The sequence below is a fragment of the Micromonospora palythoicola genome, from assembly GCF_036689795.1.
Lineage (GTDB): Bacteria > Actinomycetota > Actinomycetes > Mycobacteriales > Micromonosporaceae > Micromonospora > Micromonospora palythoicola.
The window spans coordinates 1-57,346 of the sequence record NZ_JBAGKI010000028.1 but is presented as its reverse complement, the minus strand read 5'-3'; the positions used below and the strand labels follow the sequence as shown (position 1 = coordinate 57,346).

At 70.7% G+C, this 57,346-nt stretch carries 50 protein-coding genes and 1 pseudogene; 17 read left to right on the top strand and 34 right to left on the bottom strand.

Annotation, left to right across the window (positions count from 1 at the left end; all coding sequences use genetic code 11):
• Nucleotides 1–77: 77 nt before the first annotated feature.
• The 11 genes from araA to chvE all read right to left on the bottom strand — a co-directional run bounded on the left by araA (nt 78) and on the right by chvE (nt 13,400).
• Nucleotides 78–1,580, bottom strand: coding sequence for an L-arabinose isomerase (gene araA / locus V5O40_RS15110; RefSeq protein ID WP_332906017.1), 1,503 nt, complete (start codon nt 1,578–1,580; stop codon nt 78–80).
• Nucleotides 1,581–1,607: 27 nt separating this feature from the next.
• The gene (gene yjfF, locus V5O40_RS15105) at nt 1,608–2,540 is read right to left on the bottom strand and encodes a galactofuranose ABC transporter, permease protein YjfF (protein ID WP_408631885.1); all 933 of its coding nucleotides are present in this window, start codon (nt 2,538–2,540) and stop codon (nt 1,608–1,610) included.
• 50 nt (nt 2,541–2,590) lie between these two features.
• Nucleotides 2,591–3,664 carry an ABC transporter permease gene (locus tag V5O40_RS15100; protein WP_332906015.1) on the bottom strand — a complete coding sequence of 358 codons (1,074 nt, stop codon included), beginning with the start codon at nt 3,662–3,664 and terminating at the stop codon, nt 2,591–2,593.
• The gene (locus tag V5O40_RS15095) at nt 3,661–5,202 is read right to left on the bottom strand and encodes a sugar ABC transporter ATP-binding protein (protein ID WP_332906014.1); all 1,542 of its coding nucleotides are present in this window, start codon (nt 5,200–5,202) and stop codon (nt 3,661–3,663) included. The genes V5O40_RS15100 and V5O40_RS15095 overlap by 4 nt, the downstream gene beginning before the upstream one ends.
• Nucleotides 5,203–5,382: 180 nt before the next feature.
• Nucleotides 5,383–6,390, bottom strand: coding sequence for an ABC transporter substrate-binding protein (locus V5O40_RS15090; RefSeq protein WP_408631883.1), 1,008 nt, complete (start codon nt 6,388–6,390; stop codon nt 5,383–5,385).
• A gap of 122 nt (nt 6,391–6,512) precedes the next feature.
• Entirely contained in the window at nt 6,513–7,205 is a 693-nt protein-coding gene (locus tag V5O40_RS15085) for an L-ribulose-5-phosphate 4-epimerase (RefSeq protein ID WP_281581017.1), read from the bottom strand.
• Nucleotides 7,202–8,872 carry a ribulokinase gene (araB, locus tag V5O40_RS15080; RefSeq protein WP_332906013.1) on the bottom strand — a complete coding sequence of 557 codons (1,671 nt, stop codon included), beginning with the start codon at nt 8,870–8,872 and terminating at the stop codon, nt 7,202–7,204. Before araB ends, V5O40_RS15085 begins: the two co-directional genes overlap by 4 nt.
• A 118-nt stretch (nt 8,873–8,990) precedes the next feature.
• A complete protein-coding gene (locus tag V5O40_RS15075) occupies nt 8,991–9,224 on the bottom strand; it encodes a hypothetical protein (RefSeq protein ID WP_332906028.1) in 234 nt (77 codons plus the stop codon).
• Nucleotides 9,225–9,399: 175 nt separating this feature from the next.
• Nucleotides 9,400–10,644: a multiple monosaccharide ABC transporter permease gene (gene mmsB, locus V5O40_RS15070; protein ID WP_164447110.1), complete on the bottom strand. Its 1,245-nt coding sequence runs from the start codon at nt 10,642–10,644 to the stop codon at nt 9,400–9,402.
• On the bottom strand, nt 10,641–12,188 hold the full coding sequence (gene mmsA, locus V5O40_RS15065) for a multiple monosaccharide ABC transporter ATP-binding protein (RefSeq protein ID WP_332906012.1): 1,548 nt from the start codon (nt 12,186–12,188) through the stop codon (nt 10,641–10,643). Before mmsA ends, mmsB begins: the two co-directional genes overlap by 4 nt.
• A gap of 81 nt (nt 12,189–12,269) precedes the next feature.
• Nucleotides 12,270–13,400, bottom strand: coding sequence for a multiple monosaccharide ABC transporter substrate-binding protein (gene chvE, locus V5O40_RS15060; protein WP_332906011.1), 1,131 nt, complete (start codon nt 13,398–13,400; stop codon nt 12,270–12,272).
• 482 nt (nt 13,401–13,882) lie between these two features.
• On the opposite strand from chvE, the gene V5O40_RS15055 reads away from it, so the two are divergent.
• On the top strand, nt 13,883–15,193 hold the full coding sequence (locus V5O40_RS15055) for a hypothetical protein (protein ID WP_332906010.1): 1,311 nt from the start codon (nt 13,883–13,885) through the stop codon (nt 15,191–15,193).
• Between the two features lie 188 nt (nt 15,194–15,381).
• Here V5O40_RS15055 and V5O40_RS15050 read toward each other — a convergent pair whose 3' ends face one another.
• Together V5O40_RS15050 and V5O40_RS15045 are read right to left on the bottom strand one after the other, a co-directional pair.
• Nucleotides 15,382–18,384, bottom strand: coding sequence for a glycoside hydrolase family 95 protein (locus V5O40_RS15050; RefSeq protein WP_332906009.1), 3,003 nt, complete (start codon nt 18,382–18,384; stop codon nt 15,382–15,384).
• A gap of 400 nt (nt 18,385–18,784) precedes the next feature.
• Entirely contained in the window at nt 18,785–19,120 is a 336-nt protein-coding gene (locus tag V5O40_RS15045; RefSeq protein WP_269741311.1) for an L-rhamnose mutarotase, read from the bottom strand.
• A 170-nt stretch (nt 19,121–19,290) separates the two neighbouring features.
• Between V5O40_RS15045 and V5O40_RS15040 the strand changes: the two genes are divergently transcribed.
• Nucleotides 19,291–19,986: a FadR/GntR family transcriptional regulator gene (locus V5O40_RS15040; protein ID WP_332906008.1), complete on the top strand. Its 696-nt coding sequence runs from the start codon at nt 19,291–19,293 to the stop codon at nt 19,984–19,986.
• Nucleotides 19,987–20,057: 71 nt separating this feature from the next.
• Here V5O40_RS15040 and V5O40_RS15035 read toward each other — a convergent pair whose 3' ends face one another.
• From V5O40_RS15035 to V5O40_RS15020, 4 genes are all read right to left on the bottom strand, one after another.
• Nucleotides 20,058–21,383 (bottom strand): enolase C-terminal domain-like protein, encoded by a 1,326-nt coding sequence (locus V5O40_RS15035; protein ID WP_332906007.1) that lies wholly within the window; start codon nt 21,381–21,383, stop codon nt 20,058–20,060.
• Nucleotides 21,384–21,455: 72 nt separating this feature from the next.
• Entirely contained in the window at nt 21,456–22,496 is a 1,041-nt protein-coding gene (locus V5O40_RS15030) for an ABC transporter permease (protein ID WP_332906006.1), read from the bottom strand.
• Entirely contained in the window at nt 22,489–24,030 is a 1,542-nt protein-coding gene (locus V5O40_RS15025) for a sugar ABC transporter ATP-binding protein (RefSeq protein WP_332906005.1), read from the bottom strand. The genes V5O40_RS15030 and V5O40_RS15025 overlap by 8 nt, the downstream gene beginning before the upstream one ends.
• Nucleotides 24,027–25,094, bottom strand: coding sequence for a sugar ABC transporter substrate-binding protein (locus V5O40_RS15020; protein WP_332906004.1), 1,068 nt, complete (start codon nt 25,092–25,094; stop codon nt 24,027–24,029). Before V5O40_RS15020 ends, V5O40_RS15025 begins: the two co-directional genes overlap by 4 nt.
• A 728-nt stretch (nt 25,095–25,822) precedes the next feature.
• Between V5O40_RS15020 and V5O40_RS15015 the strand changes: the two genes are divergently transcribed.
• Nucleotides 25,823–26,284, top strand: coding sequence for a VOC family protein (locus V5O40_RS15015; RefSeq protein WP_332906003.1), 462 nt, complete (start codon nt 25,823–25,825; stop codon nt 26,282–26,284).
• A 24-nt stretch (nt 26,285–26,308) separates the two neighbouring features.
• Here V5O40_RS15015 and V5O40_RS15010 read toward each other — a convergent pair whose 3' ends face one another.
• The 5 genes from V5O40_RS15010 to V5O40_RS14990 form a co-directional block, all read right to left on the bottom strand.
• Nucleotides 26,309–27,109, bottom strand: a complete 801-nt coding sequence (locus tag V5O40_RS15010) for an inositol monophosphatase family protein (protein ID WP_332906002.1) — start codon at nt 27,107–27,109, stop codon at nt 26,309–26,311.
• Nucleotides 27,110–27,183: 74 nt separating this feature from the next.
• Nucleotides 27,184–28,335: a serine hydrolase domain-containing protein gene (locus V5O40_RS15005; protein WP_332906001.1), complete on the bottom strand. Its 1,152-nt coding sequence runs from the start codon at nt 28,333–28,335 to the stop codon at nt 27,184–27,186.
• A gap of 4 nt (nt 28,336–28,339) precedes the next feature.
• Entirely contained in the window at nt 28,340–29,167 is an 828-nt protein-coding gene (locus V5O40_RS15000; RefSeq protein WP_164447122.1) for a carbohydrate ABC transporter permease, read from the bottom strand.
• Nucleotides 29,167–30,135, bottom strand: coding sequence for a carbohydrate ABC transporter permease (locus tag V5O40_RS14995; RefSeq protein WP_332906000.1), 969 nt, complete (start codon nt 30,133–30,135; stop codon nt 29,167–29,169). Before V5O40_RS14995 ends, V5O40_RS15000 begins: the two co-directional genes overlap by 1 nt.
• Complete coding sequence (locus tag V5O40_RS14990; protein WP_332905999.1) at nt 30,132–31,493, bottom strand: ABC transporter substrate-binding protein; 1,362 nt, start codon at nt 31,491–31,493, stop codon at nt 30,132–30,134. The genes V5O40_RS14995 and V5O40_RS14990 overlap by 4 nt, the downstream gene beginning before the upstream one ends.
• 378 nt (nt 31,494–31,871) lie before the next feature.
• Between V5O40_RS14990 and V5O40_RS14985 the strand changes: the two genes are divergently transcribed.
• The 7 genes from V5O40_RS14985 to V5O40_RS14955 all read left to right on the top strand — a co-directional run bounded on the left by V5O40_RS14985 (nt 31,872) and on the right by V5O40_RS14955 (nt 40,400).
• The gene (locus tag V5O40_RS14985; protein WP_332905998.1) at nt 31,872–32,897 is read left to right on the top strand and encodes a LacI family DNA-binding transcriptional regulator; all 1,026 of its coding nucleotides are present in this window, start codon (nt 31,872–31,874) and stop codon (nt 32,895–32,897) included.
• A gap of 75 nt (nt 32,898–32,972) precedes the next feature.
• A complete protein-coding gene (locus tag V5O40_RS14980; protein ID WP_332905997.1) occupies nt 32,973–33,920 on the top strand; it encodes a glycoside hydrolase family protein in 948 nt (315 codons plus the stop codon).
• Nucleotides 33,921–34,040: 120 nt separating this feature from the next.
• A complete protein-coding gene (locus V5O40_RS14975) occupies nt 34,041–34,736 on the top strand; it encodes a response regulator transcription factor (protein WP_332905996.1) in 696 nt (231 codons plus the stop codon).
• Complete coding sequence (locus tag V5O40_RS14970) at nt 34,733–36,109, top strand: sensor histidine kinase (protein ID WP_332905995.1); 1,377 nt, start codon at nt 34,733–34,735, stop codon at nt 36,107–36,109. The genes V5O40_RS14975 and V5O40_RS14970 overlap by 4 nt, the downstream gene beginning before the upstream one ends.
• Before the next feature lie 55 nt (nt 36,110–36,164).
• On the top strand, nt 36,165–36,914 hold the full coding sequence (locus V5O40_RS14965; protein WP_332905994.1) for an LmeA family phospholipid-binding protein: 750 nt from the start codon (nt 36,165–36,167) through the stop codon (nt 36,912–36,914).
• Nucleotides 36,914–39,082 carry an MMPL family transporter gene (locus V5O40_RS14960; protein ID WP_332905993.1) on the top strand — a complete coding sequence of 723 codons (2,169 nt, stop codon included), beginning with the start codon at nt 36,914–36,916 and terminating at the stop codon, nt 39,080–39,082. Before V5O40_RS14965 ends, V5O40_RS14960 begins: the two co-directional genes overlap by 1 nt.
• 130 nt (nt 39,083–39,212) lie before the next feature.
• Nucleotides 39,213–40,400, top strand: coding sequence for an epoxide hydrolase family protein (locus V5O40_RS14955; RefSeq protein ID WP_332905992.1), 1,188 nt, complete (start codon nt 39,213–39,215; stop codon nt 40,398–40,400).
• Nucleotides 40,401–40,423: 23 nt separating this feature from the next.
• On the opposite strand, the gene V5O40_RS14950 is transcribed toward V5O40_RS14955, so the two are convergent.
• From V5O40_RS14950 to V5O40_RS14915, 8 genes are all read right to left on the bottom strand, one after another.
• Nucleotides 40,424–41,497, bottom strand: a complete 1,074-nt coding sequence (locus V5O40_RS14950; protein ID WP_332905991.1) for an ABC transporter ATP-binding protein — start codon at nt 41,495–41,497, stop codon at nt 40,424–40,426.
• Nucleotides 41,494–42,477: an ABC transporter ATP-binding protein gene (locus tag V5O40_RS14945; RefSeq protein ID WP_332905990.1), complete on the bottom strand. Its 984-nt coding sequence runs from the start codon at nt 42,475–42,477 to the stop codon at nt 41,494–41,496. The genes V5O40_RS14950 and V5O40_RS14945 overlap by 4 nt, the downstream gene beginning before the upstream one ends.
• Nucleotides 42,474–43,364, bottom strand: coding sequence for an ABC transporter permease (locus V5O40_RS14940; protein WP_332905989.1), 891 nt, complete (start codon nt 43,362–43,364; stop codon nt 42,474–42,476). The genes V5O40_RS14945 and V5O40_RS14940 overlap by 4 nt, the downstream gene beginning before the upstream one ends.
• On the bottom strand, nt 43,361–44,305 hold the full coding sequence (locus tag V5O40_RS14935; protein WP_164447131.1) for an ABC transporter permease: 945 nt from the start codon (nt 44,303–44,305) through the stop codon (nt 43,361–43,363). Before V5O40_RS14935 ends, V5O40_RS14940 begins: the two co-directional genes overlap by 4 nt.
• A gap of 18 nt (nt 44,306–44,323) precedes the next feature.
• Nucleotides 44,324–45,859: an ABC transporter substrate-binding protein gene (locus tag V5O40_RS14930; protein WP_332905988.1), complete on the bottom strand. Its 1,536-nt coding sequence runs from the start codon at nt 45,857–45,859 to the stop codon at nt 44,324–44,326.
• A 121-nt stretch (nt 45,860–45,980) separates the two neighbouring features.
• Nucleotides 45,981–46,442, bottom strand: coding sequence for a hypothetical protein (locus V5O40_RS14925; protein WP_332905987.1), 462 nt, complete (start codon nt 46,440–46,442; stop codon nt 45,981–45,983).
• Nucleotides 46,443–46,480: 38 nt separating this feature from the next.
• Nucleotides 46,481–47,113 carry a M23 family metallopeptidase gene (locus V5O40_RS14920; protein WP_408631882.1) on the bottom strand — a complete coding sequence of 211 codons (633 nt, stop codon included), beginning with the start codon at nt 47,111–47,113 and terminating at the stop codon, nt 46,481–46,483.
• A gap of 31 nt (nt 47,114–47,144) precedes the next feature.
• Complete coding sequence (locus V5O40_RS14915; protein ID WP_332905985.1) at nt 47,145–47,609, bottom strand: universal stress protein; 465 nt, start codon at nt 47,607–47,609, stop codon at nt 47,145–47,147.
• A gap of 234 nt (nt 47,610–47,843) precedes the next feature.
• On the opposite strand from V5O40_RS14915, the gene V5O40_RS14910 reads away from it, so the two are divergent.
• Nucleotides 47,844–48,692: a fumarylacetoacetate hydrolase family protein gene (locus tag V5O40_RS14910; RefSeq protein WP_332905984.1), complete on the top strand. Its 849-nt coding sequence runs from the start codon at nt 47,844–47,846 to the stop codon at nt 48,690–48,692.
• Nucleotides 48,689–49,492 (top strand): SDR family NAD(P)-dependent oxidoreductase, encoded by an 804-nt coding sequence (locus tag V5O40_RS14905; RefSeq protein ID WP_332905983.1) that lies wholly within the window; start codon nt 48,689–48,691, stop codon nt 49,490–49,492. Before V5O40_RS14910 ends, V5O40_RS14905 begins: the two co-directional genes overlap by 4 nt.
• Nucleotides 49,493–49,591: 99 nt before the next feature.
• Here V5O40_RS14905 and V5O40_RS14900 read toward each other — a convergent pair whose 3' ends face one another.
• Entirely contained in the window at nt 49,592–50,047 is a 456-nt protein-coding gene (locus tag V5O40_RS14900) for a MerR family transcriptional regulator (RefSeq protein ID WP_332905982.1), read from the bottom strand.
• 41 nt (nt 50,048–50,088) lie between these two features.
• On the opposite strand from V5O40_RS14900, the gene V5O40_RS14895 reads away from it, so the two are divergent.
• Complete coding sequence (locus V5O40_RS14895; RefSeq protein ID WP_332905981.1) at nt 50,089–51,261, top strand: MFS transporter; 1,173 nt, start codon at nt 50,089–50,091, stop codon at nt 51,259–51,261.
• 213 nt (nt 51,262–51,474) lie between these two features.
• On the top strand, nt 51,475–51,975 hold the full coding sequence (locus V5O40_RS14890) for a hypothetical protein (RefSeq protein WP_332905980.1): 501 nt from the start codon (nt 51,475–51,477) through the stop codon (nt 51,973–51,975).
• A gap of 248 nt (nt 51,976–52,223) precedes the next feature.
• Here V5O40_RS14890 and V5O40_RS14885 read toward each other — a convergent pair whose 3' ends face one another.
• The gene (locus tag V5O40_RS14885; protein WP_332905979.1) at nt 52,224–52,502 is read right to left on the bottom strand and encodes a hypothetical protein; all 279 of its coding nucleotides are present in this window, start codon (nt 52,500–52,502) and stop codon (nt 52,224–52,226) included.
• Here V5O40_RS14885 and V5O40_RS14880 point away from each other — a divergent pair.
• Entirely contained in the window at nt 52,501–53,337 is an 837-nt protein-coding gene (locus tag V5O40_RS14880) for a hypothetical protein (protein WP_332905978.1), read from the top strand. The genes V5O40_RS14885 and V5O40_RS14880 overlap by 2 nt on opposite strands.
• The gene (locus V5O40_RS14875; protein WP_332905977.1) at nt 53,334–53,555 is read left to right on the top strand and encodes a hypothetical protein; all 222 of its coding nucleotides are present in this window, start codon (nt 53,334–53,336) and stop codon (nt 53,553–53,555) included. The genes V5O40_RS14880 and V5O40_RS14875 overlap by 4 nt, the downstream gene beginning before the upstream one ends.
• 52 nt (nt 53,556–53,607) lie before the next feature.
• Here V5O40_RS14875 and V5O40_RS14870 read toward each other — a convergent pair whose 3' ends face one another.
• Nucleotides 53,608–56,430: a DEAD/DEAH box helicase gene (locus V5O40_RS14870; protein ID WP_332905976.1), complete on the bottom strand. Its 2,823-nt coding sequence runs from the start codon at nt 56,428–56,430 to the stop codon at nt 53,608–53,610.
• 256 nt (nt 56,431–56,686) lie between these two features.
• Nucleotides 56,687–57,109 carry a hypothetical protein gene (locus V5O40_RS14865; RefSeq protein ID WP_332905975.1) on the bottom strand — a complete coding sequence of 141 codons (423 nt, stop codon included), beginning with the start codon at nt 57,107–57,109 and terminating at the stop codon, nt 56,687–56,689.
• Nucleotides 57,110–57,137: 28 nt separating this feature from the next.
• On the opposite strand from V5O40_RS14865, the pseudogene V5O40_RS14860 reads away from it, so the two are divergent.
• Nucleotides 57,138–57,346: pseudogene (locus V5O40_RS14860) on the top strand (hypothetical protein); the annotation flags it as partial.

Sequence of the window (57,346 nt, the reverse complement as noted above, 5' to 3'; positions counted from 1 at the left end):
CGCGCGGGCGCGGGCAGCCGCCGGCGTGGCGGGACGGGCCACGGTGGGCGGTCCCGCCACGCCGGCTTCGGCGGAGGTCAGAAACCCCGGGCGAGCCGGTAGTACGCCTGGTTCCAGCGCAGCTCGTCGGCGAACCGCCGGGGATCGGTGTCGGCGTCGATGACGACGAGTTCGGTACGGCTCATCTCGGCCAGGTCGTGCAGCTCCTCCACGCCCACCGCCTGGGACAGCACGGTGTGGTGGGGGGCGCCGGCGGTGATCCACGCCTCGGCGGAGCCGGGTAGGTGCGGCCGCGGCCGCCAGACCGCCCGGGCGACCGGCAGCCGGCGCAGTGGCTGCGGCGGAGACACCACGTCGACCTCGTTCGCCACCAGCCGGAAACGCTCGCCCATGTCCGCCAGTCCGAGCACCACCGCAGGCCCCGGCGCGGCGTCGAAGACCAGCCGGACCGGATCCTCGCGACCGCCGATGCTCAGCGGATGGATCTCCACGTTCGGCACGTCACCGGCGATCGACGGGCACACCTCGAGCATGTGGGCGCCGAGCACCAGTTCCTCGCCCGGGGTGAGGTCGTAGGTGTAGTCCTCCATGAACGAGGTGCCGCCCTCGGTGCCGACCGCCATCGCCTTGAGGGTGTGCACCAGCACGGAGGTCTTCCAATCCCCCTCACCGCCGAAGCCGTAGCCGTCGGCCATGAGTCGCTGCACCGCGATGCCGGGCAGTTGACGCAGGCCGCCCAGGTCCTCGAAGTTGGTGGTGAAGGCGCGGAAGCCACCGGCGTCCAGGAAGGTACGCAGGCCCAGTTCCAGCCGGGCGGCGTACCGCAGCGAGTCGTGCCGCTCACCGCCCGGCCGCAACTCGGCGGCCACCCGGAAGGTGTCGTCGTACTCCTTGACCAGATCGTCGATCTGCGCCTCGGCCACCTCGTCGACCACCCGCACCAGGTCGTTGACCCCGTACGTGTTCACCGAGACGCCGAAGCGCAGCTCCGCCTCGACCTTGTCCCCCTCGGTGACGGCCACGTCGCGCATGTTGTCGCCGAATCGCGCCAGCCGCAGCGAGCGCATGGCCGACCAGCCGATCGCCGCCCGGGTCCAGGCGCCGACGCGGGAGACCACGCGAGGATCCGAGACGTGCCCGGCCACCGTCTTGCGGGCCACCCCGAGCCGGGTCTGGATGTACCCGAACTCCCGGTCGCCGTGCGCGGCCTGGTTGAGGTTCATGAAGTCCATGTCGATCTCGTCCCACGGCAGCAGGACGTTGGCCTGGGTGTGCAGGTGCAGCAGCGGCGTCTGCAACGCGTCCAGGCCCGAGATCCACATCTTGGCTGGCGAGAAGGTGTGCATCCAGGCGATCACCCCGACCGCCCCCTGCGTCGCGGCATCCCGGCAGGTCCGCAGGATGTCGGCGCTGGTGGTCAGGACCGGCTTCCAGACCACCCGGGCGGGAATGTGCGGCGATTCGTCGAGCAGGGCGGCGATCTGACGGGACTGATCGGCCACCTGCCGGAGCGTGTCCTCGCCGTACATTGCCTGGCTTCCGGTGAGGAACCAGACCTCAGGTTCAGGGCGTGTTGCCATGGGAGTTGCCTTCCGCGAGAGGGGCGGTCACTTGTAGCGGATGCCGATGAGGCGCTGGAGCAGGATGAACGCGAAGAGCAGGCCTCCGATCACGATCTTGGTCCACCAGGAGTTGAGGCTGCCGTCGAAGGTGATCAGGGTCTGGATCACGCCGAGTACCAGCACACCGAGCACCGTGCCGAAGATGTACCCCGAACCACCGGTGAGCACCGTGCCACCGATGACCACGGCCGCGATCACGTCGAGTTCCATCCCGATGGCGATCAGCGGGGCGCCGGAGAGCGTGTAGAAGGACAGCAGGATCCCACCGATCGCCGCGCACAGGCCGCTGATGGTGTAGACGGCGATCCGGGTGCGGCCCACCGGCAGCCCCATCAGCAGCGCCGACTGCGGATTGCCGCCGATCGCGTAGACGTTGCGCCCCAGTCGCGTGTACGCCAGCACGTACGCGGCGATCAGCACCACCGCGAACGCGACGAGCACGCTGATCGAGACGAAGTTGCCCCGGGGATCGCCGATCCGGTACTGCGACATCGTGGTCCAGAACCCGTCGCTGATCGGGATCGACGCGTTGCTGATGAACGTGCACATGCCCCGGGCGAAGAACATCCCGGCCAGAGTGACGATGAACGGCTGGATGTCGAAGAAGTGGATCGCGCAGCCCATCAGGAACCCGAGAGTCGGCCCGATCAGCAGCGCGATCACCAGCACCGGCAGCGCGGGCAGGCCGGACTGGAGCAACCACGCCGAGACCATCGCGGTCATCGCCGCCACCGAACCGACCGACAGGTCGATGCCGCCGGTGAGGATAACGAAGGTCATCCCGACCGCGATGACGAGCAGGAAACCGTTATCGATGAAGACGTTGAAGACCACCTGGATGTTGGAGAACGCCCGGTACTGGGACACCCCGATGCCGTACATCACCAGCAGCAGGGCCAGTGTCGCCAGCACCGGCATGTGCCGCCGGGGCAGCTTGGCCCAACTCGGAGCGGAGATCGAGAGACTGGTCACGCCGGCACCTGCTCCTTCTGCCGCTGCGGCGACGACTGGGGCGGCGGTGGTGTCCCGGCCCGTCGACGGCGGAACTTCGCCCGGAAGGCCGGTGCCTGGATGAGGCAGACGGCGATGACGACGACCGCTTTGAACAGCAGCGCGGTCTGCGGTGAGATGTTCATGGCGTACACCGTGGTGGTGAGGGTCTGGATGATCAGGGCGCCGAGGATCGTGCCGCCGAGGTAGAACCGGCCGCCGGCCAGCGAGGTGCCGCCGATGACGACGGCGAGGATCGCGTCCAGCTCCACCCACAGGCCGGTGTTGTTGCCGTCGGCGCTGGAGACGTTGGCGGTCATCATGAACCCGGCGATCGCGGCGCAGGCGGCGCTCACCACGTAGACGAGGAAGACGACCCGACCGGATCGGATGCCCGCCAGCCGGCTGGCCTCCCGGTTGCCGCCCACCGACTCGACGATCATGCCGAGCGCGGTGCGCCGGGTGAACGCCGCCACCAGCAGGGCCGCGGCCAACGCGATGAAGATGGCCAGGGGCAGGGTCAACAGGTGGCCCAGCCCGATCGCCCGGTACGGACCGGAGTTGATGGTGATGATCTGGCCCTCGGCGATCAGCTGTGCGAGGCCCCGGCCGGCCACCATCAGGATGAGCGTGGCGATGATCGGCTGGATGCCGATGACGGAGACCAGGATCCCGTTCCAGGCGCCGAGCACCAGCGCGACCCCGAGCGCCATCGCGAGCGCGGTCAGCACGGTGACGAGGTTGTCCTGATCCGGCGCCCGGCTGATGTAGAGGCAGGCGGTGGCTCCGCTGATCGCGCAGATCGAGCCGACCGACAGGTCGATACCGCCGGTGGAGATGACCAGGGTCATGCCCAGGGCGACCAGGATCAGCGGTGCGCTCAACCGCAGGATGTCGATCGGGGTGCCGTACAGGTGACCGTTGTTGAGCTCGACGGCCAGGAACCCCGGACGGTAGACGGTGTTGGCCGCCAACATGACCACGAGCACGGCGACCGGCCAGAACAGCCGGTGGCCGAGCAGGGTACGGAAGCGGTTCCCGGCGTCGCTCATCGGCTCGCCTCCTCACGCTCGGTGCCGCTGGCGATGGTCTGCATGACGCGGTCGGCGTCCACAGTGTCGTCGTTGTCGAGCTGGGCGACCAGTTGTCGGTCACGCATCACGACGATCCGGTGGCTCAGGCGCAGTACCTCCTCCAGCTCGGCGGAGATGAACAGCACCGCCATGCCGCCGTCGGAGAGCTGTACCACCAGCTTCTGGATCTCGGCCTTCGCGCCGATGTCGATGCCCCGGGTCGGCTCGTCCAGGATGAGCAGTCGCGGTTCGGTGATCAGCCAGCGGGCCAGCAGGACCTTCTGCTGGTTGCCGCCGGAGAGGTTGCGCACCGGCATCTCCGGGTTGGCCGGACGGATGCTCAACGCCTTGATGTACCGGTCGACCAGTTCGTCCTGCCGGCGACGGGGGATCGGACGCAGCCACCCCCGGGCGGCCTGCATGGCCAGGATCATGTTCTCCCGCACCGACAGGTCGGCGATGATGCCCTCCGCCCGGCGGTTCTCCGAACAGAAGCCGATGCCCTGTTCGATCGCCTGCACCGGGTTGCGCAGGCCCGTCCGGGCGCCGTCCACCTGCACCTCGCCACGATCGGCCCGGTCCGCGCCGAACAACAGCCGCGCCACCTCGGTACGCCCGGAGCCGAGCAGTCCGGCCAGGCCGACCACCTCACCGGCGTGGATGGTCAGGCTGAACGGAGCGACCGCACCCCGGCGGCCGAGCTTCGACGCCTGGACCAACGGGGCGCCGCCCCCGGCCGCCGTCACCGTCTGCCGGGGGTGCTCCTCCATGAGTTCGAGCACGTCGAGTTCCTTGCCGATCATCTTCTCCACCAGCGCCAGCTGTGGCAGCTCGGCGATCGGGTACTCCCCCACCAGCGCGCCGTTCCGCAGCACGGTGATCCGGTCGGCGATGCCGTAGACCTGATCGAGGAAGTGGGTCACGAAGAGGATGGCGATGCCCTCGTCCCGCAGCTGCCGCATGATCCGGAACAGCTGCGCGACCTCACCGGCGTCCAGACTGGACGTCGGTTCGTCCAGGATCAGCACCCGGGCCTGCACGTCGATCGCCCGGGCGATCGCGACCATCTGCTGCACGGCCAGGGAGAAACTCGCCACCGGCGCGGTGACGTCGATGTCGAGGTCCAGCCGGGCCAACAGCTGGCGGGCCCGCCGCCGCACCTCGCCCCAGTGGACGGCACCGAAGCGGCGCGGCTCCCGGCCGATGAAGATGTTCTCCGCCACGGACAGGTTCGGACAGAGATTGACCTCCTGGTAGACCGTGCTGACCCCGGCCGCGGCGGCCTGCATCGGTCCGGTGAAGGCCACCTGCTCACCGTCGAGGGTGACGGTGCCCTCGTCGATGCCGTACACGCCGGTCAACACCTTGATCAAGGTGGACTTGCCAGCGCCGTTCTCGCCCATCAGGGCGTGCACCTCGCCGGGAAGGAGCCGGAAGTCGACGTTGTGGAGTGCGCGCACCCCGGGAAAGGACTTGCTGATCCCGGTCATTGTCAGGACCGGACGACTATCCGTCATCCCATCGATCCTCTTCTACTTTTCATCGATGCGGAAGGGCCAGTTGTACCGGCACGCCGCCCGGCCGGCCGGCGGGCCGGTCGGGCGGCGTGGCGCGGGACGTCGGGCCGGCCGCCCAGTCCGTCGGGAATGGGCGACGCGGCGGGGCCGCGCACGTCGGTGCGGCGGCCCCGTGCGTCATCAGTACTTGCGGTTGGGCAGGGCCTCCTTGGCCTGCTCCTGGGTGAAGGTGGTCTCCTCGGTCTCGATCCGCGGCGGCACCTCCTCACCGGCGTGCACCTTCTTGGCCAGGTCCATCAGCTGTGGGCCGAGCAGCGGGCTGCACTCCGCGATGAAGTTGAACTTGCCGTCGGCCAGGGCCTGCATGCCGTCCTTGACCGCGTCGATGGTGATGATGGTGATGTCCTTGCCGGGCTCCTTGCCCGCCGCGGTGATCGCCTCCAGCGCACCCAGACCCATGTCGTCGTTGTGCGCGAAGAGCACGTCGATCTTCGGGTGGGCCTTCAGGAACTGCTCCATGACCTGCTTGCCGCCCGCGCGGGTGAAGTCGCCGGACTGGGAAGCGATGATCTTCAGCTTGGGGTCGGCCGCGATCGCCTCGGCGAAGCCCTTCTTCCGGTCGTTGGCCGGGGCGGAGCCGGTGGTGCCCTGCAACTCGACGATGTTCACGTCGCCGGTCGCGTCCTTCTTGTTCTCCACCAGCCACTCGCCGGAGAGCCGGCCCTCCTTGACGAAGTCCGAGCCGAGGAAGGTCTTGTAGAGCGACTTGTCGGCGGAGTCCACCGCGCGGTCGGTCAGGATGACCGGGATGCCGGCGTCCTTGGCCTCCTTGAGCACCGTGTCCCAGCCCGACTCCACCACCGGCGAGAAGGCGATCACGTCGACCTTCTGCTGGATGTAGTTACGGATGGCCTTGATCTGGTTTTCCTGCTTCTGCTGCGCGTCGTCGAACTTCAGTTCGATGCCGGCCTCGGCCGCCGCCTCCTTGATGGAGTTGGTGTTGGCCGTACGCCAGCCGCTCTCCGCGCCGACCTGGGAGAAGCCCAGGACGAGCTTGTCGTCGCCGCCGCCGTCGTTGCCGCCGCCGGTGTCGCTGTTGCCGCAGGCCGCCACGCCGCCGGCGAGCAGCACGGCGGCGACGACCGCGATGGCGCGCCGACGCGCCATGGGCATTCGCATGTTCCTCATCGGATCTCCTCGGGTGGGGGTGCGGTTGTCCACGCCGGCCGCGGAGGTGCACGAGCAGCCAGCGCTGGTGGTGCGGAATCTGTGTGTCAGGTGGTGCCGGGCGACCCGGATCAGCGGGTCGGTCAGGAATTCGCCGGAGGCGATGAACGTTGGCCGTAGACGTTCTGGTAACGGTCGTAGAGGGCGTCGATGTCGGCCTGCGCCATCGGCACCGGTTGCCCGAGCGCACGCGTCAGGTGCGCGGTTCGGGCGACGTCCTCACACATCACCGCGGCCTTGACCGCGGCCCGGGCGGTACGCCCGATGGTGAAGACGCCGTGGTTGCGCATGAGCACCGCGGGCGAGCGGTGCCCGGTGAGGGTGCTGACGATCCCCTTGCCGATGTCGTCGCCGCCGATCAGGGCGAACGGGCCCACCGGGATCTCCCCGCCGAACTCGTCAGCCTGCGCGGTGAGGTGGCACGGGATCGACTCGCCCCGCGCCGCCCAGGCGGTGGCGTACGTGCTGTGGGTGTGCACGACGCCGCCCACCTCGGGCATGGCGCGGTAGACGTAGGCGTGCGCCGCGGTGTCGCTCGACGGCGACAACTCCCCCTCGACCGGCATGCCGTCGAGGTCGCAGAGCACCATGTTGTCGGCGGACAGGTCGTCGTAGTCGACGCCGCTCGGCTTGATCACCATGAGGTCGTGACCGGGGACCCGGGCGGAGACGTTGCCGGCCGTCCAGGCGACCAGACCGTACCGGGTCAGTTCCCCGTGCAGTCGGGCCACGCTCTCGCGCAACTCGCTGATCTGTCGGCTCAACTCGACGTTCACGCGAACACCTCCTGCGGCGACGACGCCGACTCAACTGCCGCGTTGCGGATCGCCCGCAGCCGCAGCATCACGTCGTTGGCGCCGCGACCGAAGTGGTCGTGCAGCGCCCGGTACTCGGCGTAGAGCGCGTCGTAGGCGCGCACCCGGTCCGGATCCGGCCGGTAGACCGCCGCCGCGATCCGACCCATCGCCTGCGACGCCTCGTGGATCGAGGGATGGGCACCGGCGGCCACGGCGGCGTGGATCGCCGAGCCGAGCGCGGGCCCCTGCGCCGAGCCGATGATGCCCAGTGGCCGGTTCGTGACGTCGGCGTAGATCTGCATCAGCAGCTCGTTCGAGGTGAGGCCACCGGCGATCACCAGATCGTCGACCGGCACACCGGCCTCGACGAACGCCTCGATGATCATCCTGGTGCCGTACGCCGTCGCCTCCAGCAGCGCCCGGTAGATGTCCTCCGGGCGGGTCGCCAGGGTCAGCCCGACGATCAGCCCGCTGAGGTCGTGGTTGACCAGCAGCGACCGGTTGCCGTTCCACCAGTCCAGCGCGACCAGACCGTGCGCGCCGACGGGCTGCGCGGCGGCCAGCTCGGTGAGTCGCTCGTGCGAGTCGACGCCGGCCGGGGCGGCGTGCTTGACGAACCAGCCGAAGATGTCGCCGACACCGCTCTGCCCGGCCTCGTAGCCCCACGCGCCGGAGCTGATGCCACCGTCGACCACCCCGCACATCCCGGCCACCTCGGCGGGGTGGGTGCCGTTGACCACGTGGCAGGTCGACGTTCCCATGATCGCCACCAGCCGGCCCGGGTCGAGCGCCTGGGCGGCGGCCGCGGTCACGTGCGCGTCGACGTTGCCGACCGCGACGGCGATCCCCTCCGGCAGCCCGGTCCAGGCCGCGGCGCGGGCGGTGAGTCCGCCGGCCCGCTCGGCGAGGGGCAGCAACGGGCCGTCCAGTTTGGCCACGAAGTCACCGAAACCGGGGTTGAGCGCGGTGAGGTAGTCCGCCGACGGGTAGCTGCCGTCCTGGCGGATGCCCTTGTAGCCGGCGGTGCAGACGTTTCGGGTCTCGACGCCGCACAACTGCCAGACGATCCAGTCCGCCGCCTCGATGAACCGCTCCGCCCGGTGGTAGACCTCCGGGTCCTCCTCCAGCAGCTGCAGGCCCTTGGCGAACTGCCACTCCGCGGAGATCTTGCCGCCGTAGCGACCGATCCAGGGCTCGCGACGCTCGTGGGCCAGGGCGTTGATCCGGTCGGCATGCGGCTGGGCGGCGTGGTGCTTCCAGAGCTTCACCCAGGCGTGCGGTCGCTGCCGCAGCTCCGGCACCTCGCACAACGGCGTACCGTCGGCCAGCGTCGGCAGCACGGTGCAGGCGGTGAAGTCGATGCCGATGCCCACCACGTCGACCGGGTCGACCCCGGCCGCGGCAACGGCCGCCGGCACCGCGTGGCGCAGCACCTCGCGGTAGTCCTCCGGATCCTGCAACGCCCAGTCCGGCGGCAGCGGCGTTCCTCCGTCCGGCAGCGCGGAGCTGATCACCGCGTTGCGGTACTCGTGCACCGCGGTTCCCAGCTCGGCACCGTCGCGGACGCGGACCACCAGGGCCCGCCCCGACAGGGTGCCGTAGTCGACGCCGACGACGTACTTGTCGCCCGCTGCCACACCGCTCATCTTCACCTCCGGCCGATGACGGACCTCAGTGTTAACGCTCACATCCGATGTCGTCAAGACACCTCCCGGCAACAGCTCCGTAACGGACTGCATGGTCGCAGGCCCACCCCCCGGTCGGCTACCCCGGTGCCACCGCATCGACCGCGATTCCGGTGCCGACCGCCCGCGCTCTCGTCTCCCGGCACCCCCGCGAAACCTCCGCCGGCCGGACCCCGACGGTCGACGACACCGGTTCGGTGAACACCGCCAGCGGATCGTCGACCAACCGGGCGGGACCGAGTTCCGCCGCGCCGACCAGGGCGGCGTCGTCGCCGAGGGCCGCGGTACGCAGCCGTACCGTCTCCCGGGCCACCGGCGGCACGTGACGAGCGCTGCGGGCCCGCGCCTGCGCGGCCGAAGACCACCGGGCCGGGACTGGACCAATCCGACCGCCGCGGGTCAGCTCCGGACGACGCGGAGTTGACCCGACGAGGTGTTTCCGCACGGTGACCCGACGTCAAACGTCGATCCCGGCCCCGACGCCTCGCTCAGCGGCTGGCACCGGCGCGGCGCTTGTTGTAGACGTCGAAGGCCACGGCGACCAGCAGCACGAGGCCCTTGACCACCGACTGCAACGACTGGTCCACCCCCATGAGCTGCATCCCGTTGCTCATCACCGCCATGATGAGCCCGCCCACCATGGCGCCGACGACGGTACCGACGCCACCGGTGACCGCCGCACCGCCGATGAACGCCGCGGCGATCGCGTCGAGTTCGAACATGTTGCCCGCCGCGGGCTGCGCCCCGTTGGAACGGGAGGAGAAGATGATGCCGGCCACCGCGGACAGGAAGCCCATGTTCACGAAGATCCAGAAGTTCACGGTGCGAACCTTGACCCCGGACAGCATCGCCGCGGACAGATTGCCACCGATCGCGTAGACCTGACGTCCGAAGACCGTGCGCCGGGTGAGCAACCCGTAGACGAGCACCAGGGCGGCCAGGATGATCAGCACGATCGGCAGGCCACGCGCGTGGGCCAGTTGCCAGGCGAACCACATCACCACGGCACCGACCAGCGCCATCCGCGCGACGAACAACGCGAAGGACTCGACGGGCTGCTGGTAGCGGACGCGGGCCGCCCGGGTGCGGAAGCAACTGACCACGTAGCCGGCCACCGCGATGCCACCGATGAGCAGGGTGAAGGCGTCGTAGCCGTCGCCACCGATGAGTCCGTTGAGGAACCCGGCCGCGATCCGGTTGTACTCGGCCGGGAACGGCGACAGCGAGATGTTGTCCAGCACCCGCAGGGTGAGGCCACGGAACAGCAGCATGCCGGCGAGGGTCACGATGAAGGCCGGGATGCCGACGTACGCCACCCAGAAGCCGTGCCAGGCGCCGACCGCGATCCCGACCACCAGGGCGGCCAGCACCCCGACCCACCACGGTTGTCCCTGCCGGATCACGACCACCGCGGAGACCGCGCCGGTCAGCGCCACCACCGAACCGACCGAGAGGTCGATGTGCCCGCCGATGATCACGATGACCATGCCGATGGCGAGCACCAGGATGTACGAGTACTGCAGGACGATGTTCGTGATGTTGCCCGGGCTCAGCGACAGACCGTCGGTCAGGAACGCGAACAGGGCGACGATGACGACGAGAGCGACGAAGATGCCGCTCTGCCGCAGGTTGTTCATGATCAGCGTACGTGGGTCGCTGGTGCCGACGTGCACTGCGGCGGAAGCGCTCTCGGCCGACTTCCGGTCGGCCGAGGTGGGCTTGGTGCTGGTCATCCGACGCTTTCCTTGTCCTTCGCCATGAGTTCCATGAGCTTTTCCTGGGTCGCCTCGGCGACCGCCACCTCGCCGGTGATGCGCCCGGCCGACAACGTGTAGATGCGGTCACACATGCCGAGCAGCTCCGGCAGTTCGGAGGAGATCATGATGACGGCTTTGCCGTCGGCCACCAACCGGTTGATGATCGTGTAGATCTCGAACTTGGCGCCGACGTCGATACCCCGGGTCGGCTCGTCCAGGATCAGCACCTCGGGGTCGGTGAACAGCCACTTCGACAGCACGACCTTCTGCTGGTTGCCGCCGGACAGCTTGCCCACGACCGACATCACGCTCGGCGCCTTGATGTTCATGTCGCGCCGGCTCGTCTCGGCGACCTTGATCTCCTCGTTGTCGTGCACCCAGCCCAGCCGGGCGAGCCGGCGCAGCCCGGCGGCCGAGATGTTGCGCCGGATGTCCTCGATGAGGTTCAGGCCGAAGCGCTTGCGGTCCTCCGTCGCGTACGCGATGCCGTTGCCGATGGCCTCCGCGACGGTGCGCGCCCGCACCTGCCGGCCGTGCATGAACAACCGGCCGGTGATGTCCCGGCCGTACGCGCGCCCGAAGACACTCATCGCCAGTTCGGTCCGCCCGGCGCCCATCAGGCCGGCGATGCCGACGACCTCGCCGGCGCGCACGTTGAGGTTCGCGCCGTCGACGACCAGCCGGTCCTGGGTCGGGTGGCGCACCGACCAGTCCTCGATGCGCAACACCTCCTCCCCCGGCGTGGAGACCCGGTCGGGGTAGAAGCTGTCGATGTCGCGGCCGACCATCCCACGGATGATCCGTTCCTGGGTCACCTCGCCGGAGGTCATCTCGAGCCGCTCCACCGTCCGCCCATCCCGCAGCACGGTGGTGGAGTCGGCGACCGAGGTGATCTCGTTGAGCTTGTGCGAGATCATGATGCAGGTGATGCCCTCGTCGCGCAGGCGGCGCATCAGGTCGAGCAGGTGGGCCGAGTCGATGTCGTTGAGGGCGGCGGTCGGCTCGTCGAGGATGAGCAGCCGCACCTTCTTGGAGATGGCCTTGGCGATCTCCACCAGCTGCTGCTTGCCGACGCCGAGTTGCACCACCGGCGTCATCGGGTTCTCGTCCAGCCCCACCGAGGCGAGCAGCTTCGCCGCCTCGGCGTTGGTGCGGTTCCAGTCGATCAGCCCGCCGGGCCCGCGCTGCTCGTTGCCGAGGAAGATGTTCTCGGCGATCGACAGGTACGGCACCAGGGCGAGTTCCTGATGGATGATGACGATGCCCCGCTGCTCACTGTCGCGGATGCCACGGAAGTGCACCGGCGCGCCGTCGAGGAGGATCTCGCCGTCGTAGCTGCCGGAGGGGTAGACCCCGGAGAGCACCTTCATCAGGGTGGACTTGCCGGCGCCGTTCTCGCCGCAGATGGCGTGGATCTCCCCACGGCGTACCGCGAGGGTGACGTCCTGGAGCGCCGCCACGCCCGGGAAGGTCTTGGTGATGCGACGCATCTCGAGGATGTTGTCGTCCGTGCTCACCATCCTGAGCCTCCAGATCGTCGTGGGTGTCAGGGGTGTCGCCGGGCTCGGCGGCGGTCGCCGCCACCGAGCCCGGCGGTGCCGTCAGCCGGCCTGGCCGGCGGCGACCTCCTCGGCGGTGAAGTAGCCCGAGTCGATCAGGACCGGCTTGATGTCGTCCTTGTACACCGTCTGGACCGGCAGCAGATACGACGGGACGACCTTGACGCCGTTGTTGTACGTCTCGGTGTCGTTGGCCTCCGGCGTCTTGTCGGTCAGGAACGCCTCGGCGGCGATGACGGCCTGCTCGGCCAGCAGTCGGGTGTCCTTAAAGATGGTGGAGCTCTGCACCCCGTCGTCGATCAGCTTCACCGAGGCGATCTCGGCGTCCTGACCGGTCACCACCGGGAAGTCCGCCCCCTTGTAGCCGGCGTTCTGCAGGGCGGTGATGATGCCCCGGGACAGCCCGTCGTACGGCGACAGCACGCCGTCGACCTTGGTGCCGCTGTTGTAGCTGGAGGTCAGCAGGTCCTCCATCCGCTTCTGCGCGGCCTCCTGCTGCCACCGCAGGATCGCCACCTGCTCGATGCTGGTCTGCCCGGAGGTCACCTTCAGGGTGCCGTCGTCGATGAACGGCTTCAGCGTGTCCATCGCACCGTCGAAGAAGAAGTGGGCGTTGTTGTCGTCGAGCGACCCGGCGAACAGCTCGATGTTGAACGGGCCCTTCGCCTCACCCTTCGCGCCGTCCTTGGTCTGCACGCCGAGACCGACCAGCAGGGCGGTCGCCTGGGCGACGCCGACCTTGTAGTTGTCGAAGCTGACGTAGAAGTCGACGTTCGGGCTGTCCCGGATGAGCCGGTCGTAGGCGATGACCGGGATGTCCGCGTCGGCCGCCGCCTGCAACTGCCCGCTCAGCGCCGTGCCGTCGATCGCCGCGATGATGAGCACGTCGGCACCCCGAGTGATCATCTGGTCCACCTGCTGGGACTGGGTGGGGATGTCGTCACCGGCGTACTGGAGGTCGACCTGGTAGCCCTTGGCTTCCAGCTTCTCCTTGACGGAGTTGCCGTCCGCGATCCACCGCTCGGAGGTCTGGGTCGGCATCGAGACGCCGATGGTCAGGTCGCCGGGCTGGTCGCTGTCGTTTCCGCCGCTGCCGGCGCCGTCGCCGCTACAGGCCGCCATGCTCAGCGCCAGGACGGCGCTACCGAGAGCGGCCAGGACTCGTCTGTTCACTGGCTTCCCCAATCTGGAACTCGCGCCGTCGCACCGGCTGCGCGGGTCGCACTTGGGGCCCAAGTGTTAGCGCTCACAATGCCTAGGTCAACACCTGGTTCGAAATCCCGCGGTCACGGTCTCGTAACGAACATCGCGCTCATCCGTCCGACCGAGTCGTCGCAGTTCAGGGCACTGATCACGAGGGGCGTCCGGGAGGTCGCCCGGGCCGGCCGGGCGCCGGTCATCGACGTCAGAGAATACGGCAAGCCAGAGCCAACGGACACCCCTTTGTCCACACCCGACCAGCCGGCGATCGGCACGCCGCGGCGGCGCCTCGATGTGAACACTGAGTTTCCGCCTCGTTACCAAGGCGGCCTTGACACCGGCCGGGTCGGCGCCGATGCTCTGCTAAATCAGTTTAGCGCCCGCTGTTTCGGAGTTCGACAGAGCCGCTCCGGCACGTAGCCGGACCAGACGGACGCGTCCAACAAGGAGGGCCGATGAGACTGCGCAGGACGCTCGTCTCCGTCACCGCGGTGCTGCTGCTGGCCACGTCCGGCACCGCCGCCTACGCCGCGACCAGGGATCACGGCGGCGGCAGCGGTGGCATCCGCAGCGTCACCCCCATCACCACGGTCTACACCTACGGCCAGAAGGTCTCGGCCGTCGCCGTCGAGTACGGCGCGACGGTCAACCCCCGCAAGCTGGACAACTCGACCTTCGCGGTCTCCGACACCAGCTACAACTTCCGCTTCAACCCCATCGAGGACCTGCCCAAACTGACCGAGCGGACCATCACCCACACCTCCACCAACAGCACCGCCACCGTCCGCGCCGACCGCCGGTCGGTACCCGGCAGGTACGTCATCGTCGAGCTGGACCCCGACCAGAACGCCGGCTGGACGGTCATCGTCTCCAAGTGCCCGACCTTCCTGTGCACCGTGAAGGTCAACCCGGAGCTGCCGACCCGGGTGACCCAACGCAAGGACGTGCACGCCCAGCCGGGCAAGGGCAGAGGTGCCGGGCCGGTGCTGGCCAAGGGTTCACCGCGTACTTCGCACGGTGTCACTGAGGCACCGGTGAACCTGCTCGTCGACGAGTTCCGCTACGGCTCGTACCTCAGTGGCGGCATGGTGCTGCCGTACCACTACCACCTGCCGAAGAACTACCAGCCCGGCCGGAAGTACCCGCTGATGGTCGTGCTGCCCGGGCACGGCATGGGCTGGGACGGCGACAACACGGGCGTGCAGATCGCCGCCGACATCCCGGCGACGGCCTGGCTCCAGCCGAGCGTCACCGGCAGCCGCGAGGACGTCATCGTGCTCGCTCCGCAGCACCAGCGGGTGGGCGACGTGGCCGAGGCGGAGCTGCTGGTCAAGCTGGTCGAGCAGTTCAGCAAGGACCACGCGGTGGACACCGAGCGGGTGTACGCCACCACCGTCTCCTACGGCTCGCGGCTGCTGTGGGAGGCGTTCGCCAAGCGTCCCGACCTGTTCACCGCCGGCCTGGTCACCGGTGGTTTCCAGGTCAGCGCCGGCCAGGCGGCGGCGATCGCCGCCGCCGAGATCCCGCTGTGGATCACCCACGGTGTCAACGACCACCTGCTGAACATCTCGCTGGCCCGCAACTCCCGGGCGGCGCTGCGGTCGGCGTACGAGGCGCAGGGCAAGACGCCCGAGCGGATCGCCGAGTTGCTGCACTACACCGAGTACGGCAACGAGGCGTTCACGCTGCCCGACCACCACGCGGCCTACGGCCCGACGTACGACGACCAGAGCATCCTGCAGTGGCTGCTGGCCCAGCGAAAGTGAGCATGGCCGGCTAGTGCGGCGGCCAGGAACGTCGGCGGTGTCGCGGCCAGGTCCCGGCCGGCGACCCGGGGCACGTTCCTGGCCACCGCGCCGGCTCGCCGGCCACGACAGGGATGTCGGGGCCGGCGAGCCTTCGGGACGGGTTCGCTGGACCTGTCGGCGGCGACCCGGGAGATCCGCGTCGGCTGTCAGGCGCCGATCGCGATGGCGAAGATGTGCATGGTCGGCACGTTCGCCGCCGGACGTGCGCTGATGTTGGGCAGTTCCACCCGGGCCACCGGCTTGTTCTGCAACGTCACCCCGACGTAGTAGACGCAGGCGGCGGTGTTGTGCCGCTGGTTGCCGGGCCGGTTCTGGTACGCCATCACGACGGCGGCGGTGCCACCGGCGTGCGGGCCGCCGTACCAGTCGGGGGTGCTGAGGGTGAACGTCTGCCGGGTGCCGTCGGCGTAGACCACCGCGGCCGTGCCCGACACGGCCCCGTAGGTGCCGGTGGCGAGGAAGCCGAGCGTCCGGCCCGTGCCGGTCAGACCGATCGACTGCCCGGAGGCGATGGCGTTGTCCGCACCGCCCGGTGCCACGTTCGGCCAGCGGAAGGTGACCCCGTTGCGGCTCAACGTGCTGCCCGGCGTGACCCCGGCCTGCGCCAGGGCCTGCGCGGAGAGGGTGGCCCCGTTGCCGTCGAAGTTGCCGGCGCCGGTGTTGTTGTCGTTGGTGGTGCTGACGTTGGTGAAGCTCTGCTCCAGCGGCGGCGCGGTGGGCGTGCCGCCGGAACCGGTGGCCCGGTAGGTGCGCCCCGCAGCGACGGTGACCTCGATCAGGTCGTTCTCGACCTTCGTGGTCCGGGCCGGGGTGCCGTCGGCGGTGTCGACGACGGTGTGGTTGCCGGTGAACATCCGGCCTCGCAGCCGGACGGTGCCGGCCCGGTCCGGCCGGACGAGAATCTCGGTGGCCTGGCCGTTGCTCCAGGTGATGCCGACGGTGTGACCGCCCCGGCCGCGCAGGCCGCTGACCCGTCCGTTGGGCCAGGCCGCCGGCAGCGCCGGCAGGATGTGCAGCTCGCCGACGTGGCTGTGCAGCAGCATCTCCGCGATGCCGGCGGTGGCGCCGAAGTTGCCGTCGATCTGGAACGGCGGGTGCAGGTCGAACATGTTCGGCGCGAGCCGGGCCGGGGTGGCCAGGAAGCGGATCAGGTCATGGGCCCGGTTGCCCTCCTCCATCCGCGCCCAGAAGTTGATTTTCCAGGCGAGCGACCAGCCGGTGCCGTCGTCGCCCCGGATCTCCAGGGTGCGCCGGGCCGCCTCGAACAACTGGGGGGTGCCGCGCCGGGTGATCTGGTTGCTGGGTGCCAGCCCGTAGAGGTGCGAGATGTGACGGTGGTTCCGTTCGGTCTCGACCCAGTCGTAGAGCCACTCCATGATGTTGCCGCGCGACCCGATGCGGTTCGGCGCGAGCCGGTCCCGGGTGGCCCGGACCTGTGCCCGGAAGGTGGCGTCGGTGTTGAGGATCTCGCTGGCCCGGGCGCATCCGTCGAAGAGATCCCGCAGGATCTGGTTGTCCATCGTGGGCCCCGCGCAGACGCTGGCGTCGGCGTGGTGGCCGATCTCCGGTGAGTTCGACGGGTTGGTCACCAGGTAGCCGAGGCTCGGCTCGGTCACCAGGGTGTCGAGGAAGAACTGCGCCGCGCCCTTCATCGCCGGATAGTTCGCCCGGAGGAACTCGACGTCCCCGGTGAACAGGTAGTGGTCCCAAATCAGGGTGGCCAGCCAGGCGCCGCCGGTCTGCCACATGCCCCAGAAGGCCCCGTCGACCACGGAGGTGGCGCGCCAGGCGTCGGTGTTGTGGTGGGTGACCCAGCCGCCGGCACCGTACTGCACCTGCGCGGTGCGGGCCCCGGCCACCGCGAGGTCCCGAACCATGTCGAAGACCGGCTCGTGGCACTCGGACAGGTTCGTGGTGTTGGCCGGCCAGTAGTTCATCGGCAGATTGGCGTTGATGGTGTACTTCGAGTCCCAGGCCGGGGTCAGCGAGTCGTTCCAGATGCCCTGGAGGTTTGCCGGCTGGGTGCCCGGCCGGGAGGACGAGATCAGCAGGTACCGCCCGAACTGGAACAGCAGTGCGGAGAACTGCGGATCGTTGACGCTGTTGTGCTGCGCGATCCGCACGTCGGTCGGTTGGTCAGCGGCGGAGGTGCGCCCCAGGTCGAGGCTGACCCGCCCGAACAGCGCCTGGTAGTCGGCGACGTGCCGAGCGCGCAGCTGGTCGTAGCTGCTGGCCCGCGCGGCGGTGAGGTGACGCCGTGCGATGCCCTGGTAGTCCCCGCCGACGTTGCGGTAGTTGACGTAGCTGGAGCCGATCGAGACCAGCAGGGTCACGCTGGTGGCACCGGTGACCCGCAACGTGCCACCGGAGCTGCTCACGGTGCCGCCGCTGACGGTGGCGTTGGCCAACGCCAGGAAACGCACCGCGCCGTTGACGCCCTCCTGGTTGCCGGAGACGCCGTCCAGGGCGATGGTGGTGCCGTCCGGGCTGGACACGGAGGTCCGCTGCGGGCTGTCGAACGTGGCGGTGAAGGTGATCGAGCCGGCCCGGTCGGCGGTCAGCCGCATCGCGATGACCTGGTCCGGTGCGCTGGCGAAGGTCTCCCGCTGGTACCGCACACCGTTCATCACGTACGACACGCTCGTCGTCGCGGTGGTCAGGTCCAGGTGCCGGTTGTACTGCGACGCCCCGCCGGAGGTCGGGAAGCTCAGCCGGAGGTTGCCGACGGTCTGGTACGCCAACTGCCCGACCGGGTTGCCGAGCATGTTCTGGTTGATCAGGTTCTGAGCCTGGCTCCACTGGTTGGCGAACACCAGGCGCCGGATCTCGGCCAGCGCGCCCAGCCCACGGGGGTTGCTCGGGTCGTGCGGTCCGCCGGCCCAGACGGTGTCCTCGTTGAGCTGCAGCCGTTCCGCGTCGACGTTGCCGAAGACCATGGCACCGAGGCGGCCGTTACCGATCGGCAGCGCCCGCAGCCAGTCGGTGCCGGCGGCCTCGTCGTACCAGAGCGCCAGGTCACCGGCGGCCAGCACCTGCGGCGGTGCCGCCGAGTCCGCCCGGGCCACGGCCGTCCACGGCAGCGGCAGCAGGGCGCCACCGGCACCCGCCGCACCGATCTTGAGAGCCTGCCGTCGAGTCAGGTCTGACATCGATCCTCCAACCGTGACCGATCCGGCCAGGCGAAGCCTCACTGATCGCCGGCAGGCCCAGAACGGCTCATACGTCTGATGTGTTTCGCGAATGTTATCGCCGGGCAGCGCAATAGGCAACGGTCGATTCGAGCCCTCGGCGACTCCTCCGCCGACCAGACAACCTGTCCTTACCAGGCATTGGGCGAGTCAAGGCACAGCGCTATCGCGCCCCGCAGCGGCCCGGTCGTGCCGGGCCACCCATCGGGCGAGCGACTCGCTCCACGATATTCATCAGATGTGTGCACCCGCCCTGATGGGTCGGCGTCAACGTCGACCCGGTTCGGCGCGCTCGGCGACAGCCCGGCGGGGACGGGCGGCCGGACACCGGTCAGCGGCGCGGCGGTTCCGGCGGGTCAGCTCAGGGCGCCTCCTCGGTCAGGTGCCAGATCTCCCGCATCGGGGCCCACCAGTGCCCCGAGCCGGGCTCGGCGAGAGACTCCTGGCACGGATCGGTCAGCTTCCACCACGCCTGCGTCTGCGGGTCGTCGGCCATGCGACGCTGGTCGGCGTCGTGATCGTCGCCGACGTACTCGTAGTAACCGAACAACAGGTCGCCGTGGAGGAAGATGGTGAAGTTGCGGATGTTCCCGTCGCGCAGCGTCTGCTCGACACCGGGCCAGACCGCGGCGTGCAGCCGCAGGTAGGTCTCCCGGTGCTCCGGCCTGAGCCGGATCACCATGCCGTAACGTCGCACGTCGCACCCTTTCGGTGGGGTCGGTTGGCCCTGGTCCCGGCAGCCGCACGGCGAGTGCGCAGCGTCGCCGACAAACGTCCGATGTCTCTATAGTGGTCGGGGTCGCCGATGCCGGTCCTGGGCACCGGCGTCAGGCCGGCGCCCGGTCGACCGGTCCGAAGGGGGCGTGGATGGCACTGACCGACGACGCGATCGCGAAGATCCGGAGCATGATCCAGAGCGGTGAGCTGCCTCCGGGGGCACGGCTGCCACCGGAACCGCAACTGGCCGCGCAGATGGGGCTCTCGCGCAGTGGGGTCCGGGAAGCGGTCAAGGTGCTCGAATCGGCTCGGGTGCTCGACGTGCGGCGCGGCGACGGCACGTACGTGACGAGTCTCGCCCCCCGGCTGCTGCTCGAAGGGCTCGGCGTCGCGGTGGAGTTGCTGCGCGACGACACGCTCCTGGAGGTCATGGAGGTACGCCGGATGCTGGAGCCGATGGCGACCGGCCTGGCGGCGCTGCGGATGACCGACACCGACCTCGACGAGCTGGGCCGGATCCTGCAGGACATGCGCGCGGCGGCCGACGACGCCGAGAAGTTGATCCAGTTCGACGCCGCTTTCCACCACACCGTCATCGCCACCACCGGCAACGAGACCCTCACGTCGCTGCTGGACGGGCTCTCCGGTCGTACGCTGCGGGCCCGGGTGTGGCGCGGGTTGATCGAGGGCAACGCGGCACACCAGACCATCGAGGAGCATCACACCATCTACCTCGCGCTGCGTGCGCGTGACCAGTTGCTGGCACAGGCCAGCGCCCTGTTGCACGTCAACACCTCCGAGGCGTGGCTGCGTACCGTGCTCGGCGCGAAGCCGTCGGACGGGTAGCGGCCCGATCGACCGAGCCGAGCCAGACATCAGATGAACCGCCTTGCCGTGGTCCCGGACCGCATGGGTGGTCATGATGTCGGCGCTCCCGCCAGGACCTCGGCGTCGGCCCACGCCGGGCCGTCGGGGTAGCGGTAGCGCGCCAACGAGTCCGGCAGGATCCGTGCGCTCATGCCGGGTGCGTCGGGCGCGAGGTAGCGTCCGCCGCTGACGCGTACCGGATCGGCGAAGTGCTCGTGCAGGTGGTCGACGTACTCGATGGCCCGGCCCTCGGTGCTGCCGCTGAGCGCGACGAAGTCGAACAGGGCCAGGTGCTGCACCAGCTCGCACAGCCCCACTCCCCCGGCGTGCGGGCAGACCGGCACCCCGAACTTCGCGGCGAGCAGCAGGACCGCCAGGTTCTCGTTCACGCCGGCGACCCGGCAGGCGTCGATCTGCACCACGTCGACGGCATCGGCCTGGAGCAGCTGCTTGAACATGACCGCGTTGTGCACGTGCTCGCCGGTGGCCACCTTGACCGGGGCGAGCGCCTTGCGCACGGCGCCGTGCCCGAGCACGTCGTCCGGCGAGGTCGGCTCCTCGATCCAGTACGGGTCGAACTCGGCCAGCTCCCGCATCCAGCGGATCGCCTCGGGCACTCCCCAGATCTGGTTCGCGTCCACCGCGATCTGGATGTCCGGCCCGACGACGCGTCGGGCGATGCCCATCCGGCGTACGTCGTCGGTCAGGTTCCCGCCCACCTTGAGCTTGATCAGCCGGTAGCCGTCCTCGACGGCCTCCCGGCAGAGCCGGGCCAGCTTCTCGTCGTCGTAGCCCAGCCAGCCGGGGGTGGTGGTGTAGGCGGGGTAGCCCTCGGCCCGCAGTAGCCGCTCGCGCTCGGCCCGCCCGCCCTCGGCGGTACGCAGCAGCGCCACCGCCTCGTCCTCGGTGAGGGCGTCACGCAGGTAGCGGAAGTCGACCTGGGCGACCAACTGCTCCGGGGTGAGGTCGGCGAGCAGCTTCCACAACGGTTTCTCCGCCCGCCGGGCCGCGAGGTCCCACACCGCGTTGACCAGACCACCGGCGGCCATGTGCACGACCCCCTTCTCGGGCCCGAGCCAGCGGATCTGGCTGTCGCCGACGAGCCGGCGGGCCAGTGAGCCCGGGTCGGCGACCACCTCGTCGACGCGCTGGCCGACCACCATCGGGGCGAGGGCCCGCACCGCCGCGACCTGAAGGTCGGTGCCCCGGCCCACGGTGAAGACCAGGCCGTGCCCCTCGGCGCCGGCCGAGGTCCGCAACACCACGTACGCGGCGGAGTAGTCGGGGAACGGGTTCATCGCGTCCGACCCGTCCCGATGCCGGGACGTGGGGAACCGTACGTCGATGGTCTCTACGGACGAGATGCGCTCACTCACCGGTAACTCCTGAGGGATCGAGCGGGTGGGCGTGGTTGCCTGCCTCGCGGTGGGCCCGACGAACAGGCCGCCTCACGTCTGTGCCTTGCCTCCGGTGATGCGGGACACCACCAGGGCCACCAGGATGACGGTGCCGTTGAGGAAGTTCGTCCACTGTGCGGGCACCCCGGCCAGGGTCAGCACGTTAATGATCATGAAGAGCAGCAGGACGCCGGTGAAGGCGCCGAAGACGCTGCCCTTGCCGCCGTTGAGGCTGACGCCGCCGATCACCGCCGCCGCGAAGACCTGGAAGATGGCGCCGCTGCCCTGGGCCGACGGCACCGCCGCGAGCCGGCCACTGATCAGTAGCCCGGCCAGCGCCGCCAGCACACTTGCCACGATGAGCGTCAGCCAGAGCACCCGGTCGGTCCGGATGCCCGCCGCCCGGGCCGCGTCGGCGTTGCCGCCGATCGCGTACAACGCCCGGCCCGCCCGGGTGTAGCCGAGAACGACGATCCCGGCGGCGAACAGCAGCAGCGACAGCCAGATCGAGGCCGGTACGCCGACCCAGCTGGCGGAGCCGAGATAGGTCATCGACTCGGGCAGCATGAAGAACGTCTGGCCACCGGAGATACCGGTGAGCAGGCCGCGTAGGACGATCAGCATGCCCAGCGTGACGACGAAGCCGTTGAGGCCGAAGCGGACGATGAGCAGCCCGTTGAAGGCACCGACGAGGGCGCCGACGAGCAGCACGACCGGAACCGCCCAGGCGTCCGGTAGCACGTCGAGACCGAGTCCCCGGGTCAACGCGGGATCCACCACCAGCCAGGCGGCGATGCCCGGGGCAAGGCCGAAGGTGGACTCCAGCGACAGGTCCATCTTGCCGGTGATCAGCACGATGGTCTGGGCGAGGACCACGATGGCGATCTCCGACATGCTCTGCAGCACGTTGATGATGTTGTCGGTGCTGAGGAAGACCGGGCTGACGATGGACCCGACGATCGCGACGGCGATGATCGCCGGCACCAGCGCCAGGTCCCGTAGCCGGGCGATGGCCAGGCTCCGCGACGCGGCAGGCCGGGGCGGTGGCGGCGTGGCGGCCGGCCGCGCGGTGGTGGAGAGCGTCTCAGACATGGTGAAGATCCACCCCTTCCATGGCGGCTACCAGCTCGTTGTCGCTCCAGCCGTGGGACATCTCGCGGACGACCCGGCCCTGGAACATCACCAGTACGCGATCACAGATCCGCAGGTCGTCGAGTTCGTCGGAGACGACGAGCACGCCGGTGCCGCGGCGGCGTACCTCCTCGACGACTCCCAGCAGGGTCTGCTTGGAACGCACGTCCACCCCGGCGGTCGGGGTGATCAGGACCAGCAGCTTCGGATCGCTGGCCAGCGCCCGGCCCATCACCACCTTCTGCTGGTTGCCCCCGGACAGCTCGGAGACCGGCACCTGCGGCCCGGCGGCCTTGATCGCCAGGTCGGCGATGGTGTCCCGGGCCAGGGCGTCACGCCGGCCCGGCGAGATGAGACCCCGCCGACCGATCCGGTCCGGCACGGTCATGGTGACGTTCTCGGCGATGGACAGCAGCGGCACCAGTCCTTCGCGGTGCCGGTCCTGCGGTACCAGCCCGACGCCCGCGTCGAGGGCGTCGGGCACACTGCCGGGACGCAGCGCCCGACCGTCGACGACCACCGTCCCGCCCGCCGGCCGGGCCAACCCGACGATCGCCTCGGCGACCTCGACCTTGCCGCTGCCGCCGCCACCGGCGATTCCGACCACCTCGCCGGCCCGTGCCTCGACGGACAGCTCGGAGCCGGAGGCGGTGACCAGATCGCGCACGGACAGCAGCACCGGAGCGTCGGAGGGCAGCGGCCGGTGCTCGGCCTCCGGCATGGTCACGTCCTCACCCGTCATCGCGGCGACCAGCGCCGGGCGGTTCAGCTGCGCCACCGGGGCGGTGAGGATGTGCCGGGCGTCGCGGAACACCGTCACCTGGTCGCAGATCTCGTAGATCTCCTGAAGGTGGTGGCTGATGAACAGGAAGGTCACCCCCTGCTCCCGCAACTGCCGGATCCGGGTGAACAGCCGGTTGATGCCGGCGCCGTCGAGCTGGGCGGTCGGCTCGTCGAGGATGATGAACCGGGCGCCGAAGGACAGCGCCCGGGCGATCTCGACGAACTGCCGCTGCTCGACGGAGAGCGTCGACGCGGGCTGACGTACGTCGACCTCCACCGACCACTCCGCCAGCAACTGCTCCGCCGCACGGCGCAGCCGCGACCAGCGGATCAACCCGGCGCGGCCACGGGCGTGCCGGTTGAGGAAGAGGTTCTCCGCCACGGTGAGGCTGCCGATGATCGTGGACTTCTGGTAGACGCAGGCGACCCGGCTGCGCCAGGCGTCCCGGTCACCGAGCGGCGGGGCCGGACGTCCGTCGAAGGCCACCGCGCCGTCGTCGGCGGCCTGCAACCCGGTGAGAATGCTGACCAGTGTGGACTTGCCGGCGCCGTTGCGCCCGACCAGGGCGTGCGTCTCGCCACGGCGGACCACGATGCCGGCGTCGGCCAGCGCGACCGTCGACCCGAACCGTTTGATGATCTGCACGGCCTCCACGACGGGCTGGTCGGCATCGCCCAGCCCGTCGGCCGGCCCACTCGGGGTGGCGCTCATGCGTTGTTGCCCCACAGGGACGGGTCGTCGAACTTCAGGGTGGGCTCACCGGCGATCGGCGCACCGTCAAGCGTCACCAGCGGCGCCGGCAACTGGTCCTCCAGCAGGCCGTCGCGTACCTGGATGATGGTGCTGCCGTGCTCGGTCGGGCCGGGCTGGAACGTCTCGCCCTCGATCGCCGCCTGCACGTACTCCAGGCCGTACCTGGCGTAGAGGTCGGCCGGCTGGCTGACGGTGGCGTCGATCAGCCCTTCGCCGATGTTCTTCAGCTCCTCGGGGATGCCGTCGTTGGAGACCACGAAGACGTGCTTCGGGTCGCTCGGCGGCACCTGGAGACCCCGCTGCTTGAGGATCTGGAGGGTGCCGGAGAGGGCGAACGAGGACTGCATGTAGATGCCCTTGATGTCCGGGTCCGACGCGAACCGGGTCTGCAGCTTCGACGCCGCCACGTCGGCCTTCCAGTCGGTGGCCTCGCCGAACACGGTGATGTCGGGGAACTGCTGCTGCATGCACTCGTTGAACGCCTCGGTGCGGTCCCGGCCGTTGATCGAGTCCAGGCCGCCCTGGAGCATGACGACCTTGCCCTTGCCGCCGAGTTTGGTGCCGAGGAACTGGCAGGCCTTGATGCCGTAGGCGCGGTTGTCGGCACGGACGACCATGAACACCTTGCCGGTGTCCGGCCGGGTGTCGATGGTGACCACCGGGATCTTCTTGCTGTCCAGCTGGGACAGCGTCGGCGCGATGGCCGCGGTGTCCTGCGGCGCCATCACCACACCCTTGACGCCCTGGCTGATGAAGGCCTGGGTGTTCGAGATCAGGTTGGCGATGTCGTTCTGCGAGTTGGTGGTCTTGATCTCGACATCCAGTTCGTCGGCGAACTGCGGGACGTACTTGATGTAGGAGTTCCAGAAGTCCGTGTCGGAGCGGGGGTAGTCGACCCCGACGACCTGTGAGCCGCCCGATCCGGTGCCGTCGGCCGCGCCGTCACCGCACCCGGCGGCGAAGGTGACCGACGCGCCGAGCAGCAGCGTCAGCCCCATGCTCGTCAGTGCCCTGCTTCTCATGGTCGTTCCTCCATATCCGGGACGTCACGCCAAGGGCGACGCGGTGACCCGGTCGGGCCGCGACGGGGCACTCGTCGGACGTGATGTGCGAAGGGGGTCATGTGGGGGCAGTGGTCCACCGCGGATTCGTACTGCCGTCCCTGCTCCACCGATCGGCCACGAGGCCCGGCCCGACCCGCGCCGACAACGGCCGCCAGCGTGCGACGAAGGACCGGGTACGGGACATGGCGATCCCTCCAAGACACGGGTGGCGGGTGGTGGAGTTCACGTGACTCAGACATCAGACGTTAGGGCTTCCAGACATGTGACGTCAACGCCCGAGATCGCGCAAATACCCGCGTGACGATCAACCTCGCCGCCACAGACATCAGATTTATTGCGCCAACGAACGGCACTCCCAGCCCGCCGAGAGCCCGGCGGCTCGTCGGCGCGGAAACCCGCCGTCCCGGTGACCCGCGGGTGGCCGGCGACCCGGCGCGCGACAGCCGAGTGGTTCGCGGCCGCCGATGTTGGCGATCACATCAGCGCGACCATGGCCGTCACTCCGGGTGCGGAGGCGCTCGCTGCGAACGCTAACATCGATAACACTGAGATTGCTAGCTTGTTGCGGCCGCCATCGGGAGGAACCGGGCCGTCAGCGTCACCGCCCGCCACCACGGTCGCGCCTCGGAATGTCGGCCCCGCCTGGCACATTGGTCGCCTGGACGCGAACCGATTGGAGCCGCCCGATGAGCCGCCAGATCCAGGTCACCTTCGACGCCCACGACCCGACGGCGCTGTCCACGTTCTGGCGGGACGCCCTGGGCTACGTGCATCCCGGTCCGCCCGGGGTCGACCTCCCCGACGGTGCCGACCCGCTGGCCGCGTGGGACGACTTCCTCGCCCGGATCGGCGTACCGCCGGAGCAGCGCAACACCAGGTCGGCCATCGAGGACCCGGAGGGGCTCGGTCCGCGGTTGTTCTTCCAGCAGGTGCCGGAGGACAAGGTCGTCAAGAACCGGGTGCACCTCGACGTACGGGCCGCGCCCGGGCTCACCGGCGCGGAACGGATGGCAGCGTTGCAGGCCGAGTCCGATCGGCTGGTCGCGTTGGGCGCCAAGCAGCTGCGCCGGGTCGAGCCCGCGCCGCCGCTCGAGGCCGGCTTCATCGTGCTGACCGACCCCGAGGGCAACGAGTTCTGCCTCGACTGACTCGGCGGAACGACGCTACCGGCCCTACGCCGGCTCTCGCTGCCGCGCGACGAGCGCCAGCAGGCCGGCGTGCGTATCCGCGTCGGCTGCCACGACGAGCCCGCCCAGGCCGCTGCGCCAGGGCTGACCGTCGATGCCGGTCACCACGCAGCCGGCCGCCTCGCAGAGCGCGATGCCGGCCGCGAAGTGCACGTTGTCGCGCAGTCGGCCGTCCGTGACGTACGCGGCGCGCCGACCGGCCGCGACCCAGGTCAACGCCAACGTGGTCGACACGACCCGTGGCCGAAACCGCTCGACGAAGCCCTCGTCCGCCAGCAGCCGGGCCGCCCGGAACACCCGCCCGTTCGGAAAGGGCGGGTCGAGGTTGACGTCCACCAGCCCGGATGCCGCCGACGGCGTGAGGTGCTGGTCGACACCGCCGCACCGCACCCGGGCGGCGGTGCCGTCGGTCCAGAAGACCTCCTGAGCGAACGGGTCCACTGCGGCCGCCGCCGTGACCTCCGCGTCGACCCGCAGGGCCACGTTCACCGAGACCAGCGTGGTGTGTACGGCGAAGTTCAGCGTCCCGCAGAGGGGATCGACGAACCAGATCCGCCCGCTACCGTCCGACCCGCTGCGTCCGCTCTCCTCGGCCAGCACGGCGTCGTCGGGTCGCGCGGACCGCAGCACGCCGAGGATCGCCTGCTCCGCCTCGATGTCGGCGGTGGTGGCGAAGTCCCAACCCGACTTCGCGAACTGGGCCAGCGCCGTGCCGTGGTGCGAGCGCACCACCTCGGCACCGGCCTGCGCGGCCCGGATCGCGAGTTCAGCGTCTGCGTGCGACATCCGCCCACCGTACGTCGATCCCGGTCGCGGGTGTGCCCCGGCTCCGGCGAGCGGGTTCCGGGCCACCGCGTCGGTCAGCTGCCTCCCAGGCAGTCCCGGACCGCCGCGGAGAGCAGGTTGGCCCGCTCGTCGTCGAAGCCGCCCATCTGGTTGACCACGTAGCCGAAGCCGACCTGGTGGGCGTCGTCGCCGAAGGCCAGGTGCCCGCCGGCGCCGTCGTGGCCGAAGCTGCGTACGCCGAGCATCGGGCGGGGCTCCGAGTGCACCAGGAACCCGGTGCCCCAGCGGTGTCCCGCGTCGGGCAGCCCGTAGACCTGCTGACCACTGACCCGGACCGTGACCGCGTCGTCGACGGACGCGGGGCTGAGCAGCCGCGCGCCGCCGACCTCGGAGACGCAGGCGGCGTAGAGCCGGGCCAGGCTCTCGGCCGTGCTCACCGCGCCCGCACCGGGGATCTGCGCGGCCTGTATGGCCGGATCGTTGAAGCTGACCAGGCCGTTCTCGTCGGCGGGGAAGGCAAAGGCACCGCCCATGGTGATGCCACGCTCGGCGACCGGGTCACCGGCCGGCACGGGCTCGCCGATCGGTGCCAGCATCCAGGCGACGGCGTCCCGTTCGGCGGCCGGCAGCCCGATCCAGGTACGCAGACCGAGCGGCTCACCGAGGACCCGGGAGAAGTAGGCGCCGGGCATCTCGCCGGTGATCCGCCGGATCACCTCGCCGATCAGCCAGCCGTAGGTGATCGCGTGGTAGCTGTGTGCGGTGCCCGGCTTCCACAGTGGAGTCTGCGCCTCGATCGCCCTGATCACCGGCTCCCAGGCCAGCACCTCCTCGCGGGTGAAGGGCTTGTCCAGCGCCGGCAGGCCGGACTGGTGGGTGAGCAGCCACCGGACCGGGATCTCCGCCTTGCCGTGCTGGCCGAACTCCGACCAGTAGCGGGTGACCGGCGCGTCGAGGTCCAGCCGCCCCTCCTGCACCAGCAGGTACGCGCAGATCGCCATGATCCCCTTGGTGCAGGAGAAGACGACGGCGGGTGTGCCCGCGTTCCACCGGCGTCCCGACCGGGCGTCGGCCAGCCCACCGTGCAGGTCGACGACCTTGCGGCCCCGCAGGTAGACGGCGACCGCGGCGCCCACCTCCTGCCGGTGGGTGAAGTTGTCCCGAAACACGTCGGCGACCCGGCCGAAGCCGTCGTCGACGTCACCGTGGATCTGGGTGTCGCTCAACCCGCTATCCCTTCACGGAGCCCTGGAGCAGGGCCTTGATGAACTGTCGCTGGAAGATCAGGAACACGATGAGGGTAGGCGTGAGGATGAGCAACGAGCCAGCGCACAACAGCACCAGATCGGTTCCCCACTGCCCCTGGAAGGCACCGAGAGCGCCGGCCATGGTCCGCTTCGTCGCATCGTCGACGAGCACGATGGCGAGCAGGAACTGGTTCCAGGTCCACAGGAACAACAGGATGGTCAGCGAGGCGATGGCCGGCCGGGCCAGTGGTACGTGCACCCGCCAGAACAGCTGCCAGGTGTTGCTGCCGTCCACCCGCGCCGCCTCGGACAGTTCCCGGGGCACGTTGATGAAGTGGGCACGCATCCAGAAGACCGCGAACGGCATGTAGAGACCGATCAACGGCAGGATGATCGCCCAGCGGGTGTTGAGCAGGCCGAGGTCCCGCATCTGGTAGTACAGCGGGGTGACCACCGCCTCGAAGGGCAGGGTCAGGCCGAGCAGCAGCAGTCCGAAGGCGAGGTGACCGCCGGGCACCCGCAGGTGTCCGAGGCCGAAGCCGGCCATGGTCGCGATGAGCACGCCGACCGGTACCACCCCGGCCACGATCAGCGCGCTGGACTTCAGCAGCGCGCCCATGTTGGCGGCGGTGAAGGCGTCGGCGAAGTTGCCCCACTGCGGGTCGCTGGGCCAGGCCAGGCCGGTGGGTACGGTGCCGCGTGGTTGCAGGGCCGCCGACAGCATGCTCAGGAACGGCAGCAGGGTGACCACGACCAGCGCGATCAGGAAGATGCGTCCGGTCAGCCGCTCGCTGCGGGTGGTCAGGTTCATCACTTCTCTCCCCTGGTCAGCCGCTGGATCGGCAGTACGCACACCAGCACCAGCGCCATCAGCACCACCGCGAGGGCCGAGGCGAGGCCGACCTGACGCTGGGAGAAGGCGAGCCGATAGATCTCCAGGCCCGGCACGGTGGTCTGGATTCCCGGGCCACCGCTGGTGGAGATGTAGACGATGTCGAAGCTGGCCAGCGCCGCGATGATGGTCACGGTCAGGCAGATGCCGATCTCCTGGCGCAGGCTGGGCAGGGTCACCGCGAAGAACTCCCGCACCGGGCCGGCGCCGTCGATGCGGGCGGCCTCGTAGAGCGAGGGATCGATCTTGCTCATTCCGGTGATCAGCAGGATCGTGCAGAGGCCGAGCATGACCCAGGTGCCGATGACGCCCACCGCCGGCAGCGCGGTGTCGAAGTCGCCGAGCCAGGCCCGGGTGACGCCGTCCAGCCCGACGGCCCGCAACGCCTGGTTGACCAGTCCGTTGGTGGAGAGCACCCAGCTCCAGGCGATGCCGGCCGCGACGAGCGGGATCACCTGGGGCAGGAACAGCACGGTGCGGACCATGGTGCCGGCCGGGCCGGTGGTGATCCGCCGGACCAGGCTGGCCACCAGCAGGCCGAGCAGGACCGGGATGAAGCTGAAGAAGATGATCAGAATGAACGCGTTCGAGATGATCTTCAACAGGTCCCGGTCGGTGAAGACCGTGAGGTAGTTGTCCAGCCCCGCCCAGCGGGCCGCGCCGATGCCGTTCCAGTCGTACAGCGAGTACTGCATGGTCAGCACGAGCGGACGCAGCACGAAGACGCCGTACATGATCAGGGCGGGCAGGACCCAGAGCCACCCGGACCACCGGACCGTGCGGCCCCACCGCTTCCGGTGGGGCCGCGCGGGTGACCGGGTGTCCCCCCGGCCGGGTCGGGACGCGGTGTCCGACCCGGCCGGGGCGCTGCCGAGGGCAGACGTCATCGGGACAGTTCCTTCTCGTACTCGGCCTGGACCGCCTTGACGTACCCCTCCGGGGTCTGCTGGCCGGCGATCAGCTTCTGCATCTCGGGGGTGATGGCGGCGGCGAAGATGCCGCCGGTGGCGTTCGCGGTGAAGTCGACCGCGCCGTTGTCCGCGCCGAGCTGCTGGGACGCCTTGAGCGTCTCGGCGAGCACGGTGCCCTCCGACACCGGCGGCAGGGCGAGGTCGGCCGGGCCGCCCGGGTGCGAGCCGCCGACGTTGACCGAGATCTCCCGGGCCTTGTCGTTGGTGTGCACCCAGTTGAGGAAGAAGGCCGCGGCGTCGGGGTTCTTGGCCTTGGCGCCGACGCCGAACGTGTTCGGCGCGGACATCGCGACCCGCTTGGCGTCGGCGGTCTCACCCGGGAACAGGAAGAAGCCGACCTCGCCGGCCATGTTCTTGTCCAGGTTGCCCGACTCCCAGTCGCCGTTGAACATGAACAGGCCGTTGCCCTTCTGGAACTCGCCCATCATGGCCGTGTAGTCGATGGCGTTGGCGTCCTTCGGGAAGTAGCCGGCCTCGGCCCACTTCTGGATGGTCTGGGTGGCCTTGAGCGCCGCCGGCGTGTCGAAGGTCGCGCCCGGCTTCTGGAAGATCCAGTCGGCGATGGCGGTCGGGTCGCCGTACTGGTTCTGCAGTGCCTGGTGCGGGAAGTTGATGCCGGCGGTGTTCTTGTTGAACTGCATGATCGGCAGCAGGTTGGCCGCCTTCGCCTTGGCCAGCAGTTCCTCGAACTCGGCGATGGTGGCCGGCGGCTGGGTCATGCCGACCTGCTCGGCCTGCTTCTTGTTGTAGAAGACGCCGGTCACGCTGTAGCCCAGGCCCATGCCGTACAGCGAGCCGCTGCCGCGCACCGCGCCGCCGTCGGACAGGCGCAGCTGGACCAGCTGGGAGGCGGGGAACTTGTCCCAGCCGTACGCGTCGAAGTACGGGTCCAGGTTCTTCAGCAGCCCGTCCTTGACCAGGTCGACCATGGTGGGCAGGCGGATGATGTCGGGCGCGTTGTCCGAGGCGAGCACCCGGGGCGCGTTCTCCGTGATGACGGTGAACTGGTCCTCGCGGACGTTGAACGTGACGTTCGGATGCTGCTTGGTGAACTCGTCGGCGAGGGCCTTGGCCAGCGGGAAGCCGGTCTCGGCGTACATTTCCAGGGTGATCGGGTCGGTACCCAGCTCGGTGCTCACCGGTGCGTCGGAGTCCCCCGTGGGGGTCTCCTCGGAACCCGGTGCGCTACAGGCGCTGATGGCCAGGCTGGCGCCCAGTAGCGGCACCAGCAGTGCCAACCGGCGTCGGGTGAACCTTGTCGAGAACTCCGGCACCTCATGCTCCTTGACTCAATCCGCGCGCCGGACCGGTCGACGGCCGTCCGTGGCGCCCGCCACAAGCCCGGCCCACCGGCCACCACGTGTCGCAACGTCGCGTGCCTGACCCGGCTCGCGGCCCGCGGTACCCAATATGACGTCGGAAGACGCGAAGGCGTCCACCGCAGAGGTGAAACCACGTCGCTAAACTGATTTAGCAGAGCATGCGCGCGTCGCCGGGGAGTGTCAAGGACGAGTTCGCAACGGTCTGGAAACAGATGGTTCACCAGCCGCCCGGTCAGGCTGACCACACCGCCGGTGACCACGTGAACGACTCGACCCATCATGATGGGACGACGGCGGCGTCGGGACGGACCGCCGTGATCGGAGGACGCAATGGGTCGGGAGAGAGCGACACTGGCCGACGTGGCGCGACGGGCCGGCCTGTCCAAGACCGCCGCGTCGATGGTGCTGAACGGTCGCGAGGGCACCCGGCTCTCCGCCGAGGCACACCAGCGGGTCTTCGCGGCCGCCGAGGAACTCGGCTACCGACCCAACGTGGCCGCCCGCAGCCTGCGGACCCGCAAGACCGCCACCATCGCGTTCGTCTCCGACATCGTCGCCACCACCCGCTTCGCCGGTGGCCTCATCCGCGGCGCGCTGGACGCCGCCCGCGAGCGCGACCACGTCCTGCTGATCACCGAGACGCAGGGCGACGCGACGTTCGAGCGGTACGCCATCGAGGCCATCCTCGACCGCCAGGTCGACGGCGTGATCTACGCGGCCATGGCGACCCGCCGCCTGGCGGTGCCGCCGGCCATCCTCGGCGGCTCGGTGGTGCTGCTCAACGCGACGAGTCCGGAGTCGTTGCCCTGCGTGCTGCCCGATGACGAGGGAGCCGGCGCGATGGTCGCCGAGACGCTGCTCGCCAACGGTCACCGGGACCGGATCGCCCTGATCGGCCGGAACCGGCAGAAGGAGCGCGACCCGGAGATATCGCTGGCCGCCGACGCCCGGCTGCGCGGCATCCGGAACACGCTCGCCGCCGCCGGTGTCTCGCTGCTCGCCGAGGGCTTCTGCCCGGAGTGGCTGCCGGAACACGGCTACACCGCCATGCGTACGCTGCTGGACCGCCCGACCCGACCGAGCGCGGTGATCTGCATGAACGACCGGCTCGCCTTCGGCGCGTACCAGGCGCTCGGCGAGGCCGGCCTCACCATTCCCGGCGACCTCTCGGTGATCTCCTTCGACGACGACCCGATCGCCGCGTGGCTGCGGCCGGGGCTGTCCACCGCGGCCCTGCCGCACGAGCAGATGGGCCGCCGGGCGGTGGAGGTGCTGCTCGACGGTGTCGCCGGTGCCGCGTCGTTCGTCCCGATGCCGCTGCGCCGGCGGCGGTCCGTGGCCGCGCCCGCCGGCTGAGCCCAACCGTCCCCCCGCCGGCACGGGCCCTACCCGCGGTAGTCGCTAAACCGATTCACTGGTACGTTTCCGGCCATGCTTCGACTGCCCGACCACTGGGTGTGGGACAGCTGGTACGCCCAGGACGACGACGGCCGCTGGCACGCGTTCTTCCTGCGCGCCTCCCGGGCCCTGCTCGACCCGCACCGCCGTCACCGGCGCGCCTCGATCGGCCACGCGGTCTCCACCGACCTGCGCTCCTGGCAACTCGGCGCCGACGCCCTCGTCCCCGCCGACGCGCCCGCCTGGGACGACCTGGCGACCTGGACCGGCTGCACGGTGCGCGGCCCGGATCGGCGGTGGTACCTGTTCTACACCGGGGTCGGCCGGGCCGAGGACGGGTTGGTCCAGCGCATCGGTCTGGCCGTCTCCGACGACCTGGACACCTGGCACCGGCACGGCGACGCGCCGCTGCTCGAAGCCGATCCGACCTGGTACGAACTGCTCGACCGCGACATGTGGTACGAGCAGGCCTGGCGCGATCCGTGGGTCTTTCCGGACCCCGACGGCGACGGTTGGCACATGCTGATCACCGCCCGAGCCAACCACGGGCCGGGCGACGCGCGTGGCGTCGTCGGTCACGCGACCTCCCCCGACCTGGTCAACTGGACGGTCCGGCCGCCGTTGTCCACGCCGGCCGGCTTCGGTCACCTGGAGGTGCCGCAGGTCGCCGTCGTCGACGGACAGCCGCTGCTGCTGTTCTGCACAAACGCCTTCGCCCCCGGGCAGGAGTCCGGGTCGCGGCTCTGGGTCGCCACCGGGCCCACCGTGCGCGGGCCCTGGGACATCGCCGCCGCCCGGCCGGTCGCCCAACCGCACCTGTACGCGCCCCGCCTGGTCCCCGACGGCGACGGCTGGTCCCTCATCGGCTTCGTCGAGCACGCCGACGGCGAGTTCGTCGGGGAACTCAGCGATCCCGTTCCGGTCCGCTACGACCCCGCCGTCGGGCTGGTCGCCCGGCAGCCGGCACCCGCCGGTAGGTGAGCTGCCGGCGGGCCCCGCCGACCGGGCGGTCGCCGTACGCGCGCGTCCGGCTCGCATCGCCGGGCGATCCTCACCGCTTCTCATCGAATTCTCATCCGGGCATGCTCTGATGGCGGTGCGATGAGCGCTACCCGGGTCCTGGTCGTGGACGACGAGCCGAACATCGTCGACCTGGTCTCGACGGTGCTGCGCTTCCATGGCTTCGAGGTGGCCACCGCCGGCACCGTTGCCGAGGCGTTACGGCAGGCTGAGCAACGCCCGCCACAGCTCGTGGTGCTCGACGTGCTGCTGCCCGACGGTGACGGCTTCGCCGTGTGCCGACAGCTCCGGGCGAGCGGCCATCAGCTCGGCATCGTCTTCCTGACCGCGCGGGACGCGCCCCGCGACAAGATCTCCGGTCTCACGTTCGGGGGCGACGACTACGTCACCAAGCCGTTCTCGGTCGACGAACTGGTCGCCCGGGTGCGGGCGGTCCTTCGTCGGATCGGGCCCGCCACCGGCTCCGCGCCGGCCACCGGGACGCTCCGCTACGCCGACCTGGAACTGGACGAGGACGCCTGTCAGGTCCGCCGGGCCGGACATCCGCTGACGCTGTCCCCGACCGAGTTCAAGCTGCTGCGCTACCTGATGCTCAACCCGGGTCGGGTGCTGTCGCGCACCCAGATCCTCGAGGCGGTGTGGAGTTACGACTTCGGCGGCGCCTCCAACGTCGTGGACACCTACATCGGCTACCTGCGGCGCAAGCTCGACCCGTACGGGCCGCAGTTGATCGTCACGCAGCGCGGTTTCGGGTACGCGCTGCGGAGCGCCGAGTGAACCGGCTGCCGCTACGACGCAGCCTGCTCGTCGGCATGGTGCTGCTGACCACCGTCGCCCTGCTGACGGCGGGAGTCGTCAGCACGTTTGCCCTGCGCGCCTACCTGCTGGCCCGTACCGACGACCAGCTGTCCGCGGCGGCGGCCCTCGCCCGGCAGCGATTCGAGGTGCTCTCCGGCGTGCCCGGCGGTGCGTTCCACGCGGTCGTCACGCCGACCGACTACCTGGTGGAGATCCGGCAGCAGGACGGCACGCTGACCCGCCTCGGTTCCGCGCCACCTGCCGAGCCGCTGCTGGACCGGGCCCCTGCCCCGCCCCGGGACGGTCGGACGAGCCCGCCCACGACCCTCGCCGACGGGGCCTGGCGGGTGGTCACACTACGGGTGGGCAACGCGGCGGTACTCATCGCACTCCCCCTGACACCGGTCCGGGACACGGTCCGACGGCTCGTCCTGCTCCAGATGACCGGCGGTGCCGTCGTACTGATCCTCTTGGCCGGATTCGCGCGCGCGGTGCTGGTACGCGGCCTGCGACCGCTGGACCGGATCACCGAGACCGCGACGGCGATCGCCGCCGGTGACCTGGGTCGGCAGGTTCCCGTCGACCCGGAACGCGCCCGCCGCCCCCGGACTGAGGTGGACCGGCTGACTCTTGCCGTCAACGGCATGCTGAACGGGCTGCAGTCCGCCATGGCCGCCCGGATCCGCTCGGAACGGCAGGTCCGCGACTTCATGGCGGACGCCTCGCACGAGCTGCGCACCCCGCTGACCTCGATCCGGGGTTACCTGCACCTGCTGCGCCACGACATGGTGGGACCGGAGCGCCGGCCCGACGTGCTGCGGCGCAGCGACGAGGAGGCGACGCGGATGAGCCGCCTCCTCGACGACCTGCTCTACCTGGCGCGGTTGGAGGCGGAACCGCAACTGCGCCGGGACACCGTGGACCTGACGGTGGTGGCCCGGGAGTCGGTGGCCGATCTCCTCGCCGGACAACCCGACCGCCCGGTGGCGCTGCGGTGTCCGCCCCGGGCACCGGTCACCGGCGACGAGGACGCGTTGCGACAGGTGCTGGCGAACCTGCTGGCCAACGTCCGGGCGCACACCGCACCGACAGATCCGGTGACCGTGGCGGTGACACCCCTCGGTGACCATGTGGAGGTACGGGTCAGCGACAACGGGCCGGGCATCGACCCGGCGCTGGGCGAGCGGGCGTTCGACAGGTTCAGCCGGGCGGGGACGGGCTCCGGTTCGGGACTGGGTCTGGCGATCGTGACGGAGATCGTCGCCGCACACGACGGCACGGTCGGCCTCGGCCCGGCGAGCGGAAACGGCGGCACCGTCGTCTGGTTCCGGCTGCCGACCGCGGATTCTTGACCAACTCTCATCCTTCTCGGGTGGGGCTCCCAGCCGGGCCGGATGAGGTGGACCCATGCGTCAGTTCGCCCTGTCCGGCCGACGACGACGGGTCGCCGTCGTGGTCGCCGTCGTCGCGCTGCTCTCCATGCTCGTCGTGGTCGCCGACCGGCTGGTGGCCCGGTCCGCCGCCGACCGACTGGCCGACCGGCTGGCCTGTGTCGTCGCCTCGGGCGCCGAGCCGGTGGTCAGTCTCGGCGGGTTCCCGGTGACCGCCGGTGTCCTGACCGGCCGGCTGGCCCGGCTACGGGTCACGGTTCCCGAGCTTCAGCACGATGGGCTGCGTGTCCACCAGATCCGCGCCGACCTGCGTGACGTCGCCGGCACCGGTGCTGGACCGGTGACCGTCCGGTCCCTCGCCCTGTCGGCGGTGGTCGGTTACGACTCGTTGCCGATCAGCCGGGGCGGGCGGGACCTGCGCTATCGCCAGCAGGACGGCAGGCTCGCCGTCGACACGGCAGTCGACCTGCTCGGCCAGCGGGTTCCGGTGACCGTCCTGGCCGACCCCGTGATCACCGACGGGCGGCTCACGGTGACGCCCGTCGAGGTGGAACTCTTCGGCGTCCGACGGCCGGCAGCGGCACTGCTCGCCCGGATCGGCGGCGGCCCCGAGATGTCCCGGGACCTGCCCGAGTTACCGGCGGGACTCACCTACCGGGCCGTGGAGGTCACCGAATCCGGCCTGCGCATCCACATCGACGGACAGGATCTGACGCTGCCGCGCGACGCCCGGCCGACCGGCGGTCCCACCTGCGAAGGAGCATGATGCACGGACAGCACGACGACCGGTTCCACCGGGCGATGGCCCGCCTCGGCGGCTGGTGCGCGGACCGCCCCGCGACGGTCCTGGCCGCCTGGTCACTGCTCGCGGTGATCCTGGTCGGCGCGGCCCTGTCGCTCGGTCGACCGGTCGACAACGACGTCGCGCTGCCGGGCAGCGACGCCCAGGCCGCTCGTGACCTGCTGGACCGCGTACCCGGCGAGGACGGCACGTCCGGTCAGCTGGTCGTGCACGCCGCCGCGGGGCGGCTCGACGAGCCGGCACGCCAGCAGGCGCTGGCCCAGGCGCGCACCGCCATCGCCGCGGTGCCCGGGGTGGCCTCGGTCTCCGGGGTCAGCACCGGCGAGGGCACCCTCGGTCCGGACGGTCGCACCGGTTACCTCGCGGTCCAACTCGACATGCCGCCGCGCGAGGTGGACCGGGAGCTGAGTTGGGACATCAGCGACGCGGCGGCCCCGGCTCGCGACGCCGGACTGGAGGTGGTACCCGGCGGCGTCCTCGCCAGCGCCGCCGAGCGGGGCGGCGCGAAGACCAGCGAACTGCTCGGTCTCGCGGTGGCCGCGGTGGTGCTGCTGCTCGCCTTCGGCGGGGTCGTCGCCGCGTCCGTGCCGCTGGTCACGGCGCTGTTCGCGCTGGCCTGCGCGATCAGCGCCGTCGGCCTGGCCGGTCATCTGACGGCCGTGCCCACGGTCGCCGGCACGCTCGCCACGATGATCGGACTCGGCGTGGGCATCGACTACGCGCTGTTCCTGGTCACCCGGTACCGGCGGCTGCTCGCCGACGGCGTCGAGGTGCGAGCGGCGGTGACTCGGAGCGTGGCCACCTCGGGCAGTGCGGTGGTCTTCGCGGGGGCGACCGTGGTGATCGCCCTCGCCGGGCTCGCCGTGGCCGGCGTACCCGTCCTGGGCACCCTCGGCTGGACGACGGGCCTGGTCGTGACGGTCGCCGTGGCGGGGGCGGTCACCCTGCTGCCGGCCCTGCTGGCACTGCTGGGGTCGCGGATCGACCGGCTCCGGATCAGGCGGAGCGGCGGGGGTGCCGGCACCGGTTGGGCCCGGCAGGCCGACCGGGTCACCCGCCGCCCGTGGCGGTGGGCGGCACTGGCGGCGCTGCTGCTCGCCGTGATCACGGCCCCTGCCCTCGACCTGAGGCTCGGGCAGGTCGACGCCGGGGACAACCCGGTGGGCAGCGACAGCAGGCGCAGCTTCGACCTGCTCGCCGAGGGCTTCGGGCCGGGCGTCAACGGCCCGCTGACCGTGGTGGCCGCCCTCGCGCCGCCGGCCACCGACGCCGCCGATTCCCGGTTGACGACGTTGACCCGCGAGCTGACCGCCACCGAGGGCGTCGCGACGGTAACTCCGCCTCGGCTCGGCGAGGACGGCGGCACAGCCAGGTTCACCGTGCGCCCCGACACCGCCCCCAGCGATCCGGCCACCGCCGACCTGGTCAGGAAGCTTCGTACGACCTCCGTCACCGGCGCCGAGGTGCACGTCGGCGGGACCACCGCCACCCGGGTCGACCTCGCCGACCGGATCGGGCAGCGGATGCCGTGGGTGATCGCGGTCGTGGTCGGACTGTCCACCGTCCTGCTGTACGCGGCGTTTCGGGCCCCCGTCGTCGCGGTGAAGGCGGCGGTGATGAACCTCGTCTCGGTCGGTGCCGCGTACGGGGTGCTGACCGCCGTGTTCGCCTGGGGGTGGGGGGTCGAACTGACCGGCCTGACCGGCCCGGTTCCGGTGGAGAGCTACCTGCCGATGATGCTGTTCGCACTGCTGTTCGGGCTCTCCATGGACTACGAGGTGTTTCTGCTGACCGCGGTCCGGGAGTCCTGGCAGCGCACCAGGGACAACCGCACGTCCGTCCGGGAGGGGCTGGCCGGCACCGGACAGGTGATCACCTGCGCCGCCCTCATCATGATCACTGTCTTCGCCAGCTTCGTTCTGCACACCGACCCGGTGATCAAGATGTTCGGGCTGGGGATGGCGGTCGCGGTCGCGGTCGACGCGACGATCATCCGCGGCCTCCTGGTTCCCGCCACCATGGCGCTGCTCGGCCGGGCCAACTGGTGGCGGCCGGGCGGGTGTCGCCGGGACAACACCAAGCAGTACCGCGCCGACCCGGCGGGCGTTTCGACCGGCGCGAGCCAGCGCTGAGACGGACCGGTCCGGAACCAGGCGTGAGGCCCACAAGTCCTGTTCCGGCCCGCTGGCCACCTCGCCGATGTGAGGATGAGCGCGTACGGCTCGGCCGGGCCGGTGCCGCTCGATCCGCCAGGTGGTGAGCATGTCCCAGGACGACCTTCGTCCCTTCCGTCTCGACACGCCGGAAGAGGCGCTCACGGACCTGCGTCGCCGGATCACGGCCACCCGCTGGCCCACCCGGGAACTGGTCGGCGACCGCTCCCAGGGCGTGCAGCTGGCGACGGTCAAGGAGTTGGCCCGTTACTGGACCACCGAGTACGACTGGCGCGCGTGCGAGGACAGGTTGAACGCCCTGCCGCAGTACACCACCGAGATCGACGGCGTGCCGATTCACTTCGTCCACGTACGGTCGCCGCACGAGGACGCGCTGCCGCTGATCATGACGCACGGCTGGCCCGGCTCGGTCGTCGAACTGCTCGGGGCCCTCGGCCCGCTCACCGACCCGACGGCGCACGGCGGACGGGCCGAGGACGCCTTCCACCTGGTGCTGCCGTCGCTGCCCGGCTACGGCTTCTCCGGCGAGCCGACCGAGCTCGGGTGGGACTCCAACCGGATCGCACAGGCCTGGGCACAGTTGATGGACCGCCTCGGGTACTCGCGCTATGTCGCACAGGGCGGCGACGTGGGCGCCTCCGTGACGGACGCGATGGGCCGTCAGGGACCCGACGGGCTGGCCGGCATCCACGTCAACCTGCTCGCCGCGGCGATCGGTCTCAAGGATCAACTGCCGGCGAACTCCGCGCCGGAACGCGCGGCGCACGACGCGCTCGCCACGTTCACCACCGACGGCTTCGGCTACTTCCTGGAACAGTCCACCCGACCGCAGACCATCGGCTACTCGCTGCTCGACTCACCCGTCGGGTTGGCGGCGTGGATGCTGGACCACGACACGGACAGCTACGACAAGATCTCCCGCGCGTTCGTCGACGGCGAACCGGTGGGTGGTCTCACCCGGGACACCGTCGTCGACAACATCACGCTGTACTGGCTGACCGGCACCGGCGCCTCGTCCGCCCGGTGGTACTGGGAGTTCGGACGCTTCCAGGCGGCAGCCGACGCGGCCGGCCAGCCGCCGCCACCGGTCGCGGTCCCGGTCGGCTTCACGGCGTTCCCCGGCGAGATCTGGGCTGCCCCACGTAGCTGGGTCGAGGCCGTCTACCCCGGCGTCGCGTACTTCAACGAGGTCGACCGTGGTGGCCACTTCGCGGCCTGGGAGGAACCGGAACTCTTCGCCGCCGAGGTGCGGGCCGCGTTCCGGCCGCTGCGGTAACCCTGAACCGCCGTACGCCGGAGTCACGCCGACCGCATGGCGCGCACGGCCTCCTTGGCGAACAGGCACGCGGCCCGGTGGTCGGGGTCTACCTCGGCCAGCACCGGATCGGTCTCGGCGCACTCCGGACGCGCCTGCGGGCAGCGGGTGCGGAATCGGCAGCCGCCCGGCGGGTCCACCGGGCTGGGGATGTCGCCGCTGAGGATGATGCGGCGGCGTTCCCGCTCGACCTGCGGGTCGGCCACCGGCACCGCGGACAGCAGCGCGGCGGTGTACGGGTGGGCCGGGTCGCGCCAGATCTGCGCCGGGGTGCCGCTCTCCACGATCCGCCCCAGGTACATCACCGCCATCCGGTCGCTCATGTGCTCCACCGCGGCCAGGTCGTGGGCGATGAACAGGTAGGTCAGCCCCAGGTCCCGTTGCAGCCGGCGGAGCAGGTTCATGATCTGCGCCTGCACGCTCAGGTCGAGCGACGCGATCGGCTCGTCGAGCACGATCAGGTCCGGTTCGCCGGCCAGGGCGCGGGCGATGCCGACCCGCTGCCGTTGCCCGCCGGAGAGTTCGTGGGGATGCCGGTCGGCCAGCTCGCCGCGCAACCCCACCATGTCGAGCAGCTCGCCGACCCGGCGGCGGCGGGCGGCACCGCCGTCGGTGAGCCGGTGCACGATCAACGGCTCGGCGATGCTCGCCCCGATGGTGAGCCGGGGATCGAGGGACGCCTGCGGGTCCTGGAACACCATGGCCACCCGGCGACGCAGCGCCCGCAGCCGTCGCCGGGACCAGCGGGTGACGTCCTCGCCGCCCACCCGCACCGTGCCCGAGGTGGGATCCACGAGCCGCAGCAGGGCCAGCCCGGTGGTGGACTTGCCGCTGCCGGACTCGCCGACCAGCCCCAGCGTCTCGCCCCGCCGTACCCGCAACGAAACGCCGTCGACGGCCCGGACGACGCCGGCCGGCGTCGGAAACCACACCGCCAGATCGTCGAGTTCGGCGACCACCTCGCCCGGTTCCCGCTGCTTCGGCACCGCGGCGTGCGCCGTGCCCTCGGCCGACACGACCGTGCTGAGCTGGTGATCCGCTCGCTGCCGCTCGCTCATCGGCGCTCCCCGTCGGTCGGCTGCGGGTAGAAGGTGCGGACCTGGTGCCCGGCCGAGACCGGCACCAGCGGCGGCAGCTCGTGCTCGCAGCGGGCGTCACCGCGCACCGGGCAGCGGGGCCAGAACGCGCAACCCGCCGGCAGATCCAACGGGCTGGGTGGCGCACCGGCGATGGTGACCAGTTCCGCGCCGCCGGCCGCCGGGTCCGGACGGGCGGCCAGCAGAGCCTCGGTGTACGGGTGCGACGGCGTGCCGAACACGGCGTCGACCGGCCCCTGTTCGAGGATCCGGCCGGCGTACATGACCGCCACGGTGTCGGCGATGCCGGCGACCACACCCAGGTCGTGGGTGATCCAGACGACCGCGGTACCGAGCCGCCGTTGCAGGTCGGCGACCAGCTCGACGATCTGGGCCTGGGTGGTGACGTCCAGGGCCGTGGTCGGCTCGTCGGCGATCAGCAGGTCCGGCTCGCAGGCCAACGCCATGGCGATCACCACGCGCTGGCGCATGCCGCCGGAGAACTGGTGCGGGTACGCGTCCACCCGCTGCCCCGCGGACGGGATGCCGACCATCTCCAGCAGTTCCACGGCACGGGACCGGGCGGCCCGCCGGGTCAGTCCGAGATGCTCCTCGGCGGCCTCGGTGACCTGCCGGCCGACGGTGAGCACCGGGTTGAGCGAGGTCATCGGATCCTGGAAGACGAACCCGATGTGCCGCCCACGCAGTCGACGGCGGCGGTCCTCGCCAAGCCCGGTCAGCTCCGTGCCGTGCAGGTGCACCCGCCCGGTCACCCGCGCGGTGCGGGGTGCCAGTCCGGTGGCGGCGAGCACGCTCATGCTCTTGCCGCTGCCGGACTCGCCGACCAGCGCCAGGGTCTCCCCCGGCCGCACCGCCCAGTCGACCCCGGCGACGGCGTGCGCCGGCCCGCGCCGGGTGCCGATGGTGACGGTGAGGTCCTCGACGGCCAGTACCGGCTTCATGCAGTGCTCCTCCGGGCTTCGCTGACGGTGAGCTGGCGGGGATCCAGCACGTCCCGCAGCGCGTCACCGACCAGGTTGAACGCCAGGACGGTGAGGAAGATCGCCGCACCGGGGAAGAAGCCCAGCCACCAGGCGTCGGTGACGAACCCACGTCCGTCGAACAGCATCCGGCCCCAGGCCGGGTCGGGTGGCTGGACACCGAGGCCGAGGAAGGACAGCGCCGCCTCGGACAGGATCGCGAAGGCCAGGGAGAGCGACGTCTGCACGATCAACGGCGCCGCGATGTTCGGCAGCACGTGCCGCCGCATGATCCGCAGGTCGGAGGTACCGACCGAGACCGCAGCCCGGACGAAGACCTGCTCCCGCACCGAGAGCACGCCGGCCCGGGTGACCCGAGCGAAGATCGGCGTGTAGACCACCCCGATCGCCACCATCGCGGTGACCAGTCCCGGACCGAGCACCGCCACGATCGCCACCGCCAGCAGCAGCACCGGGAACGCGAACAGCACGTCCATGCAGCGCATCAGCACGTTGTCGAGCCAGCCACGGTAGTAGCCGGCGAACAGCCCGAGGGTCACCCCCACCACCAGCGCGATGCCGACGCTGACCAGGCCGACCTGCAACGACACCCGGGCGGCGACCATGACCCGGCTGAGCACGTCGCGACCCAGCTCGTCGGTGCCGAACGGGTGTGCCCAGCTCGGCGGCTGGAGCATCTGGTCCACGTTCACGTCGTTGATCCCCGACGGCGCCAGCCAGGAGCCGCCAACCCCCACCACGACCAGCACCGCCAGCACCAGGCTGCCGGTCAGGGCCAGCGGATCGCGCCGCAGCGCGGCGAGCGCCCGGCGCAGCTGCCCCTCGCGGTTTACCGTCCGCTCGCTCATTTGACCGTGATCCTCGGGTCGAGACGGGCATAGAGGATGTCGACCAACAGGTTGACCAGGAGGAACAGCGCCGCCACCAGCAGCACCGCGCCTTGCAGGACCGGATAGTCGCGGGCCGCGACGGCGTCGTAGGTGAGCCGCCCGATGCCGGGCCAGGCGAACAGCACCTCGATCACGATCACCCCGCCGAGCAGGCTGGCCAACTGCACCGCCACCACGGTCACCACCGGGATGAGGGCGTTGCGCAGCACGTGCCGCAACACCACCACCCGGGTACGCAGACCCTTCGCCTCGGCGGTGCGCACGTAGTCCTCGGAGAGCACCTCCAGCATCGACGAGCGGATGAACCGGGTGAGGATCGAGGCGGTGACCAGGCCGACCGTGGCGGCGGGCAGCGCCACGTGGGACGCCCAGCGCCCCGGATCCTCGGTGAGCGCGACGTAACCCGACGGCGGCAGCCAGCCGAGCACCCCGGAGAAGAGCAGGATGCCCATGATCCCCATCCAGAAGTCCGGCACCGAGACACCGAACTGGCTGAACACCCGGGCCGCGTGGTCGACGAGCGAGCCGCTGCGGATCGCCGAGACGATCCCCAGCGGAAAGGCGATCGCCATGGCGAACACCACCGCGGTGACCGCCAGCGACAGGGTCGCCGGCAGTCGCTCCAGCACGATCGCGGTGACCGGCCGTCCACTGCGGAAGCTCACCCCGAGGTCGCCGGTCAGCGCCCGCCGCAGGTAGTCGAAATACTGCACCACGAGTGGCTGGTCCAGCCCCGCCCGGGCCCGCAGCGCCTCGTACGTCTGCGGGTCGAAGCGGGTGCCGAGGGCGACCCGGACCGGGTCACCCGGCACCAGTTGGAGCAGCAGGAACACCACGAGGGTCACGCCGAGCAGCACGACGGCCGACTGCAACAGCCGACGGATGACGAAGCGGGCCACCTGAGGTCCCCCGCCGGGTCACCGGGCGAGGGCCACGTCGCGGAACCGGATCGCCCGGTCCGTGCGTACCTCGTAGCCGCTGACCTGCTTGGACCAGCCCTGGGCGACGTCGGGGTTGTAGAGGTAGATGTAGCTGGCGTCGTCCACGATCTGCTTGGCCACCTGCTCGTACTGCTGCTTGCGGGCGGCCTGGTCGGTCTCCGTCCGGGCCTGGTCGAGCAGCCGGTCGACGTTGGGGTTGGCGTACTTGTGGAAGTTGAACGTGCCGTCGCTGTGGTGCTGGGCGTAGTAGAACTCGTCGGGGTCGATGTTGCCCAGCCAGCCGAGCATGAACGAGTCGAACTTCCCGGCGCCCTGCTCGTCGAGCCACTGCGCGAAGTCCAGCGTACGGATCTCGACGGTGATCCCGACGGCCTCCAGCTGCGAGGCGATGACCTGGGCGGCGGTGACCGTCTCCGGGTACTCGCTGGTGACCATGAGGTCCATGGTCAGCCCGCTCACCCCGGCCTGGTCGAGCAGTTGCTTGGCCTGGTTGACGTCGTGGGTGTACGGCGCGTACTCGTAGTAGAAGGCGCTGTTCTGCGGGATCGCCGTCTGGTTGACCGTGGCCAGCCCGAACTTGGCGGCCTTGGTGATCGCCTCCCGATCCAGCGCGAAGGCGATGGCCCGCCGGACGTTGACGTCGTCGTACGGCTTGCGCGCCTGGTTGAGCGCGAGGTACCAGTAGTCGGTCGAGGGCACCGACTGCACCGTCGGGTCGTCCCCGTCGAGCAGCGCCGGCACCTGCTGTGGTGGCAGGTTGTCGGTCCAGTGCACCTCACCGCCGCGCAGGTTCTGCAGGGCGACGGTGGGGTCGCTGACGAAGGTGAACCGGACGCCGTCCAGTTTCGGCTTCTCGCCCCAGTAGTTGTCGTTGCGGACCAGCCGGATGCTGTCGCCGGAGCTGTAGTTCTCCACGGCGAACGGGCCGCTGCCGACCGGCTTGGTGGTGATCTCACCGGATTCCACGTTGGCCTTCTGGACGATCGCCACGCCCTTGAAGCCACCGAGGTTGGCCAGCAGGTTCGGGGTCGGCGCGTTGAGGGTCACCACCACGGTCTTCGGGTCGGTGGCCTCGATCGACTTCACGGTGCCGAACTTGTAGGCGTTGTTCAGCTTCTCGTCGATGATCCGGTTGTAGGAGTAGACGACGTCCTCGGCGGTCAGCGGTGAGCCGTCGGAGAACTTCACCCCTTCGCGGAGGGTGAACGTCCAGGTCAGCTGGTCGTCGCTGGTGGTCCACTCGGTGGCCAGGGCAGGCTTCATCTCCAGGTTCGCGTCCGGCTCGACGAGCGTGTCGAAGACGTTCTCCAGCACCTGGAAGCTGTAGTAGGCGGAGGTCTTGTGCGGGTCGAGCTGGTCGGGCTCGCCGCCGATCGCGGCGTTGAGCACGCCACCGGCGCCCGCCGTGTCGTTGCCGTCGACGTCGACGCCCTCGCCCCCACTGCATCCCGCCACGGCGGCGAGCATCAGGGCGATCGTCGCGCCGGCCAACCTGAATCTGGTCCTGGACATGGTCCTCCCCCTGGATTCTTCCCGGCAGTCGATCTCGCCCCACGCTAACCGGAAACCCGCCGGCCGGCAGGGCTCGGACCGGCGGGCGGACAGGTTCGAAGTCAAGCTGTGACCCGGGCGGTCAGAGGCAGCACCAGCAGTAGAGGTGGTGAGCGGCGGCCTGGGCGCGGCGGGCGAGGGCGCTGATCTCCTCGATCGCCGGCAGCAGTTCACCCGGCGGCAGCGGCTCACCCCAGGCCAGCTCCTCGATCCGCCCCCAGCGCGCCGACAGCTCGGGTGACTGAGCGGCGGTGATCGACGCCAGGGTGTCCCTGGTGGCGTCGTCGAGAGCGATCAACCATGGCCCTTCGTCGCCGCCGCTCCAGATCAGCCGCTGCTCGATCAGGTCGGTGGACCAGGCCAGCCCGCGCACGAAGCCGACCAGCTTGCCGAGGGTCACCGCCGGCTCGATGCCCTTGAGGTCGATCGCGTCCACCCCGGGCCGGCCCACTGACACGGCGACCGGGCCGCCGTCGAGTTCCGCCATCAGTCCGATCGCGGCGGCGTCGTCCGCCGCGCGGAAGTAGTCATAGAGAACGCCCATGCGCCGTACCCCATCAGCTGGGTACGACAGCACCCGCGCTACGGGCAGTTGTTGCTGGTCAACCGGAGCGTGTACTCGGCGTCGTCGTCGGTGATGCCCGACGGGGCACCGTCGAAGTAGGTCTCCACCTTCTGCAGGCCGCGCCGCTGCTCGTAGTGCAGGTGCGGGGCGCCGGAGTTGCCGGTGCTGCCGATCCGGCCGATCTGCTGGCCCCGGACGACCCGCTGGCCGACCTGCACCAGGGGCGGTTCCAGCAGGTGCAGGTACTGGGTCTCCCACCGGCCGCCGTGGTCGATCTTCACCCAGTAGCCGCCGCCACGACCCCGAGGGCCGTCCGGATCGTCCGGGGTACGGCCACCCAGCGACCCGTTGATCCCGGCCACGGTGACGGTGCCCTCGTACGAGGCGAGCACCGGTTGCCCCCACGGGTCGCCGGAGAGCGGAAAGAAGTCCACGTCGTAGTCGCCGTGCCCCGGATAGGTGCCGACCTGCCAGGTCTCCCCGCAGCCGACCGGCATCTGGAACAGCGGGCGGGGGCCCGGCGGACGCAGCACGATCACGGCCGCCACGGCCAGGGCGATCACGACCACGAGGCTGAGCAGGAGCCCGAACCGGGTCCGGCGGGCGCGGCGGTGGGAACGGGGGTGGCCGGTCGTCACGGCCCAGAGCATGTCAGAGACCGGCAACCCCCGTCGGTCGCCCTCAGGCCGGCACCGCCGGCACGGCCGGACCGCTCGGCGCCGGCACCGGCACCGGGATCACCACCACCGGGCAGGTCGCCTTGCGTACGCACTCCTCGCTGACCGAGCCGAGCACGGTGTGCCGCAGCCGGCCGTGCCCGTGACTGCCCAGCACCAGCAGGTCGGCGCCACGGGCGGCGGCGGTCAGCACGTCGGCCGGTCGACCCTCGACGACCTCGGCCGAGACCGGTGCCGCGACCGTGCCCCGGGTGACCTCACCGATCTCCCGGGCCAGCAGGGCGGTGGCCCGCTCCTCCTCCTCGATCGGGTTCGGTGCGACCATGGCACCGCCGTCCAGGCCGTCCCACCGCCAGGCGGTGACCGCCTGCACGGTGCCGTTGCGCTCGGCCGCCTCACCGACCGCCCACCGCAGGGCACGCCGCCCACCGTCCGAACCATCGACACCGACAACGATCAGGTACGACATCGTCCTCACTCCTCTCCGTCCTGCTTCCAGTGCAGCGTGCGTGGATGGTATGGACCAGCGGCGGCAGTCCCCTGCGGACAGGTCGAACGGCCCGCCGCCGGACGGGACCTGTGGTCCGCTCGGCGTCGACGGTTGATGCCTGTCGATCATGGGGCCTTGTGACGCGTCACGATCACCTGATAGACATCACATGTTTTGCCGACTACTACCTGACGCGGTGTCTGGGGGCGACGGATGAAGCTGCTGCGAGTGGGCCCGCCGGGGCGGGAGACTCCGGCGCTGCTCGACGAGGCCGGCCAACTGCGTGACCTCAGCGGCGTGACCGACGACCTGGACCCCGCCTTCCTGGCCACCGACGGCCTGGCCCGCCTGGCCGGCATCGCCCCGCACGACCTGTCTCCGATGGACCCCACCGAGCTGCGGATCGGTCCCCCGCTGCGGCCCGGGAAGATCGTCTGCATCGGGCTGAACTACCGCGACCACGCCGCCGAGACCGGGGCGGCCCTGCCCGCCGAGCCGGTGGTCTTCCTCAAGGCTGCGGACACGGTGGTCGGTCCCGACGACACCGTGCTGGTGCCCCGCGGCAGCACCAGGACGGACTGGGAGGTCGAACTCGCCGTCGTCATCGGCCGCAAGGCGCGCTACCTGCCGTCGACCGAGGCCGCGATGGACTGCGTCGCCGGCTACACCATCTCGCACGACGTCTCGGAACGGGAGTTCCAGCTCGACCGGGGCGGCCAGTGGGACAAGGGCAAGTCCTGCGAGACGTTCAACCCGCTCGGCCCCTGGCTGGTGACCGCCGACGAGGTCCCCGATCCGCAGGCCCTGCGGCTACGGCTCTGGGTCAACGGCGTCCTGCGGCAGGACGGCACGACGAAGGACATGGCCTTCCCGGTGGCCGAGATCGTCCGCTACCTGAGCCAGTTCATGGTGCTCCACCCCGGCGACGTGATCAACACCGGCACCCCGGCCGGCGTCGCCCTCGGCCGGCCGGAGCCCAAGCCGTACCTGGTCGCCGGGGACGTGGTCGAGTTGGAGATCGACGGCCTCGGCCGGCAACGTCAGACCCTGGCACAGGCGTGACCGGCGATGAGCAAGGATCTGCCGGCGGACCCGCCGCCGCGGGCGAGTTCGCCGGGTTGGCGGCGGTGGTCACCGGTGGCGCCTCCGGCATCGGGCTGGCCACGGCCACCCTGCTCGCCGAGCGTGGCGCCCGGGTGGCCTGCCTCGACCTGAACCCGCGGCAGGTACCCGAGCCGTTGCTCGGCCTGGCCGCCGACGTGACCGACGACGCGTCCGTGCGGGCCGCGATCACCACCGCCCACCACGCGTTCGGCGGCCTCGACATCCTGGTCAACAACGCCGCCATCGGCGCGGTCGGCACCATCGAGGCCGACACCGACGACGATTGGCACCGGGTGTTCGACGTCAACGTGGTCGGCATCGTCCGGGTGAGCCGGGCCGCGCTGCCGTACCTGCGCGCCTCCGCGCACGCCGCCATCGTCAACATCGGCTCCATCGCCGCCTGGCTCGGGCTGCCGCAGCGGGCCCTCTACAGCGCCAGCAAGGGTGCGGTGCAGGCGCTCACCCTGGCGATGGCCGCCGACCACGTCGCCGCCGGCATCCGGGTGAACTGCGTCAACCCGGGCACCGCCGACACCCCGTGGGTACGACGGCTGCTCGACGCCGCCGACGATCCGGCGGCGGAGCTGGCCGCGTTGCGGGCCCGCCAGCCCACCGGCCGCCTCACCACCCCGCGGGAGGTCGCCGCGGCCGTCGCCTACCTGGCCAGTCCGCTGTCCGGATCGACCACCGGCACCGTGCTGGCCGTCGACGGCGGCATGCACGGCCTCCGCCTGCCGACGCCGCCGAGCAGGGCCTGAGCTGCCCGGTCCGGGGCTCGCCAGGCCGACGCCGAGCGGGACGGAGCGGCACGGTCTACTGCTGTCCACGACGCCGGCGAGCTGGGCCGGAGCGGCAGCTCAGCGGGCGAGACCGACCGCCGGGCCCGCCTTGCGGACCGACCGGCGGGCCACCGCGCCTCCCGGGTCACCGGGATGGCCCGGCCCCACCACGTCGCCGCGTACGTCGGCGACGATGGTGGCGAGCAGATCCCGACTGGACTCCAACGACTCGATCTTCGCGGTCAACTGATCCAGTTCGCCCTGAAGGGTGTCGGCCAGGCGGGCCCGGTCGGCTGGCTCGGCGGGGATCGCCGCGCGGCCGTCCAGCAGGAACCGCAGCGCCTGTCCGACCACTCCGGACGGCAGCGCGGCCGACAGCATGCAGCGGATGCGGGCCACCCGGTCGACGTCGGACTCCTGGTAGATCCGGTAGCCCGACCCGGTGCGCACCGGCGTCAGCAGCCCCTGCTCCTCGTAGTACCGCAGCATCCGCACCGACGCGCCCGTCCGCGCACTCAACTCACCGATCCGCATCGCTTGACCCTAACGTCGATGTGAGGCTTTAGCGTCCGTCTGTGATCATCTACGTGCTCTTCGTCTGCTCCTTCGCCGTGGCCACCGCCGAGTTCGTGCTCGTCGGCCTGCTCCCCCAGGTCGCCACCGACCTGGACGTGTCCGTGGCCACCGCCGGTCAACTGGTCACCGCGTACATGATCGTGGTCACCGTGGGCGGCCCGGTCGCCACCGTGCTGACCCGCCGCCTGCCGCGCCGGGAACTGCTCGCCGGCACCATGGCGCTGGCCACGGTGTCCGCGGTGGCCAGTGCCATGGCCACCTCGTACGCGATGCTGCTGTCGGCCCGGTTGGGTTCGGCGCTGGCGCAGGCGTTGTTCATGGCGGTGGCCTCCCAGGTGGCGATGGCCTCGGTGCCACCGGAGCGACAGACCGTCGCGGTGGCCCGGCTGTTCGGCGGGTTCGCGCTGGCCACCGTGCTCGGCCTGCCGCTTGGCAGCCTGATCGGTGAGGCGTACGGCTGGCCGGTCACCTTCGTGGCCGTGGCCGGCCTGGCCACGCTGGGGCTGCTCGGCGTGCTCGTCTTCTGCCCCCGCGTCCCCACCCCGCCACCGGCCGGCGTCCGCGACAGCATCGGTGCGCTGCTGCGCCCCGGCATCTACGTCGGGCTCGGCGTCACCCTGCTGGCGCTCACCGGTTTCGTGGCCGCGTTCACCTACGTCGCGCCGATGCTGCGCACCGTCACCGACCTGAGCCCCGGCTGGGTCAGCGTCGGACTGGTCGGCTACGGCCTCGGCACCATCGCCGGCAACCTGCTCGCCGGCCGGGTACGCCCCGAGGCGATCGCCCGACGGCTGCCCCTCGCCGTCGGCGCGTTGGCGGCGATCCTGCTGGTGCAGCCGCTGCTGTTGCCGGTCGCCCCGCTGGCGCTGACCGGGCTGGCCCTGCTGGGCGCGGCGGCGTTCCTGGTCGTGCCGCTGGTCCAGACCTGGCTGATGGGTCAGGTCGACGCGGCCACCACCGGCCTGGTCGCCGCCGTCAACATCTCCGTCGCCGGCGCCGCCGGTGCGCTCGGTGCCGCGCTCGGCGGGTCGGTGCTCGCGGTCGGCCTCGGCCCGGCCTGGATCGGCCCGGTCGCCGCCGTCTGCGTCCTGGCCGCCACCATCGTCGCCACCCGCCTCACCCGGATCTCGTCGTCACGCGGGCCTTCGCCCGAGGCGTTGGTTCAAGGGTGAGGTGTCGCAGCGGTGCTTCCGCAGCGACATTCGCGGCCAGCGACGTCCGGAGCCATGTCTCTGTTGCCGGCGCTGTCGAGCTGAGAGCGCGAACGAATCGCGACGACGCCGTAGCCAGAAGACAGCACTCCCCTGATCTCGAACCTACGGATAGATTGGTTCGGGCCGATTCTGGGTTTCGCATGAGAGACGGACAACTGGCGAGGGGCATGAATGAACCTCGACCTGAGGAGCCGCAAGGGCGTACGGATGGCGGTCGCCGCCGCCGCGATCGGAGCGGTTCTCGCCCTCGGCACGGTGGTGACGGCGGCCATACGTGATCTCGGTCCAACTCCCCAGCAGGAGGTGGCCAGCGAGGGGGTACGGATCTCGGTGCCAGCGGAGTGGCCACGCAATGCCCTCGAATGCGGTACGCCGATGCGGGACACGTACATCGTGGACGTCGACCTGATCGCGGGCTGTGCCGTGTTGCCGATACCTCGCGTCGACTACGCCGAGATCAAGCGCGCGAATCTCGATCTCGACCCGGTGGCCCAGCTCGCCACCGGGGCGAGCGAAGCATTCGGCCATTCCGTCCTGCGGGGCGGCGACGTGCTGCCGGATGGCCGGACGCGGCAGGTGGTGGTGGTCCCCGACCGGGACGTGGTCCTGGTCGCGGTGTCCAGCAACCCGGCGGTCGCCGAAGCGATCGCCCGTTCACTCCGAGTCGACTGACCTACGTCGACGCCGTCACGCATCGCTTACCGTAGTTCAACCAGGTCAGGAAGTTCGGTGTAGCTATCGCGGTCGAAGGAAAAGACCGGCCCGCTGAGGTTCTTGCAGTCTCGATTCACACGCGGCCGTTGTGTAACGCCAGAGGAGTGAGATCTTGGAAATCTTCTGTTCTGCGCTAACGGAAAATGTCCAAGATTTTGTGCCAACCCCTCGGAACAGAGACGTTGCCGACCAGGCGGAGACTGGCGTTACTCGGATTCGCGCTCCGGCTCGGCTACGCACACGCCTTTCCCGGGATGCCCTTCGACCAACTCTCTGTCTTTGAGCAACGACATGACACGGTGGATCGTGGAGATGTGCACGCCGTGCTGCTCGGCCAGGACAGTCGACCTGCCGAGGCGACCACCAGGGTCGAGGGCGTCGAGCAGATCCGGGCGGCATTGTCCGCGTACGACATTGCCCTGGATCGGCCGGCGGCGCGCCGGGACGCGCCGGACGGCGCTCGGCTGGCGCGGGGCGTCGCGCATGCCTGGACCAGTTTCCAGCATGCGCGGTACCCGGCGCTTGTCGGTCTGCTGCCCGAGTTGCTGGCCGGGACAGCGCGGTCACGCCCACGATCCGCAGGCGGGCCGGGTGCCGCTGGTGGAGGCGTACCGGGTGACCGCGTCGCTGTTGGTGAAGCTCGACGAGACCGAACTGGCCTGGCTCGCCGCCGACCGGGCGATGACGGTCGCGACCGGTGATCCGCTGCTGGTGGCCGCCGCCACCGTGCAGCTCGGCCAGGCGTTGCGGGCGGCTGGTCGCGCGCGGGAGGCGGGCACGGCGACACTGGCCGCCGCGTACCGGATCGGGACGCCCGACCTCGACGTGGCGCGGCTGTCGCTGTGCGGGACACTGCTCGTGCAGGCGGCGCTCGCGGCAGCCCGGCACGGTGACGACCGGGCCGCCGCCCGCGTCGACGAGGCCGCCGACCTGGCCGCCGAGGTCGGCGACGGCAACGATCATCATCACACCAGCTTCGGACCGGCGGCCGTGGCGCTCGCCCGGGTCGCTGTCGCGATCGATCTGGGTACGCCGGACGAGGCGATCGTCCGACACGAGAAGGCGGTCGGGCGGGACGGCTGGCGGTGGCTGCCACCGGAGCATCGGGCCGCTCACCTGATCGACGCCGGGCGGGCGTACCTTCAGGTTGCCGACCCGGTGAACGCGGCCCGGGTGCTGCTGGAGGTCGACCGGACGGCACCCGCCGAGGTGCGCCACCGACCCGCCGCCCGCAACGTGCTCGCCGCCACGGTCCGCCATCCGGGTGCTCCCGCCACGATCGTCGCGCTGGCCGCCACCCTCGGGGTGACCCGCGCATGACCACACCGTTGCTCACCCTGGCGCAGATCCTCAACCGCCTCACTTTGACCGCCCGCTGGACCCTGCGCGATCACCAGCCCGGTCCCGATGGTCGCTGCCCGATCTGCCGCGTCCCCGACTGCGCCGTGGCCACCGCCGCCCGCAACCTCCTCACCACCCTCAGGCAGACCCGCTGGACCAGGGACGGTGACACTTCGGATCCGTGGCGGTCGAGGTAGTCGACACGCCGACCATCTGACGCTTTTCTGCCACAGATCCTTCGGCAATGGGTTACGACGGCGCGGGCTGGGGCGGGAGGTCGGGCGCGGGGGCGAGGAGGCGTTGGCGTTCGGCGGCCACCACCTCCTGGACCAGTTCGGCCTCGGACAGGTCCACCGCCTCCGGGCTCGCGTCGGCCGTGTCGCTGACCCGGGCGAAGTCGTCGAAGATGCGGCGCTTGCCCGCCAGCAGTTCGGTGATCCGCTGGTCGACGCCCTCCTCGGAGAGCAGCCGGTGCACCTGCACCGACTGGACCTGCCCCATCCGGTGTGCCCGGGCGACGGCCTGCGCCTCGGTGGTGGGTTTCAGCTGCGGTTCACAGATGACGACGACGGAGGCGGACTGGATGTTGAGCCCGACGCCACCGGCCACGATCTGGGCCACCAGGACGGCGCCGTGCCGGGCGGCGGAGAACTCGTCCACCATCCGCTGCCGGTGGTTGGCGGGCACCGAGCCGGTCAGCGGACCGAAGACCGGGCCGGGAAGGGTCCGGGCGACCAGGTCGAGGACCTCCCTGAAGTGGGAGAAGACGATGACCCTGCGTTCGTTCTCGGCCGCCTCCCGGACGATCTCGACGAGGCGCTGCACCTTGGTGGACTCGGCGGCCGCAAGCATGGCCGCCTGACGCATCCGCATGAAGTTGCCCCGCTCGACCGCCTCGCGGTAACGCGTGGTGTCCGCCGAGGACATCGGCAGCCACTCCTCGACCTCGATGAGTTCGGGCAGTTCGTCGAGGACGTCGTCCTGGTTGCGGCGCAGGTACGCCGGGGCGATCTGCCGCCGGAACCGCGCCGGTGACGGGTCGGTGGTGTCGACGGTGAGGTCGGGGCGGACGTAGGAGGCCAGGTTGCGGAACTCGTCGACCTTGTTCTCCAGCGGCGTACCGGTGAGCAGGATGGCCCGGTCGGCGCGCGCGACGAGCTCCTTCGTCCTGATCGACCGCTGCGCCTGGGGGTTCTTGACGTAGTGGGCCTCGTCGACCACGACGCACGCCAGTTCGGGCAACTCCCGCAACTGCGGCGCCCACCAGGCGAGGGTCTCGTAGGTGGTGACCGCCACGCCTCCGTCCCGCCGCCAGGCGCGGGCGGCGGACTCGCGCCCCGGGCCGTGCACCCGGTGCGGGAGCAGCCTCGACTTGCCGCTGATCTCGCGAACCCAGTTGGTCATAACGGCCGCCGGACACACCACCAGGAAGTGCCTGCTTCCCCTGCTCCGCAGGTGCGCCAGCACCGCTATCGCCTCGACGGTCTTGCCGAGTCCCATCTCGTCACCGACGATGACCTTGCGCTGGACCAGGGCGAAGCGGGCGGCGAAGCTCTGGTAACCGCGCAGGGAGGCGGTCAGGTGCGCGCCGTCGAGTGCCTGGTCGCGTACCGCCTGGATGATCTCGTCCGGGAGGTCGCCGTGCGCCGCGTTCTCCTCCCCGGTGGCGAATCCCAGCTCGGCGAGCATGGCGAGGTAGTCGGCGGGACGGGCGAGGAAGTCGTCCCACGGGTCGGCGCGCAGGTTCCGTCGACCGGGCGCGGTCGACCTGCCGAGCAGTTCGGCTCGCCGTTTGACGATCTCGATGCTCTCGCGGAGACCGCTGGCGGCGAGCCCTCGGATCGGCACCACCAGCAGGTGGCTGGTCCGGCGGTCGATGGTGCGGCCCAGCGGTGCGAGCTCGGCGGCGCGATCGAGGTCGGTCGCCGCGCCGTGGGTACGCCGGTGCGCGTCCCACTCGGCGAGGCAGCGCAACAGGTGGGTGGTCTCCGGGTGGCGGTGGTCGACGTCGAGGCGGACCGGCGTGTCGTCGTACGTGGTCTGCCGGAGGGTGTGGGCCGCGCCGATCAGGCGACGGGCCGAGGTCTCCCCGACACCCGGCAGGGCCTGAAGGGACACGCCATGGTGCAGCACGTCCTGCACGCTGGTGATTCCGGCGTCGGTCAGCGGCCCGAGTCGGAACCGGTCGCGGGTGACGGTGCGCAGCGCGTCCACCGGCATGCCCCGCAGGATCCGTTGCACCTCACGCTGTCTGACCTGCTCACCAGCTTCGCGGGCCGCCGACCGGTACGGAGCTTCGCCGGTCATCACCCTGTCGATGGTGGCCAGTGCCGCCGGCAGGCCCCCGAAGACCGACCGGTCCACCAGCTCCGGTTCCGGGCCGGTCCATCCCGCCGGCTCCCGCTGCGGTGCTACCCGCCCGGCGGGCCCGCGCTCCCGCCCCGTCCGTTCGACCAGCTCAGGCGTCCCACCGGTTCGCTCGGCGAGCAGCGCGAAGCGGAGGGACGGATCGAGCAGGTCGCGGACGCTGTCCCGGGCCGGGTCGGAGGGTGCGCTGGGCACGCCGAGGTGCCCCAGGCGCTCGGGGCCACCGGCGGCGGTGGCCTCCGCGTGCCGGTCACGTAGAAAAATCGCGGCGGTGGCCGCTGCCTGCTTCCTGGCCGGCCCGACGAGGTACCGGCGCACGTCGAGCATGGGCGCGAGGTCGGCGACGGCGCGGGGAGCGTCATCGATGAGCAGGCGCAGCAGCGCGTCGTCGGTGGGCGTCGTCGCGGGCAGCGTGGCCCGTTCCTTCAGGCGTCGGACGACGTCACGGTCGTTCGCCCGCAACGCGAGCACCCGCCACGCGGCCTGGCCGGAACGCTCGACCACGACGCTGCGGTCCCGCAGGCCCCCTTCAACGGCCGTGGCCGCCTGCTGGACGGCCCGGTGCCAGTGCCGCACGTCCTGGGCGAGTCGACCCCATCGCCCGAAGTCCGCCACGAGCCGACGGAGTTCCTCACGCTCGGCCTTGTCCATCCGCACCCCGGCCCGGTACCCCGCCAGCCACCCCACCATGCCGCCCGCCCGCACGCCACGTCCCTCGCCGGGGACCTTGGGGCAGCAACTTCCCCGATGTTGCTGCCTCGGGCGCCCGTGAGGGGACAACGTCCCCGATGTTGCTGCCTCGGGCGCCCGGGAGGGGACACCATCGCCGATGTTGCTGCTTCCTGTTTCCCCGTCGGCAACTCATGTCCGCCGTGAGCGGCACACCGCCGCGAAGCGGTTGCCCGGTTGACCGCACGCTCTGCCCGAGCGGCACCCGTGCTGCCCGGTCGGGCACCGCCGGTCATCGCGGCGCGGCTCCGTTGTCGACCAGCCGGAAACGCGTGGTCAGGGGGGCGTCGCCCAACTCCTCCAGGATCAGCCCACGGGTCGGCGAGTTCTGCAGGTAGGCCGAGTGACTGCTGATCGCGTACGTCGGCTCGCCGCCGCGTTGCCCGTCCTGGACGAGGGTGAACTGCTGCCTCGGCTCCTCCGGCGCACAGGTGGCCGCGACCACCCGCAGCGGCTGGCTGCCCGACGACCGGACCTCCCAGCACACGTCGGTCGGTTCGTCGCCCCGCTCGGCGACCCGGATCAGGTAGGTGTCGGTGCCCTGGGGCGTGACGACGAACAACTGACGGCCCTCGTCGCCGTCGACCTCGGCGAGGCGGCCGTCGGCGAGCAGCGACAGCCCGCCGCTCTGCTCGGCAGCCCGGACCATCGTCACCTGCCGCCGTCCCGACAGCAACGGGTCGTTGCCCGGCGGACCGGACGTGCCGGTCGAGTCGGGACTGGCCGACCCCTCCGTCGAGCCGGGCGGCGGACCGGACGTGCCGGTCGAGTCGGGACTGGCCGACCCCTCCGTCGAGCCGGGCGGCGGACCGGACGTGAGGGCCGGGCCGGGACCGGCCGACGCCGCCGTCGGGCCGGCCCGCCCGCGCGGCCCGGGATACGGGGCCCCCGC

Coding starts and splice junctions, on each gene's coding strand:
- V5O40_RS14960 (WP_332905993.1), top strand. CDS start 36,914: ATGCACGGACAGCACGACGACCGGTTCCACCGGGCGATGGCCCGCCTC.
- V5O40_RS14975 (WP_332905996.1), top strand. CDS start 34,041: ATGAGCGCTACCCGGGTCCTGGTCGTGGACGACGAGCCGAACATCGTC.
- V5O40_RS14945 (WP_332905990.1), bottom strand. CDS start 42,477: ATGAAGCCGGTACTGGCCGTCGAGGACCTCACCGTCACCATCGGCACC.
- V5O40_RS14920 (WP_408631882.1), bottom strand. CDS start 47,113: ATGCTCTGGGCCGTGACGACCGGCCACCCCCGTTCCCACCGCCGCGCC.
- V5O40_RS14980 (WP_332905997.1), top strand. CDS start 32,973: ATGCTTCGACTGCCCGACCACTGGGTGTGGGACAGCTGGTACGCCCAG.
- V5O40_RS14885 (WP_332905979.1), bottom strand. CDS start 52,502: ATGCGCGACGCCCCGCGCCAGCCGAGCGCCGTCCGGCGCGTCCCGGCG.
- V5O40_RS14890 (WP_332905980.1), top strand. CDS start 51,475: ATGAACCTCGACCTGAGGAGCCGCAAGGGCGTACGGATGGCGGTCGCC.
- V5O40_RS14995 (WP_332906000.1), bottom strand. CDS start 30,135: ATGACGTCTGCCCTCGGCAGCGCCCCGGCCGGGTCGGACACCGCGTCC.
- mmsB (WP_164447110.1), bottom strand. CDS start 10,644: ATGACCAGCACCAAGCCCACCTCGGCCGACCGGAAGTCGGCCGAGAGC.
- araB (WP_332906013.1), bottom strand. CDS start 8,872: ATGAGCGGTGTGGCAGCGGGCGACAAGTACGTCGTCGGCGTCGACTAC.
- mmsA (WP_332906012.1), bottom strand. CDS start 12,188: ATGGTGAGCACGGACGACAACATCCTCGAGATGCGTCGCATCACCAAG.
- V5O40_RS14915 (WP_332905985.1), bottom strand. CDS start 47,609: ATGTCGTACCTGATCGTTGTCGGTGTCGATGGTTCGGACGGTGGGCGG.
- V5O40_RS15040 (WP_332906008.1), top strand. CDS start 19,291: ATGGCACTGACCGACGACGCGATCGCGAAGATCCGGAGCATGATCCAG.
- V5O40_RS14880 (WP_332905978.1), top strand. CDS start 52,501: ATGCCTGGACCAGTTTCCAGCATGCGCGGTACCCGGCGCTTGTCGGTC.
- V5O40_RS14925 (WP_332905987.1), bottom strand. CDS start 46,442: ATGGGCGTTCTCTATGACTACTTCCGCGCGGCGGACGACGCCGCCGCG.
- V5O40_RS15000 (WP_164447122.1), bottom strand. CDS start 29,167: ATGAACCTGACCACCCGCAGCGAGCGGCTGACCGGACGCATCTTCCTG.
- V5O40_RS15010 (WP_332906002.1), bottom strand. CDS start 27,109: ATGTCGCACGCAGACGCTGAACTCGCGATCCGGGCCGCGCAGGCCGGT.
- V5O40_RS14965 (WP_332905994.1), top strand. CDS start 36,165: ATGCGTCAGTTCGCCCTGTCCGGCCGACGACGACGGGTCGCCGTCGTG.
- araA (WP_332906017.1), bottom strand. CDS start 1,580: ATGGCAACACGCCCTGAACCTGAGGTCTGGTTCCTCACCGGAAGCCAG.
- V5O40_RS14950 (WP_332905991.1), bottom strand. CDS start 41,497: ATGAGCGAGCGGCAGCGAGCGGATCACCAGCTCAGCACGGTCGTGTCG.
- V5O40_RS15090 (WP_408631883.1), bottom strand. CDS start 6,390: ATGAGGAACATGCGAATGCCCATGGCGCGTCGGCGCGCCATCGCGGTC.
- V5O40_RS14930 (WP_332905988.1), bottom strand. CDS start 45,859: ATGTCCAGGACCAGATTCAGGTTGGCCGGCGCGACGATCGCCCTGATG.
- V5O40_RS14900 (WP_332905982.1), bottom strand. CDS start 50,047: ATGCGGATCGGTGAGTTGAGTGCGCGGACGGGCGCGTCGGTGCGGATG.
- V5O40_RS14875 (WP_332905977.1), top strand. CDS start 53,334: ATGACCACACCGTTGCTCACCCTGGCGCAGATCCTCAACCGCCTCACT.
- V5O40_RS15050 (WP_332906009.1), bottom strand. CDS start 18,384: ATGTCAGACCTGACTCGACGGCAGGCTCTCAAGATCGGTGCGGCGGGT.
- V5O40_RS15095 (WP_332906014.1), bottom strand. CDS start 5,202: ATGACGGATAGTCGTCCGGTCCTGACAATGACCGGGATCAGCAAGTCC.
- yjfF (WP_408631885.1), bottom strand. CDS start 2,540: ATGCCGGTGCTGGCGACACTGGCCCTGCTGCTGGTGATGTACGGCATC.
- V5O40_RS15100 (WP_332906015.1), bottom strand. CDS start 3,664: ATGAGCGACGCCGGGAACCGCTTCCGTACCCTGCTCGGCCACCGGCTG.
- V5O40_RS15020 (WP_332906004.1), bottom strand. CDS start 25,094: ATGAGAAGCAGGGCACTGACGAGCATGGGGCTGACGCTGCTGCTCGGC.
- V5O40_RS14910 (WP_332905984.1), top strand. CDS start 47,844: ATGAAGCTGCTGCGAGTGGGCCCGCCGGGGCGGGAGACTCCGGCGCTG.
- V5O40_RS15030 (WP_332906006.1), bottom strand. CDS start 22,496: ATGTCTGAGACGCTCTCCACCACCGCGCGGCCGGCCGCCACGCCGCCA.
- V5O40_RS14985 (WP_332905998.1), top strand. CDS start 31,872: ATGGGTCGGGAGAGAGCGACACTGGCCGACGTGGCGCGACGGGCCGGC.
- V5O40_RS15055 (WP_332906010.1), top strand. CDS start 13,883: ATGAGACTGCGCAGGACGCTCGTCTCCGTCACCGCGGTGCTGCTGCTG.
- V5O40_RS15025 (WP_332906005.1), bottom strand. CDS start 24,030: ATGAGCGCCACCCCGAGTGGGCCGGCCGACGGGCTGGGCGATGCCGAC.
- V5O40_RS14940 (WP_332905989.1), bottom strand. CDS start 43,364: ATGAGCGAGCGGACGGTAAACCGCGAGGGGCAGCTGCGCCGGGCGCTC.
- V5O40_RS15015 (WP_332906003.1), top strand. CDS start 25,823: ATGAGCCGCCAGATCCAGGTCACCTTCGACGCCCACGACCCGACGGCG.
- V5O40_RS14955 (WP_332905992.1), top strand. CDS start 39,213: ATGTCCCAGGACGACCTTCGTCCCTTCCGTCTCGACACGCCGGAAGAG.